This window comes from Belliella pelovolcani, assembly GCF_900156785.1.
GTDB classification, from domain to species: Bacteria; Bacteroidota; Bacteroidia; order Cytophagales; family Cyclobacteriaceae; genus Belliella; species Belliella pelovolcani.
In genome coordinates, this window is the sequence record NZ_FTOP01000007.1 from 1 (window position 1) to 57671 (window position 57671).

Sequence of the window (57671 nt, forward strand, 5' to 3'; positions counted from 1 at the left end):
AAGCTGAGAAAAACCCTGTTTTTGAACGAGGGTCAGCAAAAACTGGCAAAAATGTTCGATTTTTGATTTTGGGTGTCCCAGTGTCGAAGTCAGGAAAAAGAAATCAAGATCAAGAAAACTGATCTTGTTGCAGGTAAGTTCACTGTTAAATTATAACAATTCAAAAAAGTCAGGAATCTGCTATCTCTCGATTGCAGATTCCTGTATTATTTGAAGATTTTGATTTTTTTTAAAACATTTGAATGAAAGTAGTCTTCCAAATGACAACATTAAGAATCTGACTCACCTCCTAAAAGCTATCGGATCAGCCTTTCCTATCCAATCTATAGAATATCCATCTGTATCGATATCTCCTAGTACCCTCAAGCCAGACACATGGGGGGCTGACATGGAAGTTCCTGTCTGATTACTATAACCACCTCCTCTCCAGGTTGATACCACATTAACACCCGGAGCTGCATATTTGATAGGTTCACCATAGTGTGAAAACCATGCTCTCCTGTCTCTAGAATCTATTGCAGAAACTGTAATGGTATAGTTACCAACCACACGAGCTGGACTAAATGCTGTGGCCGGCAAGGCAGAATTACCAGAAGCTATGACCATCCAAATTCTTCTTTTTTCGGATACATTCAGTAAGGCATCATCTAGAACTCTACTCTCATCGAAACCCCCAAAACTCAGATTTGCGACATCCCCAGGAATACCTCGAACACCTAAGTGCTCGATACCAGCTACCATTCCTGAATAAGTGTAAGCTGCCCTAGGACCAAAAAATATCTTAATAGGTACTACTGGCACACCTGCTGCTACACCTACTACACCAAAATGATTATCTAATGCTCCCACTGTACCCGCTACATGGGTACCATGTCCATGCTCGTCATTGAAGTTCCAATCTTTTCTAAATCTATTATAAGGATCAAACCCTTTTTGCGTATCAATATTCAAATCAGGATGATTCAAATCGATACCCGTATCTAAAATGAATACACTGTGCCTACCTGAATACTGAAAGGGTCCTCCGACTCTCTTAATGCCCCAAGGAATAGATTGTGTATTGACTACAGGCTCTTCTGGTTGATTTTTTGGATGATCAATGGGTCTTCCTAGCATGCCCATCCTATCCTGCTCTACATACTTTACCCTGGGGTCTGTACTAATTTCATGAATTTTTTCCTTGGATATTCTAGCTGTAAAACCAGTCAATGCCATTGTATAAGTTCGATCAAGATCCTCTTCACTCAACTTATACTGCGCTAAAAATGAAATGGCTTCTTTACGCATGGCTGCTTGTGCACCTTCGTAATCATCTGGATCAATTCTGAAATTGATTTGGTTGTCATGCAGAATTACAAAGTATTGTCCATCGATAGGCGTGGTACTATAATTAGGAAAAGTCATATTTTCCTGATCATCTGTCATTTCCACAGCTTCTTGATTATCCTCAGCACAAGACGTCATGCCAACCAATACGATTGCAGCAAAAGCAATACATCTATAAAAGTTTATTTTCATAAATCTCTATTTATTATCAAATATATAAACAAAAATGTATTTCATAACAATTTTACTTTTAAGAAAGGATGCATCTTTTGATTAATAATATCTACATAAACGAAATAAGCCTACCAAAAAGATGTTTGGTAGGCTTCTCTGTGATTTTATCAAATTCAAAATTATAAATTATCCCAATCCCAGTCTTCATTCATTTGATTGATAGCATAATGAGCTGTCAAATCATACTGACAAGGAACAATAGACACATAGTTGTTGGCTATTGCCCATTCGTCATTATCTTCTCCTTTATCGAAATTCACAAAATTGCCAGCCATCCAGAAATATTTACGTCCATTAGGGTCATATCTTTCCGAGAACTCTTCTTGCCATTTGGCATGTGCTTGTCTACATACTTTGACACCTTTGATGGGTTCATTCCTCTTTGGCGGGAAATTCACATTCAAAGCGACACCCTTGGACATACCATGGTCAAGCACTTGCTTTGCTATTTTGTAGACGTATTCTTCCACATGCGAAAAGTCTGCTTTGGAAGAATAATCACAGAGACTAAAACCAATGGAAGGATAGCCCTCAAGTGCCCCTTCGATAGCTGCTGACATGGTGCCTGAATACAAAACGGAGATTGAGGTATTACTACCATGATTGATACCACTGACAACTAAATCGACTTTTCGGTCTTTCAAAACATAGTGTTTGGCTAATTTGACGCAATCTGCGGGAGTACCACTAGACTTAAAAGCTTCTACATCTTCAAAAATATCTTCCTCGGATAATCGAAGCGTCTCACCTATTGTAATCGCATGTCCCATCCCTGATTGGGGGCTATCTGGAGCAACTACTACTACTTCCCCGATTTTTTTCATCACATTGACAAGTACCCTGATTCCCTTTGAAGTGATTCCATCATCATTAGAAACCAGAATCAATGGTTTTTTCTTTGGCATAAATTTTTATTTGATTTGGTTGTAATATGCAGTGATTCTAAGAAGATCTCCACGTTTGTCATGGGCGAGTCTATTTTTCCGCATGTATAGCTTCACTTCGTCTTCTCTATCATCAAAGAAATCCATTAAATCTCTTTTTTTCAAAGAATATCTCTGAATCTTTCCTTCCTTAAAAAAATAAAAATTGAATGCCAATCTATAACCATTATTCATCATCATGGGACCTCCCCACATGGGGTTCATCATCATCGGGTTATTCATTCCTCTTGTATCAGTAGCTATATACTCTCTACACAACAAGGCCATTTCGCTGCCTTGAGTCAATATTTCAAAAAATACTGGCGTTTCATAATCTGTGGCTAAGGCATAAGGTAAAGAATAAAATGTACGGATTCCTCCGTAGATTTCGTCAAAAACTTCAAATTGAGAAACATTGGAAGCACCAAAAGTCTCCACGCTTTGTCTCTGAACTTGTACGATGTTGTTATCTAAATCATACATTACCAACCCAACAATAATTTGTCCATCTGTGGTAGTCACTTGCCCCTTGTGCCAGACTTGTGATGGAAATTTATTTTGTGCCTCTACTTGGGTGAAGTTTGTATATGTAAGGAATAAAAGAATCAATAATCTTTTCATCTCTTTAGCCATTTTTGAGTTTGTCCAATTAAAATAACGAATAATTTATAAAATTGGTTGAAGCATAATAGCTTTTCTTATGCTTTGATTTCTAAAAAACAAGCTCAATCAAAAAATCCTCCTGATGTTCAGGAGGATTTCAATACTATTTTTTCATTATGGTATGACCCATTTTATCTCTTTTTGTTTGCAGGTATTTTTCATTGTGCGGATTAGAGCTAATCTCTATAGGAAGCTGCTCCACGATTTCTAAACCATAACCCAATAGTCCAACTCTCTTGGTGGGATTATTTGTGATCAGTCTGATTTTGCTGATGCCCAAATCTCTCAATATTTGAGCTCCCACACCATAATCTCTTTTATCCATTGGAAAACCTAATGCAAGGTTGGCTTGAACGGTATCCATGCCCTGCTCTTGGAGCTTGTATGCTTTCAATTTATTGATCAAACCTATACCTCTTCCTTCTTGGTTCATGTACAAGACTACACCTTTACCTTCTTTTTCTACCATTTCAAGCGCCCTGTGCAATTGTGGTCCACAATCACATCTACAGGACCCAAAAATATCTCCTGTGATACAAGAGGAATGCACACGAACCATCACAGGCTCGTCTTCTGACCATTGGCCTTTGATCAAAGCCATGTGTATATCATCAGTATTGGTTTGTCTAAATGCGATCAAATCAAAATCTCCATAGGTTGTTGGCATTTCTACACCTATTTCTCTTTTGATCAAAGATTCATTCTTCAGCCTGTAAGCAATCAAATCCTTGATTGAAACAAGTTTAAGGTTAAAGCGCTCTGCTACTTTCACCAAATCAGGAAGACGGGCCATGGTTCCATCCTCGTTCATAATCTCTACCAAAACCCCCGCAGGCTGTAATCCAGCCAATCTTGAAAAATCTATGGCGGCCTCAGTATGACCTGCTCTTCTCAATACCCCACCTCGCTTTGCTTTGAGTGGAAATATATGACCAGGTTTGCCTAATTCATCCGGATGAATAGAATCATCTACCAAAGCCAGAATGGTCTTTGCCCTATCACTAGCCGAAATCCCCGTAGTACATCCGTGACCAACTAAGTCAACTGAGACTGTAAATGGTGTTTCAAAAGCAGCCGTATTGCTCCCGACCATCAATTCGAGACCAAGTTTTTCGCACCTATCTTCTATCAAGGGTGCACATATAAGACCTCGGCCATGTGTGGCCATAAAGTTGATGATTTCTGGGGTAACCTTTTCAGCTGCACAAACAAAGTCACCTTCATTCTCTCGATCTTCATCATCTACTACAATGATAACTTCTCCGTTTTTGATGGCTTCAATGGCTTCCTCAATGGAATCTAATTGGTAGGGTAAGGACATAATTTTATTTTGAATGCTATAGATTTGGGTTTGCAAAATTAAAGGTTTTCAGTCAGTAAAACTGCCAAAAACCAATTTAAGTTTGGTTAATTGCTGATGACAATTCCTAGCTGTTTGTCGATTTCAGTTTGAAATTTCTTCAATTCCATATAAACTCTCAATTTCTCATCCATCTCCTCAGAGGACTCTCCAGCTTCTTGGGCATACTTTATTTTGTGTCTGGATTCTTCCAGCATCTTTTTGATTACTTTTTGTTTCAATCTCAATATATTATCATAAACTGACTTGGCCAGATCATCTGCTTCCGTTGTGGTGAAAATCTGAAATCTTTCTTGCCAAAGTCTGGATATTTCATGTTTGCGAGTAATCATATTGATCACTTCTTTTTTCACTTCTGAATCTTGAGACTCCATGAAGTAGGTAGGCTGGGGTAAAATCCCTTTACTTAAGGCCTGTTTGTATAGATTTAGTATTTTGTTGAAAACAGGCGTTTCAAAAGTCAGGTCATGTGTTTCTTGCAACAAATACTCGCAAACACTCAACTCCTCAGAAACCATCTCAAAACCATAATTGACCAACATCCGCATCATTTCCCGCTCTTGAGCCTCAAGCTGAGAGCTGTAAGGGAGCGGCTCTTCTTTGGTAGGTAAGAAATCTTCAAATGGAGTATCGGCAGTTTCTTGCTCTCTTTGATCTCTAAAGTATTGGTCTTTTTGAACTTTGAGAAGAATCTTATTCAATTCAATCTGAATGATCTCTTCTTCTATTTCCAATAGCTTGGCAGATTGCCTTACGTACACTGACCTGATTATCGGTTCTGGAATTTTGGCAAGGCTTTGCACCACTTGCTTGATCAATTCGGCTCTTTTGACAGGATCATTGGCTGCTTCATCAGCATAAAGACTGATTTTGAATGCTATAAAATCTTGTGCATTGCTTACAAGATAATCGGCAAAAACCTGTGACCCTACCTTTCTAGAATAGCTATCAGGATCATCTCCATCAGGAAAAACCACCGCTTTGACATTCAGCCCACCCTCCAAAAGCATATCAATACCCCTCAAGGAAGCCTTGATACCTGCTGCATCACCGTCAAATAGCACCGTGACATTGTCAGTAAACCTTTTGATTAGCTTAATCTGATTCTCCGTAAGCGAGGTACCTGAGGATGCCACGACATTCTCTATTCCAGCCAAATGCATGGATATGACATCCGTATATCCTTCTACTAGATAACAGTTGTCTTTTTCCCTGATCGATTTTTTGGCCTGAAACATCCCATAAAGCACATCACTTTTGTGATACACTTCTGTCTCAGGTGAATTGATGTATTTTGGTTGTTTTTTATCCTGAGTGAGTATTCTTGCTCCAAAACCGATTGGTTTTCCGCCTAGATTGTGTATTGTAAATGTGACCCGACCTCTAAACCTATCATAAACCCTATTTGGATCTCCTTCTTTTTGTAAAACAAGTCCAGCTTTGAGTAGAATTTCTTCTGAATGACCAGCTTCCTTAGCTGCCTTGAGTAAATGGTCCCAACCGTCTAAAGTATAGCCAAGATCAAATTTCTCAATGATGTTTTGATTGAATCCTCTCTCTTTGAAATAACTCAGACCTATTGCTCGACCTTCTTCTGTGTGCAGGTTTTTGACAAAAAAATCCTTAGCAAAATTCAATGCAATGTAAAGACTCTCACGTTCATTGTATGCTTGGATTTCTTCAGGTGTGTTCGCTTTGTCTTCCTCTACTTCAATCCCGTATTTCTTTGCCAGATGACGAATAGCTTCATTGAAGCCTACGCCTTCAATATCCATGACAAACTGAATGGGATCTCCCGCCTTGCCACAACCAAAGCATTTGTAAATCTGTTTGGCTGGTGATACAGAAAAAGATGGGGATTTTTCGTTGTGAAACGGACAACATGCCCAGAGATTCTGACCCTTTTTCTTGAGCGGAACATAGTCATTGACTACATCTTCTATATCTGCTCGCTCTCGAACTTTCTCGGTTGTTGCTCTACTGATTGCCATTTAAAATTCACTTCAATTGTCAAAGATAAAAAGTATTCGGCCAAAACATAGGTGGCTTTTGAGAAACTATTTATTGTATTGAAAAGTTAAGATTAAGATTGAAACTAAATCAGAACATTATTCATTTCACTGTATTCCTTGTGATGATTTAATACGACCTCAATAAAACTGAGTGTTTTATTTAGAACAATTATAGCCTAACTTGCGACAAAATTGAAAATCGTATCCAATGACAATTAGCAAAGAACAAATCCTACAAGCGTTAGCCACCGTCGAAGATCCAGATCTCAAAAAAGATTTGGTGACTTTGGGAATGATTCAGGATATTTCTATAGAAGAAAACAAAGTTAGTTTTAAGGTAGTTTTGACCACTCCAGCATGCCCGCTGAAAGAAGTGATTAAGAACAACTGTATTGAAGCACTTGAAAATAGTTTGGGTACAGATGTGGAGTTGGATATTTTTATGACTTCCAATGTCACCACCACAAGAGACAATACGCCACTGCTTCCACAAGTAAAAAACATCATTGCTATTGCGTCTGGTAAAGGTGGGGTTGGAAAATCTACAACTGCTTCCAATCTAGCTGTTGCTTTGGCAAATTCAGGAGCTAAAGTAGGCTTAATTGATGCGGATATATCGGGTCCATCTGTTCCTACCATGTTCAATGTAGAATCAGAGCAACCTGCAGTTAAACAGGAAAATGGAAAAAATGTCATTATCCCAATTGAGCAGTATGGTGTAAAATTAATGTCAATTGGATTTTTGACCCCAGCAGATTCAGCTGTGGTATGGAGAGGCCCTATGGCTAGTTCTGCTCTGAAGCAATTTATTGGTGATGTAGAATGGGGTGAGTTGGATTATTTATTGATTGATCTTCCTCCTGGAACTTCCGACATTCATTTGACTATGGTGCAAACCATTCCAGTCACTGGCGCCGTAATTGTAACTACACCTCAGAAAGTTGCGCTGGCAGATGCCACGAAAGGATTGTCTATGTTCAAGCAATCTCAAATTAACGTACCTATCTTAGGTGTTATTGAAAATATGGCTTATTTTACACCCGAAGAATTACCAAATAATAAATATTACTTGTTCGGTAAAGAAGGTGGTAGAAAGTTAGCTGAGAAATTTGAAGTACCGTTCTTAGGAGAGATACCTATTGTACAGAGCATCAGAGAAAGTGGGGACACAGGCTATCCTGCTGTACTAAAAGAAGGTGTTACGCAAAAAGCTTTCTCTGACTTAGCAGAAAGTGTAGCAAGACAAATCGCTATCAGAAACGCTAGCAAAGCAAAAACAGCCGTTGTACAAATGGGGGCTTGATATTAAAGAGTTTGAAAATGGAAATGAAAGAAAAAATAGAACAAGCATTAGACAGCATAAGACCATACTTAGAGGCTGATGGTGGTAATGTGAAAGTAGTAGAATTAACTGATGACATGGTATTGAGGATAGAGCTTACAGGTGCTTGTAGTTCCTGCCCTATGTCTACAATGACCCTAAAAGCCGGTGTAGAAGAAGCTGTCAAGAAAGCCATACCTGAGATCATTAAAGTAGAGGCTGTAAATATCGCGGTTGCGTAATTGTGTATTGAATTATATGGTTAGGATATTTCATCATTTGAGGGTAAGCTTGAGCTTTACCCTTTTCCTGTTTTTACTGAGTTTTTCGGTTTATTCACAAAACTTTTTTGGGCAGCCCTATCAACACATGCATGATGAAAAGTGTGGCCATACCATCATTGAAAAAATGCAAGAGGAAGCGCTCGGAATTTATGGTTCCAGAGAATTTTTTGAATCTTGGGTCAATGATAAAATGGAAGAAATATCCAAATCACCACGAATCCAAGCCAGAGTTCAAAATGAAAGAAGAGTCATCCCTGTTGTGGTTCATGTCATTCACAATGGTACAGCGGTAGGTCAAGGTGCTAATATTCCTTTATCGCAAATTGAAGCTCAAATCAGAACTCTTAATGAAGACTTCAGAAGATTAAATCCAGACAGAATTCAAACTCCAGCAGAATTCCAAAATGTGGCAGCCGATGCAAATATTGAATTTGTGTTAGCCAAAGTAGACCCAAGAGGTATACCTACCAATGGCATTGTCAGGGTTCAAGGAACTAAAAGCGTCTATGATATCAATGATGCTGCTCTTATCTCAGAAATCTCTAGCTGGCCACCTGAAGATTACCTCAACATGTGGGTTGTCACGCTTCAACAACCTTTTATTGGTTATGCTACTTTCCCTGTTTCAAATTTACCTGGTCTAAATTTTTCTCCAACCCCAAGAGAATTAGATGGAGTAACGATGGATTACAGATATTTTGGTGAAGGTGGAAATGCAGTTTCGGGATCTAGAGGCAGAACTACCACGCATGAAATCGGCCATTTCCTTGGCTTAAGGCACGTTTGGGGAGATGCACAGTCATCAGCCAATGGCTGTGAAGTAGATGACTTCGTTGAAGACACTCCTAACCAACAAAGTCCAAACAATGCTTGTAGAATTAACAATCCGCTTTTTAGTTGTGGTAGTAGGGATATGACTGAAAACTACATGGATTACACTCCTGACGCTTGTATGAATCTTTTCACCCAAGGTCAAGTAGCGAGAATGAACGTAGTACTAGAATTCAGTCCAAGAAGGGGCTCTTTGATCAATAACTTTGCAACACAAGACCCTAACTTACCTACAATAGATCTTTCAATCGAAAGAATTATTGACCCACAAGACCTTATTTGTTCCAACGATGTGACTCCAACTATTGAATTACTCAATAGAGGGCTAAACAATATAACCTCAGCAACAATAGAAATCAGGCTAAATGGAAATTTGATTCAAAGCAGAAATTTCTCCTTCAACCTAGCCACGGGTGAAGATGCAATAGTGGATTTCAACCCGATCAACTTGAGTGGCAATGGCCAAGACTTATTTGAAGCTAGAATAACGCAGGTGAATGGTCAATCATCAGACGGAAACCCAGACAACAATTCTAGAAACAGTAGACCCATCATCCAACCAGAGATCAATATTCCATATTCTCTTGATCTTTCTACAAATATAGGTGATTGGATTATCAGAAATCCAGACAATTCATTGACTTGGGAAAGAGTTTCACTTCCCATATCAGGTAGCATTCAGAATTTGATACGAATTCAAAACTACGAATATGAAGCTCCAGGAGAATTGGACTTCTTCATTTCGCCATCGATTAATTTAGCCAATTTCCCTAATGCGCAACTGACTTTCAACATGGCGCATGCGCCATATAATGCCGCTGGGTTTTCTGATGTTTTGTACGTAGCAGTATCCACTGACTGTGGCAATACATTTAACATCATCGATTCACCTTATGATAAGGATTCCAATCTTTTACAAACAGCACCTGCAATTCTTGAAGAATTTATTCCAAATTCAAATGCGCAGTTCAGAAGAGAGATTGTTAACCTTGCTCAATACAATGATTTTGATAATGTCAGAGTAGCATTTATCTCCAGAACTGGTTATGGCAATAACATATACATCAAAGATATTGAAGTATTGGCTACAGAGCAGTTTAGATATAAAATTGACTTAAACAGGCTGGTAAGTCCAGGGCCAATCAATGATGGCTCTCAAACAAACGAGCTAGTACAAATTACCAATACTGGTAACTTACCAATCACAAGCTTTATACTTAATCGACGAACAAATAATGCCGCACCACAGAGCTTTGTAGCTCGGGGAGCTTCCCTGAATGCAGGCCAATCACTCAATGTGGAAATTCCAAATTCGCTTACTGCCTCAGGCGTTTCAAGAGTTCAATATGATTTGGTATTTCCAAACTTTGACCAAAATCCTGGGAATGAATCTCAACTTGTTCAATTCAACGTGAGAAATACCAATACAATCACAGCCCCTTGGAGACAGAATTTTAATGCGACAATCAATCTGCAACCTTGGTCTAGTGTCAACACATTGAGCAATCAGAATTCTTGGGATGTGATTCCACTTCAAAATGAAGCTCAAAGTAATCTTATCAGGTTAGATGGATCCAATTCCAACGAGCCACAATGGGTTGGCTCACCAAAATTCAATCTATCCTTGAGCCGGCAAGCAAGTATTTTCTACAGCATAGCTGCTAGTAATCAGGCTCCTTCTACCGTTTTCAAAGTAATGGGGAGTACAGATGGTGGTGTGACTTATACGGAGCTCTTGAGAAAAACAGGTGCAGAGATTAATACTGTCAGTTCAGGTTCCGTCAATCCTAATAACAGGGCTGAGTTCAATAGAGAGTTTGTGGATCTTTCTGAATTAGCAGGATCTGGAAGAACCAATGTAAGGTTAGCATTCGTCATCGAAAATGGAAGTCCTAGCAATGACCCTGTCTATATAGATGATATAGAATTATTCCTCTCTGCTAATCCTGAGCCAGTAGATCCAGGATTAGGTAATACCATTATTTATCCAAATCCTGCTAGAGACGTATTCAGCATTGCTTTCAATTTGCAAACTTACGAAACGGTAAATATTCAGGTAATTTCTTCAAGTGGTACAGTTGTTCAAGATATCGATTATCCTAATACGCTCAACCAGACATATAACTTTAGCACTCAGCTATTTTCAAAAGGTTTGTTTGTCGTGAAAATTACCAGCAACTCTTTGACGGAAACAAGAAGGCTGATCGTCCATTAGTATTTAATCATTAGAAAAAGTATTAGTCCAAATATCAAAAGGGCACATTTATTGGTGAAAATTAAATATAATTTTACCTTTATACGTTAGCTTAAAAAATCTATCTGCATGAGCAAACTCAAAGATTCCTTAAAGAAAGTAGGGATTCATCTTCTTTTGATACTAGGTGCAACTACTCTTATCGCATTCTTGTTTCTAAAATTCTTTTTGCCATCTTACACCAACCACGGACAAACTGTTTCCATTCCAGACTTGGAAGGGTTCAGCTATGAAGAACTGGATAGCTATCTAGGTGCTAGAAATTTGAATTATGAAATTGAATTGGATAGTGGGTTCAATGCAGACTTACCTCCATTGACTGTTCTCAAGCAACTTCCTCGAGCAGGGAGTCAAGTGAAATCTGGCAGAAAAATCTACATTACGCTCAATTCAAAAAATGCTCCTATGATCAAGATGCCAAACTTGGTCAATAGTCAATTGAAGAATGTGCAAGAAATCTTGTCTAATATTGGACTAGTCAGAGGGGAAATCAAATATGTGCCAGATATTGGAATCAATGTGGTTCTTGAGCAAAAATATAGAGGTCGAAACATTCCTGAAGGTTTTGAACTACCTAAAGGCTCTCAAATTGACCTAGTTGTCGGTGACGGATTAGGAAATCAAATTCTTGATGTTCCTAACCTGATAGGTATGGACGAAATCGATGCGGAATTTCTGATCATTGGATCTGGCTTGAGGATGGGAAGACTCAACTATGTCACCACAGATACTGTTCCTCAAGGAACAATCGTAAGACAAATCCCTCCTTCTGGCGCAGAGGTCAAAACAGGAGAGCCAATAGATCTTTGGATTTCAGAAATAGCAAAACAAAGAGATTTTTAATGAAAAATAATTGGGCAATAGGTTTACTTTTTGTCAGCATGCTCTTGCTGTGCATCAGTGAGTCTTTTGCCCAATTCCAACAGCTTCCTACCCCTGTCAGCGAAACATCAAACAGATTTTTTCAAGGAAGAATACTAGAAGATCAAATATTGTCACTCCCATTCTGGGATGATTTTAGTACCAAGGGAATCAGGTCAGACTTATGGATCAATGATGGTGTGACGCATTCTTACACAGTTGCTAATGGAGCACCCAGCCTTGGAGTTGCTTTATTCGACGGCATTGCATCCAATGGCAGACAATATGATAACAACCCATTGGCACAAGGCTTTGCAGATCAATTGACCTCAAGGCCAATCGACCTAAATACTCTAAGTGATAGCGAAAAAGAAACTGTATTTCTAAGCTTCTATTGGCAGCCTGCAGGTAAAGCAGAAATGCCAGATATCAATGACCAAATCACATTACAGTTTTTGAATCAAGCTGGAGAGTGGGTTGAAATATGGAACCAATTTGGGGAATTGGAAGCACAGAGACTTTTTTTTACGCAAGAAATCTTCCAAGTGACAGAAGAATTTCAGCATGAAAGCTTTCAATTTCGATTTCAAGCAAGAGGGAGGCTATCAGGGCCATTTGACACTTGGTTGATTGATTATGTCTACTTGAATAAAAACAGAAGCCTACTAGACAGGAATGCAATAGATCGAACCTTGACAGAAACAAATTCCCCTATTTTTGAAAAACATGCATCAGTACCTCTTTTTGAGTTGACAGCTGAACCAGAGCAATATCTGACCAATACAGGAAATGAATTTAAAAATCTGGAAAACAGGTTTCGTGCGATGGAATACACCATTGAGTTACGTGATTTGGAAACTCAAAACTCCCTTTTCAAAATCAACAATAATACACCTTTTAACCCAGTACCTCTAGCTTTGGAGAGAAGAGGTTTCAGTTCAAACCCCATCTCTTCGATACCATTGCCTGAATCAGAGGGTGATTTGGAACTGGTGACATACTTGAGCTCTGGCGATGGGGTTTTATTCCAGATCGTTGAAGGAGATAGCATTTTTTATCCTGAAGTAGATCTTAGAATCAATGATACAGTCAGGACGATTGTTTCTGTTAGAGACTATTTTGCCTATGATGATGGAAAAGTCGATTATTCTGCTGGGATCAATCAGAGATCTGGCATGCTTGCCGTCAGATATGAGAAAACACAAAATGCCTTTCTCAAAGGAATCAGCATCAACTTTACTAATTTTCTGCAATTCGACAGGGGCATAGATATCATGGTCTGGGGTAATCTTGACTCAGAACCACTCTATGTCAAAGAGAGTTTGATTCCAAGAAAAGAAAGCATAGAAGAATTCTCCTTCTTTGAAATTGATGAAAATATCCTGCTACCTGATGTGTTTTATGTGGGTTTTACGCAGTTCACTAATGACTTCATCCACGTAGGATTAGATAAAACCAGAGACAACGGAGAAGAAATCTTTTACAATGTGGCTGGAAGCTGGCAGCAAAATGAATTTGTAAGTGGCTCGCTGATGATTAGACCGCATCTCAGTCAGTCGCCACCAGTAGAAGAGTCTGAGGCCATTACTACCGAAAAATTAAGATTATATCCTAATCCAGTCATCGATCAATTAAGAATTGATGGGCAATTTGAATTGATTCAAGTTTTGGATCCATATGGTAGGAGAATAAATATACAATCCGAAGAGCTAGAAAATGGTAAAATCCTTAATTTTGCAGGGCAAATGCGTGGAATGTATTTGATCAATGTCTTGGAGCATGGCAAACCACAATCATACAGAATACTAGTCAAATAAATCATATGGAAGATATCAACGTAGAAGAGCTCAAACAAAGATTAGACAATAAAGAAGAATTTGTATTCATCGATGTAAGAGAAGAATGGGAATACGAAGAAGATAACTTGGGAGCATTGAATATCCCACTTGGAACACTCCCGCATCAATTAGAAGAAATTGAAAAATATAAAAACCAGGAGATCGTCATCCACTGTCGTTCTGGTGCAAGAAGTGGAAATGCTAAGAAATTTTTGGAAACCAAAGGCTATTCTAAAGTAAGAAATGTCCTTGGTGGTATCATGGCTTTCAGAGCATTAGAAGATTAAAAAATCCTGATGCTGATAGATTAAATCAAAACAGCCATCCAAGAATTTTGGATGGCTGTTTTGATTTTTCCTTTTAAAACGGTGCTGGTTCATCGCTTCCAAAACCTCCTGGAAATCCTCCTCCTTCATCACCTCCATTGGCTTTAGATTGGAGTCTGATGGTATTGCCACTTTCGAAACCTTGACCACTTGCACTGCTGGGGAATTTGGATCCATAAAGGGCATCTTGTGGCTTATATGGCACATTCAATTCTAGATCGGTAAATCTGGTATACTTTCCGATAAATCTCAATTTCACTGTTTCCAAAGAACCATTTCTGTGCTTGGCAATAATCACCTCACCTACTCCCATGGTAGAATTACCCTCCTCGTCTTCATTGATACCGTAATATTCAGGCCTATAGAGGAACATGACCATATCCGCATCTTGCTCAATAGCACCTGATTCCCTCAAATCTGAAAGTTGAGGCCGCTTATCTCCTCCCCTTGTCTCCACTGCCCTAGATAACTGAGAAAGTGCGATCACAGGTACTTCCAATTCTTTTGCGATCATTTTCAATGACCTTGAAATACTTGCAATCTCCTGCTCCCTATTTCCTCCACCTCCAGACTTGGAATCACCTGACATCAGCTGCAAGTAATCAATTACAATCATCTGAATATCATGCTGGGCCTTGAGCTTCCTACATTTTGCCCTGAGCTCTAGAATGGATAGAGCAGGTGTATCATCTACAAAAAGCGGTGCTTTGGAAAGCTTAGCAGTTTTGTGAACCAACTGCTCCCATTCATAATCCGCTAGATTTCCTTTTTTGATTTTCTCTGAATCCAATTCTGCCTCTGATGAAATCAATCTATTCACCAACTGCACAGATGACATCTCCAATGAGAAAATTGCAACAGGTCTATTGTGATCTACCGCAGCATTTCTCAAAACAGAAAGTACAAAGGCCGTCTTACCCATCGCAGGTCGCGCAGCGATGATCACCAAGTCAGATTTTTGCCAGCCTGAAGTAACTCTATCAAGAGCAGTAAAACCACTAGGCACACCTGTCAAACCATCCTTTTGACCTTTTTTGGCTTCCAACTCCATGATGGCTGTTTTCATGATCGAGCGCATATCGGAATAATTTTTCCTGATATTTTTCTCTGATATTTCAAAAAGAGATGACTCCATCTTATCTAAAAGCTCAAATACGTCCGTAGTATCTTCGAAAGCCTCTTTCTGAATTTCTGAAGCTATGCTAATCAAATCACGCTTCATTGCCTGTTCGGTGATGATTCTGGCGTGATATTCAATATTGGCGGCAGAAGAAATCTTGGAAGTCAGCTCAGTGATAAAAAATGCTCCTCCAGCAATTTCTAGTTTACCATTTTTCCTCAATTGATTGGTAACAGTCAACATATCTATGGGTTGACTATCACTGAACAAATCTAGAATGGCAGTATAGATTACTTTGTGTGATTCCTTGTAAAAACTCTCAGGTCGTAAAATATCCACAACTTGAGTCAGGGCATCCTTCTCAAGCATCAATGCGCCCAAGACAGCTTCTTCCAACTCTATTGCTTGGGGTGGAAGCTTCCCTACCCCTGATATTCCAGCCAAATCAGGCTTTTTTCTTCCTAAAATTCTATCTTTTCCCTGTGGATTATTCTCTGCCATAGAAACAAATGTAAGCTGTTTATGCAAAAGGTTTTGAACAATTTATGCACGAGTTATCAACACCCCAATTAATCAACGGATAATCAAAGCACTAGCGTATGGCATGCAATTATTCTGTCAAAAAAAGGAAATAAAAATCATTTCAGACTAATATTTGCTAAGAAGGTTCTAATTTTAATCTTCAGAAAAATTATGAAAAAGCAATATCATTTTATAGCCATCGGCGGAGCAGTGATGCATAATCTTGCCCTTTCTATGGTGGCCAAAGGCTACAAAGTCAGTGGTTCTGATGACGAAATTTATGAACCCTCAAAAAGTAGACTCTTACAAGCAGGCATCTTACCAAATGAAAAGGGATGGTTTCCAAAAAAAATCCACGCTGACCTAGACGGAATCATCCTAGGTATGCATGCTAGAATTGATAATCCTGAACTTGTTAGAGCCAAGGAGCTAGGAATCCCTGTCTATTCTTTTCCTGAATTTATCTACAATCAAAGCAAAGATAAAACTAGAGTAGTAATCTCAGGAAGTCATGGAAAGACGAGTATCACTTCGATGATTTTGCATGTGCTCAAAAATGAAGGACTGGATTTTGATTACTTGGTTGGCGCACAGTTAGATGGTTTCGACCTAATGGTCAAGCTATCAGATGCGCCTATCATCATCATTGAAGGTGACGAATATTTGACTTCACCGCTAGACAGAAGACCAAAGTTCTTTCATTACCACCATGATATACTTCTGATGAGTGGCATAGCTTGGGATCATTTTAATGTATTTCCAACTTTTGAAAAATATGTTGAGCAATTTGAAAAACTGGCCGAAATGACTGCTAAAGGTGGGACTTTCATCTACTGCGAAAAAGATCCAATTGTCAAAAAAATTGGTGAATCCCATAAAGAAGCAGCGATCAAGCTAATTCCATACGAAGCCCATCCAAGTAAGATTGTCGACGGGAAAACCATCTTATTGGCTGATCAGATGGAACTTCCCATCCACATATTCGGAGACCATAACCTTCAAAATCTTCAAGGTGCTATTCATGTTTGTGAAAGTCTAGGTGTGAAGAATGCAGCTTTTTATAAGCATATTCAAACATTCAAAGGCGCTGCCAAAAGGCAAGAAATACTCGCAGAATCAAGTGATGCTGTATTGTATAGGGATTTTGCCCACGCGCCTTCCAAACTCAAAGCAACTGTAAATGCAGTAAAAAACCAATTCCCAAATAGAAAGCTAATAGCTGTACAAGAATTGCACACCTACAGCTCTCTCAATAAGGAATTTATCCATAATTATGCACATACTTTTGATCAAGCTGATATAGCCATTATCTATTTGAATCCAAAAGCCGTATCTTTGAAAAAGCTAGAGTTGATGGATGAAAACACATTGAAAGCAGGTTTTCAGCGCCATGATTTACTTGTATTCACTCAAATAGACCAACTCAAATCATTCCTAGAACAACAAAATTATCAAGACACTAACTTGCTTTTGATGAGTTCGGGTAATTATGACGACATGGATCTATCCATACTTAAAAACAAAATCAACAAAAACCTTTAAGATGAATTTAAATATCAAAACCCCAATTGCCTTTTTTGACCTTGAAGCTACGGGAACAAACATATCTACTGACAGAATTGTAGAAATTTCCATTGTCAAAGTACAGCCGGATGGTACGGAGGAAATCAAAACCATGAAAATCAACCCTACCATCCCAATTCCATTGGAATCATCGCTGATCCATGGCATCTATGATGCTGATATCAAAGACGCCCCTACTTTTAAGGATGCATCTAAAGAACTGCATCAGTTCTTCGCAGGTGCGGACTTAGCAGGTTTCAATGTCTTGAAATATGATATCCCTTTGTTGGTTGAGGAGTTTTTGAGAGCGGGGATTGATTTTGATATTGAAAAAAGAAACTTGCTTGATGCACAGAAGATTTTTCACTTGATGGAAAAAAGAAACCTTTCTTCAGCCTATAAATTTTACTGTGGCAAGACTTTAGAAAATGCACACAGTGCTGAAGCGGATACCATAGCCACCTACGAGGTGTTCAAAGCCCAAATAGAAAGGTACGAGGGGGAAGAAGCGGAAGACTTATTGGGTAATAAGTTGGGTGTTTTTCAAAATGACATGAAAAAAATCCACCAATTACTCAATGAAAAAATGGTTGACCTCGCTGGTCGATTTATTTTCAATGAAAGTGGTGAGGAATGTTTCAACTTTGGAAAACACAAAGGAAAAACCATCGTCCAAGTACTCAAAGAAGAGCCTTCTTACTATGATTGGATGATGAAAGGTGACTTCCCGCTAGATACCAAAAGGAAATTCACACAAGTAAAGCTGAGAAGCTTCAACATGGGTTAATATCAAACATAACGACATTAAAAAACCAGACTTAGCGTCTGGTTTTTTTAATTTATTGCTGCTTGTTACTCTTTTCGTAATACTCCATTGATTTGGGCATCTGCTTGTTGAGCTCCTCGATTCTTCTGTTTGGCCCTGGGTGCGTAGACAAGAAATCTGGTGGTCTATTTCCACTAGCCCCAGCATTCATTCTTTCCCAAAATGCAGGCGCTACTCTTGGGTCATAACCCGCCAAAGCCATGAAATCCAATCCTAATTGGTCTGCTTCTAATTCATGTCTTCTTGAAAAACTCAACATCCCTAGCTGTCCTCCATAGCCTACAGCTTGGAGAAAAATATTTTGAGTCAAAGTAGGGTTTTGCCCCATGGCCACTTGAACCCCACCAATTAGGCCATTGAGCACTAATCCATTAGACATCCTTTCTCTTGCATGACTAGCTATTGCATGGGCTACTTCGTGACCCATTACTACTGCTACCCCTGCTTCATCTTGACAGATCGGCATAATACCAGTGTAGAAAGCCACTTTTCCCCCCGGCATACACCAAGCATTGACTTGCTCACTTTCGATCAGGTTAAATTCCCAAGCAAATCCTTCTAAAGCCTTTTCATATCCACGCTCCGCCATATATTTGGACACCGCATCAGCAATTCTTCTACCAACCTTCACTACCATTTGACCTTCTGCTGTATTAGTGACCAGCTTACTTTCACTCAGTACTTGAGCATATTGATCGTAAGACATAGGGAGGATTTCAGCATTGCTGACCAAACTAAGCTGGTTTCTGCCACTTAGAGGCACCTTAGCACAGGAATAAGTAATAATTCCAACGAGAAACAAAATTGATATTTTCTTGAACATAACAGTAAGAATATTTTCACGAAAATGCCCAAAAAAGATGCCATATCAAAAAGCTTTTTATAATTTTCAATTAAATTGAAGTTTCTTGAAAAAACAAACTTATGACTCCAGAAGCAAAATCCTATCTCAGTAAAATGACAAACCCTTTTATATTTTGGTGGGCCATGCTTTTCAAGCTACCCTCAGCGATATTTTGGAGGCTTAAAATCAAAACTCTAACTCCTGACCAATGTCAAGTTAGTATTCCCTTTTTCTGGAGATCTCAGAATCCCTTTAAATCAATATACTTTGCAGCATTGGCTGGTGCAGCTGAACTTAGCACAGGAGCTTTATGCCAATTGTCGATGGCGGGGAAAGGAAAATACAGCATGCTTGTTGTAGATTTCAGAGCTGAATATTATAAAAAAGCCAATCAAAAAATCACCTTCACTTGCGATCAAGGGAAAGAACTTACTGCTATCATTGATCAACTTCAAGTGGAAGAAACAGGTAAACTAACCATGATTTCTACGGGTACCAACGCCAGTGAGGAGATTGTGGCCAAATTTTATGTCACATGGTCCTTTAAGAAAAAAGCCTGATCAATACTTTCTGCCAGTCTTCCTATCAAAAAAATCTAAAAGCCGTTGTTCTACCATTTTGGTATTCATGTCTTTGAATTGATGGCTGATATTCTGAAGATTGAATTCAATGATCAAATCATCCAAATCTTTGTCTGTGAGATTGTATTCTTTTTTTAGTGCAATCATCACTGAATCAGACTGAATCAAATCTAGGTAATCTTGCTGCCTAGCAATTTCAGCCAGTCTTCTAGCATACTGTCTTTTCTGCCGCTCACTCTTCATAAAATACGAAATCGGCCCATCAATTGTCAAGGCAGGCATCAGCCCTGGATTATCTGACATTCCAGAATAGATTTTTCCTGGCCCAGCAGGTCTATCCGTCAAACCACGCATACCAGTTGGGCTTGCAGTCCCATCCATCGAAAACGGTATCCTATATTCCTTGGCATAAACATCAAACCTTGGTAAAAGTCGGGCATTCAAATAAATCTCCATCACAAAATGTGTTTGCTCTCCTACCCTTTTACCAGCAGGGATGTAATGCTGTCTTTTGAAAACTAAGGAGTCTCCAGAGCTACCTTTGATACGGAAATATCCACGCATATTGGTTTCTGCGCTATCTTGATTGGTTAAATTGACCACCCAAACCTGATCTAAATATCCCTTATCCAAGCCATCAATCACATTACCAGTAATTGTTTGAGCTTTGGATAAGCTACCAAAGCTTACAAAAAAAGATATGATCAGAAGTATTTTTTTCACAGTACGAAGTTACAAGCTATGTATCTGACACAAAAATATCCGCTGTTAAAAAACATTAAGCAGCATAATGACTATTTTAGGATCCAAAGAAATTCCTAATGAATAGGGTGAATATGGAAAAACATTATTTAACAAGGTATGCACCTACACCAAGTGGGTTTTTACATCTTGGAAATATCTTTTCCTTTTTGAACACTTATCACTTGGCCAAAGCTTCTGGAGCAAAAATCTTACTAAGAATAGATGATTATGATCAAGAAAGGGTAAAGAAAAAGTATATCCAAGACATCTTCGATACTTTAGACTTTTTAGAAATCCCTTTTGACTTAGGGCCTAAAACCTTAAAAGAATTTGAAAGCAATTACAGTTTCAAAAATAGAAAAGCCAATTATACCAAGGCCTTAGAAACTTTGAAAGCTAAAAACATGCTTTTCGCCTGTGATTGTAGCAGAAAAAAGGTCGAGCGAATGCATCCTAAAGGCTTTTATACTGGGTTTTGCCAGAAAAGAAATCTTGATTTCAACTTATCTGCTATTAATTGGAGAGCCAAATTACCATTTCATCATCCTATAAAAATTAAAACAACTGATGGTTGGGAATCTGGAAAAACTCCTGGAATACTCAATGATATAATTGTGAAAAAAAAAGATGGGCTACCTTCCTATCAATTAGCATCTGTAGTGGATGACCTAACTTTTGGGATAGACTTGATTGTCCGGGGCAAAGATTTATGGGGATCATCTTTGGCTCAGATTCATATCGCTAACCATTTGGGGCAAAATACATTTGGTCAAAATACTTTTCATCATCATGAACTAATCAAAAATGCCAAAAACCGTAAATTATCAAAATCAGCTGGAGACACCTCTATTCAGTTTTTGAGAAAATCAGGTAAAAAGAAATCAGACGTCTTTAGATTACTAGCAGACCAATTAGGAATAAAACAACCCATTGAAAGTATCGAAGATTTTTCTAATTATTGCTTACAAAAATAAAAACCAGTTCCTGCGGAACTGGTCTTATTAATATCAATTAATTCTCCTCCAAGAAATAAGCATGAATCTCTCAGTCTATAGTTTTCAATAAGTATCCATGCGTATCGAATATCAACAAATATCAAACTTAGACTTCTCAAGGATTTTTTTGTTGGCAAATTCGATTTGAGGTTGTTTAACTTTTAATACTTCGCAGGTTGATCTTTTGCAGGAATGGTTTTCATGATAAACTCCCTGATATCATCATTTGAAGTTTTCAAATCTTCAGCTCTCAAGTACATCATATGACCAGATCTATAGCCTTTGAAAGACATTCTGTCTTGTAATTTACCATTAGGATCCATTTGCCACATGTTGTATTTGGCATTGAAATAATCCGTACCACCGTCGAAATAACCTGACTGAGTCATCACGTGTAGATATGGATTTTGACGCATCGCATTGGCCAATTGCTCGCCTGTGTTGTCATTACTTCTATCCCATGGGTTGACTGGACCAAAAAGATTGTATGTCAAATCTGTCTCATACTTCAGGACATTTTTAGCATAAAGGTTGAAAGCTGGTGCAAAAGCATGATTCCATGAAGTCAAAGCAGGGTCAAAATCATAGCGGTCACCGGCATCAGACTTATCTATCCCTCTATATCTGCTATCAAGTCTACCAATCGTTAACCCCTGATCACGCAACAATTCTTTCCAGAAAAAGCTGGTCGGAACAGCTAAGTTGTGCTCAAGGATAACTTTCTCGCTCAATCCTGAGTAATAGGCCATTTTAGAAGCAATTTCCTTTCTCTTGGCTGCGTCCAATGAACCTCCACGCGCAATGGCAGGGAGTACTTCATCTAATGTGTATTTTTCAACTTCAGGAAGAATTTGATCTAAATCTTTGGACTGAAGGTCAGCAGGCAAAACTCCGTGATACCAAGCCGTAGCGGCATAATATGGCAAGTAATTCGCTGCTGCAACTGGACCATTTCTATCCAATCCAAGACCTGTAGGAGACACGAGAATCACGCCATTGAAATACATCCAATGTGAATTTTGTAATTGAGAAACCAATCCAGCAACTCGAGTAGTACCATAGCTTTCTCCTATCAGGTATTTTGGAGAGGACCATCTATTTTGTCTACTTACAAATGTATTGATCCAATCAGCCAGGTACCTGATGTCAGCATTCACACCAAAGAATGTTGACCTAGATACCTCCTTATTCACAATTCTGGAATAACCTGTATTCACCGGATCTACAAAGACGATATCGGCAACATCTAGGATAGAATGAGGATTTTTGCTGTAGCCATAAGGCTGAAGCGGATAGCCTTCATCATCAATATTAAGCTTATACGGACCCGTATAAGCCAAATGCATCCAAATAGAAGCTGAACCTGGGCCACCATTGAAAGAAATCACCAAAGGTCTACTTGTCTTGTCTGAGACATCTGTTCTTTCATAGTAGGTATAGAACAAAGAAGCCATCGGTTTGCCATCCTCATCCCAAACAGGCATGGTTCCAGCTGTAGCCTTATAAGGAACTCTTTTGCCATTGATAGTCACTTCATTATTTGTCACCGAAGCTGATTCTACAGCTATCTGCCTGGTTTCCTGCGCCCATACAAAAGCCATAGAACCAACCAATAACGCTGCACTTAAAAGGTATCTTTTGATCATAATATTTGGATTTAATTTTCACTAAAATATTAAACTATTTCAAAACCACTTCACCAAAATACCTTAAAGGCATAAAAAATTAGATAGAAGGCATTTGCTCAAGTATTTTCCTTTGAAGCATAGGAGACTAACTTTGCTATCACAACTGCTGGGTATAGTATGCCCAAAGCTGAAAGAAAAGTCGAGAGCATTTTCGCCGAGAAATTGGCTGGAAAAATATCTCCAAAGCCTAGCGTACTGATACATGTAAGGCTATAATATATATATTCCCCAAAATCTACATCCATCCCTTCGAGACTTACATCTTCTCCTATGATCGACTTCCCCGTTGATAAATGGATGATTTCAAATCCAAATGCCCCAATCATTGCAACCAATAGGTACACATTGATGCTTCCAATGATTCTATAAAAATTCACTTCATTATCTCTAAAAAGTAAGAGTATATTGACTACAATCAAGGCTATCAAATTCAATATGGCCACAATCCTTTCTAAAAGGTAAAAGTCAAAGGGATTATCACCAAATCTAATCAACCTCAAACTGATATGCGTTACCAATAAAACACCGGTTAAAATGATATATGCTTTTTCTTTCGCTGAAAATATGCCAATAAAAAAAAGTAGAATTAGCATGAAATTCAGAAAAAAGGTAGCGTCATTCTGATATTCTATGATCACAGGTAAGATAAATACTGTAAAAATCAACATCACCAACAACGCTGGGAAACTGGTATCTGACACCCAGAAACCTTTAACTTTTTTTAAATATTCTTTCATTTCTCAGTGTTTTGCGAATCGGAATTAAGAATTGGGCTTAGGTGAGCGTTATAAAAGTTTTGAGCAGCCATCTCAAAGGGCAACAAAACTTTTACATTGAGTAAATGGTCAAAATACTTACTTTCATTTTCATGCATTGCTGTCAAAAAAATTTGACCTTTAAAGTTAGACTTATCCAAAGCATTGACCAGCTTAATGCTATGATGATAATCAGGAACTGTACAAATCACACACTTGGTATGATCAAGAGAAAGATGTTCCAACAGGTCTGGATCTTCAAGATCTCCATACATAATTTTTTTCCTAGCCTCTTGCCAAGATTTCACCACTTGAGGATCAAAGTCTATTCCCAAATATTCGGCGTGCCCTTTTTCTTGAACTTGATCGGCCACTTTCTGGCCAAATCTACCTAACCCTAAAATCAAGACTTCAAAATGGCTCGACTCTAATTGTTTCATTTGGCTCTCTCGGTAAGGGTCTGATTTTTCAAAAACCTTCAAAACAGGCGCCAAAAACTGATAAAGCATACCTGAATACAAGATCATATAAGTAGATAAAGCAATTGTAATCAAACCTACCAAGGTTATCAAACCTACAATCTCCTCGGTCAAATGCCCCACAGTATAGCCTAGACCAGCAAAAATCAATGAAAACTCAGAAATTTGTGCCACTGTCAATCCTGCTAAAAAGGAAGTCCGCTTCCTGTACCCCATAGATCCCATGATAATCAATACGATAATGGGATTTCCTATCAATACAAAAATAGAAAATACAAATGCAGCAGGCACTTGGGTGCCTATGACACCCAAATTCAATCCAGCACCTAAATTGACAAAAAAGAACAACAGCAAAAAATCCCTCAAGCTAGTCATTCTACCACTGATGACTTCTTTGAAAGGTGAAGATGCCAAACTAACCCCAGCAAGAAAAGCACCTACTTCTGCACTAAAACCAATTAATTCACTGATCATGGCTAATAAAACAGCCCATGCGATGGCAAAGAGCGTGAGCATTTCCACGGATTTAGCAAGAAAAAAACTCAGCTTAGGAATGATGTAACGCATAGCCAAAACCGTGGCTCCCACCAAAACAAAAGAGTATAAAAGTGTCTTTCCGATTTCTAATACCATCATGGCATCTTCTCCTCCTCTTCCGATGGTCGAGAGTACAATCATCACAAGTATCACAACAATATCCTGTACGATCAAAAATCCAATTGCAATCTGTCCGTGAAGCGCATCGATTTCTTTTTTATCAGAAAGCAATTTGACAATGATGATGGTACTAGAAAAGGTCAATGCAACAGCAATATAAAAACTATGCAGAGTAGAAAAACCTAAACTAATCCCAAGAAAGTATCCAATCACAGAAGTAAATATCACCTGACCAAGTCCAGTCATCAAGGCAATCTTACCTGTAGACTTGATCAATCGAAGGTCCAATTTTAAGCCCACGATAAAAAGTAAAATTGCAATCCCTACCTCTGCCAGCAAATGTATATTCTCCTTACTCTGTGCTACATTCAAAACAGATGGCCCTACCACTATCCCTAGGGCAATAAACATCACAATCAATGGTTGTTTCAAAATTTGCCCTAAAGCTCCCAATAGTGCTGCCAAAGAGAGAATAATCGCAAATTCATAAAAGGGATTCTGTGATAAGTTTGCTAACCAAGTCATGAGGGCAAAACAATTAAAGGAATGGAAGCATCATGAACAAGATCATTAATCATGAATTTGCGAAAAACACGATCTACTAGAGATCTTGAGCCCTTTTGCAGGACCAAAAACATCCCCTCCTGAAGCAGCATGTAATTCTTTAACTCAGCTATAGCATCGTTTCCATTAAATGAATTTACTTGGCAAGAAATAAGTGGATAAAATGTCTTCTTTAGCTTAAGTAAATATGCCTCTGAATCATATTTCTCTTCTACTTTACTGATAATTGTAATGAACTCTACTACTTCTAGCTTACTACTGATACTTTTTATCAATTGTTTCAGAAACCTTTCTTCAATAGGTGTCTTGTAATGTACGGCTACAACCAATTTACTTGGAACATTAACCTTAGCGTGTAAAGGTATCGCAATGGTTAACCGATTAACTTCCTCTATAACTCGAGTGACAGTACTCCCAATAAAAATCTGCTTCAATATCCCTGTGCCTTTGATGCCAGCTAGGGTAATATCTTCTTCCTCAATTTGAGCTTCTTCTTTTAGAAATTTGATCAAGGGTAATGCCGTAATTTCTATATTCACAAAGATTGATTCATCCACGTATTGCGCACGAAGTTTCTCAATTTCTTGAAAAACCATTCTTTTTTGATCATATTCTAATTTTAGCCTAATATCAGGACTTCCAAGTGATGGAATCATCAATTCAAGTTGGTGTACCAAAACCATTTTACACCCAAAAGCCAAACACCATTGAACGGCTAGCTTGATTTGCGAATTGGAATAATCAGAAAAATCAATCAAAACATAAATTTTCATAGTAGTCTGTCTTGTATAGCTAAAATTAGAAAAATATTTGATTACCCCATAGAGATGCAAGAATTAACCAATTGATGTAACTTTCAATTTTCTAATTGACTTATTTCATTTGAAACGGAAACATTTCATTATCTTTTCCGCTATACATTTAAATTAAACTTTTTATTGTGTTTATTTGAAATTTCAAGAAAACTTGATTTAAACATTATTTAAGCAACCGACCAAATGAATCTCACCATAGAAAATATTCTTTTCACAGGATCTGTCTTACTTTTCCTGAGCATACTAGCTGGAAAAACCTCATATAAGTTTGGTGTTCCAACTTTGATTTTGTTTCTATTGGTAGGTATGTTAGCTGGATCCGATGGACTCGGTATTCAGTTCAATAATCCCGAAATTGCTCAGTTCATTGGAATTGTTTCCTTGAATTTCATCCTTTTTTCAGGGGGGCTTGATACCAGTTGGAAATCTATCAAGCCTGTATTGGGCAAAGGGATTGCGCTATCTACAGTTGGAGTGCTTCTGACGGCATCCTCAGTTGGCGTATTTGTTTGGCTATTGACAGATTTTACTATTTTCGAGGGTTTATTATTGGGAGCGATTGTTTCATCTACGGACGCTGCTGCGGTATTTTCAATCCTAAGATCCAAAAGCCTCGCTCTTAAATACCGCTTGAGATCTACATTGGAGCTTGAAAGCGGAAGTAACGACCCCATGGCTTATGTATTGACCATTGCTTTCTTGGGTTTGGTACTCAACCCAAATCAAGGAGTGATGTCAATCATCATATTGTTTTTGCAGCAAATGATCATTGGTGGTGCATTGGGTTTACTTTTTGGATGGTTGAGTAAACAGGCTATCAATAGAATCAACCTAGGCTTCGAAGGTCTGTATCCAGTATTGGTGATTTCCTTGATGTTTGTGACATTTTCATTTACTGATCTACTGGGAGGAAATGGCTTCTTGGCAGTTTACCTCTGTGCTGTATACTTAGGACAACAAGAACTCATTCACAAAAACTCCATCCTCAAAATGTTTGATGGATTGGCTTGGTTGATGCAAATCGTACTCTTTCTCACGCTTGGACTTTTGGTCAATCCTTCTGAAATCATTCCACTGATCGGTTTAGGAGTAGCTGTTTCTGCTTTCTTGATTTTTGTATCCAGACCATTAGGCGTGTTTTTGACTCTACTGCCTTTCAAAATGAAAAATAGAAGTCGTTGGTATATCTCATGGGTAGGCCTGAGGGGAGCAGTACCTATTGTATTTGCAACTTATCCTTTGATCGCTGGTATTGACAAAGCCCATATGATTTTTAATTTGGTCTTTTTCATTTCCTTGACCTCGGTATTGATTCAAGGCACTACATTATCCGTAGTAGCCAATTGGTTCAAAGTATCATTGCCAGAGAAAGCGAAACCAAAATCTCCAATCGATTACATCATGAATGAAGCACCAAAAACAGAGATGACTGAAGTCATCATTCCTGATGGAAATGAAATTATCGGTAAGAAAATTTTAGAAATTGGTTTTCCAAAGAACGCAATCATAGCCATGCTGAGAAGAAAAGGCGAATACATCACTCCTAAGGGAAGTACCGAAATCCAAGCATGGGATCAACTCTTGGTCTTGTCAGAAAATAAAGATTGTCTCAAAAAAGTCTATGAAGTGCTTCATGTTCCAATTGAAGCGGAAATTGAAGAGGATGAAGACTAAAAGTAAAAAAACCCGGCTTAAAGCCGGGTTTTGTACTATGCCGCATTTCTAGCCGCATTGATGATTCCAAACATGGTTCGAAGGATTAATTTCTGCAGGACAGGATCATCCTCTCCACGCTCCAACATAGTCTGAATAGCATACTGCTGTATGGTGATCAATGGAAGTACGATTTTTTCCCTGATCTCAATGGACTCTTTTGAGGTCAAATTATCTTGAAGTAAAACATCCATGCCAGAGACTTCAAGAATTAGCTTCAAAGTCCGTTGATATTCTCCAAACATCAGGTTCCAGAGGTCCGCATATTTGGTGTCATTCTGAAGATAAGCTGTAGACTTATAAAATGATTTGGCCAATGACTGCATACTATTTCCCAGAAGCGATCTGAAAAATAGGGAATCTTGATACAGTGCCTGAGCTGCTTCAAATCTCCCCTCGGCTTTCAACGCTTCTAAAGCTGCTCCCACTCCAAAGAACCCAGGAATATTCTGCTTCATTTGGGCCCAAGACCCAACAAATGGAATCGCTCTCAAATCATCGAACTTCAACCCACTATCCTTTCCTCTTTTCAAAGGCCTAGAACCAATATTCACTTTGCCAAAATATTTTAAAGGGGTCACATGCTCCAAATATGGCAGAAACTGTGGGTGGTTTTTAAAATCTTTATAAAACTGATAAGAGACATCTGCCATTCGATTGATCAAGGCTCTTTGCTCGTCAGTAAGAGATTTTTCGGAAGATGGATAAAGTTCGTTTTCTATTCCAGCACAGAGTAGTTGTTCTAGATTATAGGTACAAGATACTGGTTTGCCATAATTTGCAGAGATTGTTTGTCCCTGTATGGTAATCTGTATTTCCTTATTTTCAACCTGCGGGCCTAGTGAAGCATAGAAATTATGCATATTTCCTCCACCTCTAGCAGGAGGTCCACCTCTTCCATCGAAGAAGACCACACTGACATCATATAGTCTCGAAACCTTTGTCAACTCTTCTTTTGCTTGTAAAATAGACCAATTGGCCCTGATGTAGCCTCCATCCTTGGTACCATCAGAAAAACCCAACATGATGGTTTGCTTGGCACCTCTGCTTTGAAGATGAGCTGCATAGGCTTCATTTTTATACAATTGCTCCATGATTTTGGGAGCTTTGGCAAGGTCATCGATGGTCTCAAATAGGGGAACAATATCTAATGGTAATTGACCAGATTGGTGTTTGATGTTCAACTGCGCCAATTTAAAAACCTCTAAAACATGTAAGGCCGATTGGCAATTGGAAATAATATACCTATGCAAGCCATCTTCTCCATTCTCTTTTTGAACAGTCTGTATAGCATCAAAACTCTTCAACATTTCCTTGTGAAAATCATCCTGAATATTATCGAAAGCAGGCAATTGGTCAATATCAAACAGAAAGCTGATCTTTTCTGCTTCAGACAGTTCATGATACTTTTCTAACTCTTTGGAACCTAATTTCAATGCTATCAATTCATCCCAAAGCCCATCGTGCTTCCTACTATCCTGTCTTACATCCATATTGGCAAAGTGGAAGCCGAATATTTTGACCTTCAAGATAAATTCATCCAGCTGATCTAGGAAAAGTCCATCATGGTATTCTACCAAACATTTCCTTGCTTCCATCAAGTCCGACAATAGCGCATCCTTGCTTGTATAAAAACTCTGATCCTCGAAAAGGGAATTGAATAGACCTGATTCAACTTTTGCCATGATTGGCTCCACGTGCTTGAAGGTCAACCTTCTCTTGATCAAACGCACATCTCTGTAGTAGCACCTCAAAATCCACTTTTGTAGTCTCTCGGCTACTTTTACCGTGATGTCATGTGTCACAAATGGATTACCATCCCTATCTCCTCCTGGCCAAAATCCAACTTTCAACAAGCCAGGATTATCCCATTCATGCAAAGGAATATCCAAACTATTGAGTAATCGGGTAAGGATATCAGGGATACTTTTGTAAAATACATTTGTCAAAAACCAAATCAAACTCACAGCCTCATCTAGTGGTGTAGGTTTTTCTTTATTGATAAAACCTGTTTTACCCAGCTGTTGTAAAAGCAGGTTGATATTACCAAGATCATTATTTTTGATGGCTGTCTCAAGGTCGGTGATAATTCCTAAGACATTACCTGGATAAAATTGCGTAGGGTGAGCAGTTAGTGTAAGTCTCACAGAAAAATTATTGAGCTTTTCGATTAAAGCCTCCTTTTTGCGGTCGTTTTCTACTCTAGCTAGAAGAGCTTGTACACTTCCCTTTCCTCTCAAGTCATGGATTTTATCAAAGGCTGCATCTTCTATTGAATCAAACAAGACCACTTGCCTTTCTACATATTGTACCATCTTGAAAAGCAAGTTATGTCTTTCTTCGTCAGAATTTTTAGACATCAACTCTTGAAAAAATCCTTGAATGATCTCCTTTGGGCTTTTGTCCTTTTGATAGCCCTCTTCACATTTACTTGCTAAGATCGGAAGCAAGGTTCCAGTTCTATTGATGTCGCTAAAAGGAAGATCTAAAAACAGGCTATTGTAAATCGTGAAGCGCTTAGCTACTTCATTTTGGTATTTGTTGTTTGTCATTTTATGGTTTTAAGGTTTGATAAAAGTAAAAATACTCAATTTTTATGTTTTTTCAGAAAATAAGCTAAATCAATATCATATTAGTATCAATTTCAGTATATTTTTGAATAATCAATTAGAAAAACACACAAAAACTGAATGGGTCAATATTAGCTAATTGCCTTCTATCAAAAAGACTAGGCAAGACCTAGGCCTTTTTTTTGTAATTTAGAATTTTTAAACCGCAAAAGAAATACTCAGAGATACATGATTATAGCCATCTTATCTGGATTCATTGCCGCAGCATTGATTCCGCTATTGAGCAAGATTATCAAAGGAAAGGGATCCATTTTGCTACCTTTCTTGCCCTTGAGCTTATTTGTATATTTTGCGAGCTACTTACCGAAAATTGGGAAAGGTGAAAAGTTAAATTTTGTGTACGAATGGGTTCCCAGCTTTGGTATCAACCTTTCCTTCCACTTGGATGGACTTTCCATGCTCTTTGCTTTGTTGATCACCGGAATTGGTACACTGGTATTCTTCTACACCTACAGCTATCTCAAAGGCCACGTTTATTTAGATAGGTTTTATGGCTACCTGAGTATGTTTATGGCTTCTATGCTAGGCTTGGTGTTATCTGACAATATCATCACACTATTTATATTTTGGGAACTTACCAGTATCAGTTCCTTCTTCTTGATCGGATTCAATAATGATGATCCCAAGTCAAGAAAATCTGCTTTACTAGCCTTAAGTATTACTGGAATGGGTGGATTATTTCTACTTGCAGGGATGTTGCTTCTGGGAACTGCTGGTGGGTCTTACTCATTTCAAGAGTTATTAGCCAATGGAAGTTTAATTCAAGAGCATGCAAGTTATGGCTGGATTATCCTATTGGTTTTCCTAGGAGCATTTACCAAATCTGCACAGTTCCCTTTTCACTTTTGGCTACCAGGAGCGATGAAAGCACCCACACCTGTGAGTACTTACCTACACTCCGCGACGATGGTCAAAGCTGGTATTTACATACTAGCTAGGTTCACCCCTCTACTTGGTGGCACTACAGAATGGAATACCACATTGATCATCGTTGGAGCAGTGACGATGGTCTATGCAGCTATTCACTCTATCTTTAGAATGGATATGAAAAGCATCTTGGCCTATTCGACCATCTCAGCTTTAGGAATATTGGTTTTTCTGATTGGATTAGGAACCGAAGAATCTTTGCTCGCAGCTGGCGTATTTATTCTAGTTCATGCTTTATACAAAGCCACGCTTTTCTTGATTACTGGCATTGTAGATCATGAAACTAGCACTCGAGATGTGACAGTATTAGGTGGATTAAGAAAAGTCATGATGCCTGTGGCTATAGCTGCTGGACTGGCAGCACTTTCCAATGCTGGAGCCCCTCCTTTCTTCGGCTTTATTGGCAAAGACCTGATCTATGAAGCCACCTTGCACTTTGGAGATTGGGCTTATCTCCTGACTGGCGCAGCTATCCTTACGAATATTTGTCTTCTCTTTGCAGGACTTTTGGCTGGTTATAAACCATTTGTGGGAAATCTACCTGCTGAGTTCTCCAAAGTTCATCTCCCACACCCAACCATGTGGGTACCTCCATTGATCTTGGCTGCTTTGGGCTTGATTTTTGGTCTTTTCCCTGTATTGATTGAGAAAAATCTAATTCAACCAGTATTCAGCAGTCTGACTAATAATGATACAGTCATTCACTTGAAGCTTTGGCATGGGTTCAATGTTGTCCTAGGACTGAGTATGCTAACCTTAACGCTAGGCGTTCTCCTCTATTGGAAATTGAAGCCTTCAGAAGCACTTTTTGGAAAAACTCTCAAGTTTGAGCTATTCTCTCCGCAGACCATTGCACTATTATTTGGGAGGTTATTTTCAGGTTTTGCTAAATTTTGGACTGGTTTTTTTCAAAATGGATACCTGAGGAATTATGTAATTACCATACTTGGATTTTTGACTATATTACTGGGCTATAGACTCTATCAAGGTGTAAACTTCTACGTGGATACTGCCAAGCTCACCGAATTGACCATTTATGAGGTGATCGTCGTGCTGATCATGATCGTCTCGATCATTTTCACAGTTTTCTCTAGATCAAGACTCGTGGCTGTAGCCTCCTTGGGAGTGATAGGTTATTCGATTTGTTTGATTTTCTTATTCTATTCTGCACCTGATTTGGCAATGACCCAATTCTCTATTGATACATTGACCGTTATTCTCTTTGTCCTGGTAATATACAACTTACCCAAATACAAAACTTTCTCCAAGCGACGAATCAGGGTAAGAGATGGGATTCTTTCCTTATTCTTTGGAACATTGATCGCTATCTTGACACTAGAAGTGCTTGCAGAGCCATTGAATCGAGAAACATCAATCTTCTATGCAGAAAGTGCCTATATCCTTGCCAAAGGTAAAAACGTGGTCAATGTCATTCTAGTAGATTTTAGAGGGCTAGATACCATTGTAGAAATCACTGTTTTAGTTATCGCTGCCATTGGTGTATTTAGTTTATTAAAATTGAGACTCAAAAGTATAGAGAAGGAATAATATGAAGACTATTATATTCAAAACAGCTTCAACCTACCTTTTACCACTATTGGTGCTCTTTTCAGTATTTATCTTATTGAGAGGACACTATTTACCCGGAGGAGGTTTTGTAGGAGGATTGATCGCTTCTATCGCTTTCGTCATTCACTCCTTTGCCAATGGCTTAGAGCAAACGAAGAGCTTGATCAAGTTTCACCCTGGTTTCTTGATGCCTATAGGTTTATGCATTGCCCTCTTGAGTGGTGCTGCGCCATTGTTGGTAGGACAAAGTTTCATGACTGGATTATGGTTTGAAGATCCATTACCTGTGATTGGGATGGTGGGTTCAGCTTTATTTTTTGACACGGGTGTCTACTTGGTAGTCATTGGTGTGACACTTACGATCATTTTCACTATTTCAGAAACACTTTGATATGGAATTACTACTCGTCATTTTGATTGGACTGCTTTATGCTTCGGGTATCTTCATGATGCTCAGAAGGAGTATGGTTAAGCTGATCATTGGTTTGATTTTATTGGGAAATGGAGCAAATATGCTGATATTCCTATTGGGTCGTATTGTCAAAGGAAAGCCCCCGCTCATAGAATCTTCTGCTAAGATGCTCACTGAAATCTATGCTGACCCTGTACCCCAAGCTTTGATACTCACCGCGATTGTAATTAGTTTTGGTTTACAATCATTTGCCATCATCCTTGTCAAAAGAGCTTACAAAATCACCGACACAGATGATTTGGATGAATTGAATACTACCGACGAAATTTATGAATAATCCATACATAATTTTACCCGTAATTTTCCAATTATTCACAGCCGTCTTACTGCTGTTTTTCTGGTTTAGGGTCAATGCACAGCGACTGATTACGATCATTTGTAGCCTGGTTTCATTGGGAATAGCTATTTGGCTCCTAAAAGAAGTCTATCAAAATGGTATCTTAACCATGCAGGCTGGCGGCTGGAAAGCACCATTTGGGATCACATTTGTAGCTGATGTCTTCAGTGCAACGATGGTATTGCTGACTGCCATAGCTGGAATGGCTGTAGCTGTATTCTCAACGGGAAGCATTAGAAATGCCCGATTAAAGTTTGGTTATTTCCCAATTTTAAATTTCCTATTAATGGGGCTCAATGGTGCCTTTTTGACGGGAGATATTTTCAATCTTTATGTTTGGTTTGAGATCATCATCATCGCTTCATTTGTACTGATTACTATTGGTGGTGAAAAAGCACAAATAGAAGGAGCCATCAAATATGTCACTATGAATCTATTGGCTTCGGCTATTTTCCTGACAGCCATTGCAATCTTGTATGGCTTGGCTGGTAGTCTCAATATGGCAGATCTTTCCGAGCAAGTAGCTCAGATTGAAAATAGAGGTTTGGTCAATGTAGTGGCAATTCTATTCTTAGTGGGTTTTGGAATTAAATCGGCCATTTTTCCACTGTATTTTTGGCTTCCTGCTTCATATCATACCCCTCCCCCTGCTATCTCGGCTATCTTTGGTGGTTTGTTGACAAAAGTAGGTGTCTATGCTTTATTGAGGATATTCACATTAATCTTTGTACCTGATGCTTTTTTGAGCAATTTATTGATCGTATTGGCAGCCATGACCATTTTATCTGGTGGACTTGGTGCGATCTTACAGGTCAATATGCGGAAAATATTTTCTTACCTGATCGTCTGCCATATTGGATTTATGATTGCTGGTTTGGGGATTTACACAGAGTTGGCTCTTGTGGGAGCCATTTTCTACTTGATCCATGACATCATTGTCAAAACGAATCTGTTTTTGATTTCAGGTCTTATTTTCAAACTGAAAGGCACCTTGAATATTGAAAAACTGGGAGGTATCTATAAAAAATACCCCAAATTCTCTCTCTTGATGGCAATCCCCCTATTTTCCTTGGTTGGAATACCTCCCCTCTCCGGTTTTTGGGCCAAGCTATTCTTGATCCAAGGTAGCTATTTGGAAGGTCAGTATACTTTGATTGGTTTCATTCTACTAGGGAGCTTTCTGACCTTATGGGTAATCGCCAAACTATGGTCTGAGGTATTCTGGAAAGATGCTAAAGACCTTCCAAAAAAGATCAATGTCAAATACTTCAAAGAGTTAAAACCTTTGAAGCAATGGGCTATGGTCATTCCAATCGTTTTATTAGCTGCTACTTCTCTGTATATTGGTTTGGCAGCTGAGCATATCATCTTATTGAGTAAGCAAATTGCAGCTGAACTGATCAATCCTTCGGCTTACATCGAGGCAGTTTTAGGATCTAAAACCACTACACCATGATCAAAACCAAATTCTTAAGCAATCTCTTACTATCCTTGATTTGGGTAGCCATCACTGGGGCTTTTACAGTTGAGAACTTTGTGTTTGGATTTGCGCTCAGCTTTTTCCTATTATGGATTACAGCTACTGACAGAAGAGACAACAAATACTTCAACAGAATCCCAAAACTTATAGGCTTTGTCTTTTTCTTTCTTTATGAATTGATCAAAGCCAATATAGAAGTAGCTTATGATGTGATCACTCCTAGACATTACATGGAGCCCGGTATTGTAAAAATCCCCCTCGATGCCAAGTCTGACCTAGAGATCACCTTACTGGCAAATTTAATTACGCTCACACCTGGTACTCTGAGTCTAGACGTGTCAGATGACCGAAAGGTCTTGTATGTACACGCGATGTATGTCAAGGATAGAGAGGAATTTGTAGCTAACATCAAAAATGGATTCGAACGTAGATTATTAGAAATAACAAGATGAGCGTTTACGACTACTTATATTACATTATCCTGCCGATCTTGGCCGTATCGATCTTGATTATTTTCATCAGGTTTCTAATCGGACCCAAACTCTCGGACAGAGTTGTGGCTTTGGATTTACTTCTTACTACAGGCATTGGTATCATTGCAGTATATAGCATCATCACCAATCAGCCAGCATTCCTAGATATTGCAATGATCCTTGCATTGATTGCATTTTTGGGCACGGTAGCATTTGCCTATTACCTTGAAAAAAGAGAAAAAAATGACTGAAATAATCGTAATCATTCTCAGCTCACTTGGAGCACTATTTATCCTTTTGGCCGCCGTAGGTATCGTAAAAATGCCAGACTTATACTTGAGGATTTCTGTAACTACCAAAGCTGCCACGCTTGGCATTGGATTGATTTTGCTGGGTGCTGGAATCTATTTTTCGGATACTGCGATATTGGCAAGAGTGATCGCGATCATCGTTTTTATGCTACTTACAGCCCCCGTAGGTGCACACATGATCGGGAGGGCCTCTTATTTCACAGGAGTGAAGATGTGGAAAAACTCAAAAATTGACGAGTTGGAGGGGAAATACGATACAAAGTCACATAAATTGAAGAGTGAGGATTGAGGGATTAGCTATTAGGAATTGGAAGATTGAGTTATTGAGTTATTGAGTTATTGAGTTATTGGGGAATTAGGGATTGGGGAATTAGTTATTAGGAATTGGAAGATTGGGGATTGGGTTATTAAGGGATTGGGGAAATAGGGAATGGGAGATTTCCCCTTCAAGCTTTTCATTGATTTCTATTTCTGTAGTCCGTGGTCTGTCGGCTGTCAACTTTCAATGTGACTTACTCAACAAACCCTCAATATAAAGTCTAGCATCTTGTTGCTTTCCAAATATTTGGTAAAAATCAATCGGATTATCTGAGTTGATTTGAAGTATATTTTGGTAAAATGTAAACTTTACAGAAAAATATTTTACAAATAAGTTTTTTATGAGGAAAGTATCCGTACCTTTGAATCATTAATTAATTCAATAATATTATCATGAACACAGGAAAAGTAAAATTTTTTAATGAGTCCAAAGGATTCGGTTTTATCATCGAAGATGAATCTTCTAAAGAGTATTTTGTACACATCTCAGGATTGGTTGACGAAATCAGAGAAGATGATTCAGTGACTTTCGACCTTAAAGAAGGAAGAAAAGGCCTTAACGCAGTGAATGTAAAGTTAGCTTAATACATATTCATTGACAACCTTAAAAGCAGTTCAAACTTAGGTTTGAACCGCTTTTTGGTTTTAAGCATTATTTGAATGCTATGATTCTCTGAGAATCTAATGTAATTCGCCGCTTTGTAATGCTAGAGCGATTAATAGTCATTTTTATGATTATCCGCAATGACACCAGTAATTAAATAAATCGAAAGGATAAAGCGAATAATAGTCGACGGACAACAGCTGAATTTAAGGTGTGTGCGTAATTAAATATGGTTACAGGTGCTACAGCGGATATACATAATCATTTTTTACAGTTTCAATGAGCTTCAGATGACATTCGAAAGTGGACTATTGACCAAAGACAATTTCTATAATGATTGCGATATCAATCAAAAAATACTGCCTCAATTGTAAATAATCACATCCCCCATTTAAGCTTTCTATCATATTTCAGTGTTCCCGCATCTATTCTTAGCGGAGATTCAATGTTATTGTGATAGAGTTGGCCTGTACCTAGCCCTTGTGGCATTTCTGGATCAAAAGCGGCCGTATATTGAGCAATAGCATTTAGTCCAATATTACTTTCCAAGGCAGAGGTTATCCACCAGCCAATATTCATTTTCTCTGCTAAAGCAATCCAATCATCACAGGAGCGAAGTCCTCCCACCAATGTAGGTTTCAGAATAATAAACTGAGGATTGATCTTTTCCAAAAGCATTCTTTTAGCCTCAAAATCATCCACGCCTATCAACTCTTCATCCAAAGCAATGGGAAGCGGAGTCACTTCGCAAAGCTGTCTCATGGCTTCAATTTGACCTTGTTTGATGGGTTGCTCGATGCTGTGTAAATCATATATAGCAAGGCGATTCAACTTCTCTATTGCATCATCAGGACTAAAAGCTCCATTCGCATCTACGCGCAAGGTGACCTGTGAAGAATCAAACTTTCCCCTGATATACCCCAGAAGTTCGCATTCCTGATCAAAGTCTATGGCTCCAATTTTCATTTTGATACAGTTGTATCCATCTTTGAGCTTTTGATCTATCTGCTCCAGCATAAATTCCCTATCCCCCATCCAAATCAAACCATTGATAGGAATGGCCTTATGCTCAGCTGTAAAACCGGATGGAAAAATCAAGCGCTGACCGCCATTTCTCAAATCCAACAAGGCGGTTTCTATGGCAAATCGAACACTGGGATACTTGGCTGGAATATATAAACTTACGAAGTCATCCAAAGCAATTTGTTCCAAGGATAGATCCTGTTCGTTCAATTGGCTAATCAGTTGGATAAGTCTTTGCTCAAAATCAGGAAAATCATCCAGACTTAATTTTGGCAAAGGTCCAGCTTCGCCGTAGCCAATGGTATCTGGAAAGGACTTTTCACATACTGAAATATAAAAAGTCTCCTTTTGCTTCAAGATACCTCTGGAAGTACCCGCATCAAATTTGAAGTCCAAAACATGTTTCTTATATCCAAAAACTAAATTTCTCAAGGCTTTCATGGTTGCTTATTAATTTTGTTTCTACTGCTCTTAAGGTCATGGCAGATGAGCATAATCGTTTATCTTTGCAGTCCAATATAGCAGTATATCATTTCTTATGTCATCAAACACACTTGACCAGCTAAAGTTATCAGATTACGAATATACCCTACCAGAAGAAAAAATCGCCAAGTTTCCACTTGAAAAGAGAGATGCTTCAAAATTGCTTCACTACAAGGACGGCTTAATCAATCATTTAGCTTTTAGCCAACTTCCGGATCTGATTCCTTCGGGTAGCTTGATGGTATTCAATAATACCAAAGTGATTCCAGCAAGGTTGATTTTTCAAAGAGAGACTGGAGCGAAAGTTGAAATATTTTTGCTAAAACCGCTACTACCCACCACAGTCATCAATGAAGTCATGATCAACACCGAATCTGTGACTTGGGAGACGATGATTGGAAATCAGAAAAAATGGAAAGATGGAGAAATCTTGAGTGGAGAAGTGATCTATCAGGGCACTCGTATACAACTGAAAGCACACCTTGAAGACCGGACAAATAGAATAGTGAAGTTTACTTGGACTGGTAATGCTCCTTTTGTCTCCATCGTGGAAGCATCTGGAGAGGTTCCACTTCCACCCTATCTCAACAGAAAGGCTACAGAAGAAGACAAACCAAGGTACCAAACTGTATACTCTAAAAAGGAAGGAGCCGTCGCTGCTCCAACTGCCGGATTACACTTTACAGAAGAGGTATTAGCAAAGCTTGCTGATAAGAACGTGAAGGAAGAATTTCTAACACTACATGTTGGCGCTGGAACTTTTCAGCCAATCAAAGCTGAAAAAATCACAGAGCATGCCATGCACAGTGAGCAAGTTGTCGTTACTAAATCCACCATCGCGACATTATCCAATCACAGTGAAAAACTGATCGCAGTGGGTACTACCTCCATGCGCTCCCTAGAAAGCCTATATTGGTATGGTGTAAAATTGATTCAGGAAGGACATGTACCATTTTTGATTCCTAAACTCTACCCTTATCAATCTCACAACATGCTTCCAAGTAGGCAAGAAAGCTTTGCTGCAATTTTGAAAATGATGGAATCAGAGCACTTGGAAGAAATCACAGGAAGCACTGAAATATTTATCATGCCAAGCTATGATTTCAAAGTTTGTGATGGATTGGTAACCAATTTTCATCAGCCTGGGTCCACATTGATTTTATTGGTGGCGGCATTTACCAATGGTGGCTGGAAGGAAATCTATGATCAAGCTTTAAAAATGGAATATAGGTTCCTGAGTTATGGCGATAGCAGTCTGCTATGGAGAAGTTAATCTGACAGGGGTGCTCAGTCTGAGCCCCCTGAACTCAATTTATTGATTCCATTGATTAGATTTTGATAGTATGTTCTACCTACAGGTACACTATCCTTTCCAACCATGATTTCTCTAGGATTGATCGCTACGATTTCATCCAGACGAACGATGTAGCTCTTATGTATTCTCATAAAATCTGCTTCTGGAAGGACAGATTCGAAATCCTTTAAAATATTTCTCAAAGAATATACCGTATCTCTAGTCACGAGTGTCGTATAATTTCCATCTCCCTTCATCCAAAGGATATTTTCAAATTTAACTTTGACAAGATTTCCTTTATTTCTAACGAAAATCGCTCCTTTGATTAGAAGCTCAGCATCAGTATTTTTCTCTTCTTCGTCAGCGTGACCATTCCCATTGGAATTATAATTTTTTAATACATCTTTCATTTTTACATAACTTGATGTGAAATGACCAACCTGTGTTGCACTTCCCACAAGGAAGCACAGTACTTGGTAAAATGTAAACAGAATGTTTGCTATTTAGTTTTTAAAATGCTGTAAAAAACCACTTTAGCATGCAACATAATGGCATAAAAAAACCAGATAGAAAGCTCTATCTGGGTTTTTAGTCAAGATAACATTATGAAAAACTGTCTTAATCAAACTCGTTGACCTTGCGGGCATTCTCTCGAATCACCATATCAAGCTCTTGTGCCAACGGTTTCAAATATGAGAAGTACTTTGTATTTTCTGCATCAAGCTGTCTCTTATCAATTAAATCTAACAACCCCAGCATTGATGATAATGGAGATCGAAGCATGTGAGACTGAATGTAGGCCACTTCTCTCAAGACCTTGTTCTTTTCCTCTACACGCTTGTATTCTTGCTTTTTCTCTGCAATGTTTTTGTTTGAATACACAAAGCCAATCACTTTTTTATCTGCATTGAAAAGTGGGGAAAACTTATGCTCAAACCATAATTCCTCACCTGTCCTAGTATGCATAATTTCCTTTTCGTAAGAAATAGATTTTCCAGCAAAAACATGCTCTAAGTCTTTGAGAAACTGCTCTTCCATGCCAATCATAAGGTATGGCAGGAAATCATCTCCTTGCTTTAGCTCCTTTTTGAAATGGCACTTTACCATTTTTTTTGCATTTTGATTGAAACCCAAAACATTCAATTCTAAGTCAATCAAAAAATGACTCTCCTCAGCTTGATCCAGAATTTGCTGCAAGGTAATCTTTGCTTGTTCGGACTCTAAGCGTTTTAGATGTTCATCTGTAATATCTTGAAGTATAGCGTGCAATGCTTCTTCATGATTAATCAAGAATATTTTATACCAGCGATTGATATCTCCTCTATATTCTTCAAAACTGATGATATCTTGACCTTCCCTTGCCTTCTTAAATTCCAGTGCAAACTGATGGATTTTTTTGCTGGGGTAAACTTGCCAAATAGTCTTATTGAGCAGGGAATTACTGCATTTATTAAAAAATCGCTGTGCAGGATCGTTGATGGCTGTCAATTCCCAGTTTGAGTTAAGCTTTATATAAACGTCCTCGGTAGTATTAATTTTGATACCAGCTTGACCAAACAAGCGCTCCACGCTATCATTTGACTCCTTGGAAACAACCACCTCTTGACCTATGCCAAGAATTCCTTCAATGTCACCTTCTTCTGACTTGAGGATAGAAAACTCCCAATTGATCTTTTTCTGATTGGAAAAACTTAAAAACACCTGCTTGCTTTTGTTTGGTGTCTCTAATAAATCGGACAATAAAAATTCAAATAAACCCTCTTCTGAAGGATCCAAAAACGAAATGAATGGCTTATTGATGTACTCTTTTTTGAAGAGCATAAATTCCTCTTCAAATTTCAACCCCGTCGTACTGATCCATCCCTCAATATCCAACCCCACCACATAGAGTTGGCTTGATTTGATGAGGTAATCAGGGATCATATGTTTCGTAATAGGGCTCACAATAGAATGCTAAATTGTACTTTTTGATTAAAGGCAAGATTTATAACATAGTCATATTTCTTGCTGATGCATGCAAGATAGTTTAAAAGTTTTAAAAAATAAAAATTTGTAAATCATTAATTATCAAAATTTTATAACTTTTTTTTTGGTAAAAATTTAAGAATTTTTGGTAAATAGAAAAATACTTTTCAAATCAGAAAAAATGAATTTCAGAACTTGAAAAAAAAACAGTATCAGTTTTGTTCTATTTTTCCCCGAATAAAAAAATTCAACATAAGTATTACCTTTGTCTAGTAATCCGCTAAATCATGACTCAGACTAAAAGTTACATAAAAGCACTTCAAGAAATCACGGAAGAGGTCAAGAGCACTTTTGGGGAATTATCTCAGAAAATCTTATTTCAAAAGCCGAATGCTAAAACTTGGAGTATCGCTGAGAATTTAGAACATTTGATCACGCTGAACAGCAGCTATTTCCCTATTTTCGATAAACTCAAAAAAGGCGAATTGCCATTGGCTTTTATTTCTAAAATTGCCTTCTTCCCAAAAATGCTTGGAGACATGATTATGAAATCAGTAGCTGTCTCTAATATTAAAAAAGTCAAGACTTTTCCACTTTGGGAACCTGGTGTATCCTCTGGAGATCAATACGATATTATCCGAAAATTTGAAAAGCATCAGCAAGCATTGATTGCAAAAATCAAAGAACTCGATTCCCATATCCAAATAGGCAGCATCATCCACTCTCCTGCCAATAGACTAATCGTCTATAGATTAGACCAAGCCATAGCAATCATCATCGAGCACGAAAGACGTCACTTGCTTCAGGCGAAAAATCTATTGGACTGAGTGAAATTTATGAATTGGGCTACTTGACCTTTGAGGTTTTTTTTGAACCTCGAAGGTCTTTTGTGTTTTACCGCAGAGGACACAGGGGAGCGCAGAGCTTAGGTTTTAGATTGAGGGTGATTGGAGGTTTTGAGGATTGAGGTATTTTGACCATTAAGAAATCAAAGGAATTAAGGGTGGGTAGTATGGAGATTTTTGACAAGGTCAGCTGGACCTTTGAGGTTTTTTAGAACCTCGAAGGTCTTTTAGATTTTACCGCAGAGGACACAAGGGAGCGCAGAGGTTGGGTTTTAGATTGGGGTGATTGGAGGTTTTGAGGATTGAGGTATTTTGACCATTAAGAAATGAAGGGAATTAAGAGTGGGTAGTCTGGAAATTTTTGACAAGGACTACTTGACCTTTGAGGTTTTTTTTGAACCTCGAAGGTCTTTTGTGTTTTACCGCAGAGGACATAAGGGAGCGCAGAGGTTGGAGTTTAGCGAAGAGGGTCCAAGCCCACCTCCATTGTCAGGTCTGAAGAACCAATGGGGTTTATAAAATTGCACTCATAATGAGGCAAAAAATTAAGTAGTTATATTCTTGAAATAATTATATGTTTTCTTAGATTTTCGCCAAAAGTCGGCGAATGGTCGGGAGGGATACGGGACACGGTCGGAACACGGTCGGGAGAGAGACGGGAGAAAATGGGTAAAAATGAGGTATTTTTCAATGTGAATATAATTATTATTCATTTTTTTGTACTTTTCCAATATTATGAAATTGTTTAAAATTGGGGTAAAAATGAATAGGTTGTCACAGATTATTAGCTAATACTATTTCTCCTCGAAATCTCTTGTATAAATGAAAAAAGCCTCGGAATGATTAACATTCCAAGGCTTTTTTAGATTGAGATTTGATAGCAACTAATTCAGGTCATTTAAACCATCTTTGGCTAACTTGAAGTCAGGTTCTAAAGCTAAAGCCTCTTGGTAAGCTTTTCTAGCATCTTCTTTACTGCCTTGTTCTACATAGACTAGTGCCTTCAAGTTCAAAGCTGCTGCTCTCATACTTACTTCTTGGTTTTCAGTGTCTGAGATTGGGAAACCCAATTTCTCTTCTGCTGATTTAGCGTTTTTCACCAACATATTGATGGAATTCATGGCTTCATCAAATTTCTTCAAACTGAACTGCAGGTAAGCAGACTTATACAAAGCAAAAATATCATCTGTTAATAAATATAAGCGCTCAAATTGAGTCAAAGACCTGTCTAAGGCACCTATTTGCTCCAAAGAATAAGCAGCTATTTCTAATGCCTCAATACTTCTGTCATTAATCTGTAATACATCCAATGCACTCAATGCAGCAGCGCTAAATTGATTGGTATCAAAGTACAATGTTGCCAATAATTCCCCATATCGGGAATTGGTAGGGTTTCTTTCGATCAATTCCATCAGTTTGGTACGTGCTACCGCCATGTCATTGTAACGGATTGCCAATTGATATACACGTTGATCGGTTTCATTTCTTTTTCTGATTGATTCTGGTGTCTCAGCGGTGGCGGGTGCTTCTTGAGCCATCGCAGGTACTACAGCAAATAGCATTAGCACTACAAGTAATCTCATTCTGTTCATCATCTGAATTTATTCTGTTTTAGGTTTCAGTCCTCTGTTTTCGGCCAAGCGGTATAATAACTGCAAAGCCTCCTCTTTATTGTTTTGAATGTGACCTTCTAGGATGGCTTCTTTGATCTCTTCTTTGAGTTCTCCGATGATTCTAGATGGATCGAGGCCAAAAATAGACATAATTTCTTCTCCCGAAACAGGTGGCTGAAAATTTCTCACCTGATCTTTCTCTTCTACCTCTAAGATCTTCTGTTCTACCTTGTCAAAATTGGCCAAATAGCGCTGAACTTTATTGTTATTCTTGGATGTCACATCCGCACGACAGAGCTTCATCAGGTCATCAATAGCATCTCCAGCATCAAACAGCAATCTTCTCACTGCTGAGTCTGTCACCTTATCACTGACCAAAGCAATTGGTCTCAAGTGTAGCCTCACAAGTAACTGCACATATTTCATGCGCTCGTCCATAGGAAGTTTGAGCCTTCTAAATATCCCAGGCGTCATTCTAGCACCCTTGTCTTCGTGCCCATGGAATGTCCAGCCAACTTTAGCATTGAACCGCTTGGTGGCAGGCTTGGCAATGTCATGCATTATGGCTGCCCAGCGAAGCCAAAGGTTATCTGTCATCACACAGATATTGTCAAGTACTTGAAGCGTATGATAAAAATTGTCTTTGTGAGATTTGTCCCCAACTGAATCCACACCTTGCAACTCTACCATCTCTGGGAAAAACTCATGCAGTAGCTTGCTGGCAAAAAGCAATTTGAAACCATAAGAAGGCTTATCCACCATGATCATTTTATTCAACTCGTCTATGATGCGCTCCCCTGAAATGATACTTAAGCGATGTGCATTATTAACCAAGCCTTCAAAAGTATCTGCATCGATATCAAATTGCAATTGAGAAGCAAATCTCACGGCACGCATCATGCGCAAAGGATCATCCGAAAAAGTAACATTGGGATCTGTAGGTGTTTTGATGATTTTTCGCTTGATATCTTTCAATCCATCGAAAGGGTCAATTAATTCACCAAAACGATCTTGATTGACACAGATGGCCATGGCATTGATGGTGAAGTCCCTCCTTTCCTGATCTTCTTGCAGTGTTCCATCCTCTACGATTGGCTTTCTGGAGTCAGATTTATAGGATTCCCGTCTCGCTCCGACAAATTCTACTTCATAATCATCCAATTTGATCATGGCTGTTCCGAAGTTTTTAAAAACAGAAAGCGGTACATGGCTTGGAAAGCTTTCAGCAACTGCTGTAGCTAAGGCTATACCAGGCCCAACACAGACGAAATCTATGTCCTTACAAGGTCTGCCCATGATCAAATCACGCACATAACCTCCTACCACGTAGGTTTCTAAGCCCATTTCATCGGCTATCTTACCTACCCTTCTAAATATTTCTAAAGCTTCTAATTCTTTACTGAAATTCATCCTTTCAAAATCTTCACATCCCCATCAGGACTCAGATACATTTCTTTTACATCAGGGCCATACAAAGGAAAACGCTCTTTGGTTTCAAAATCTGCCTCTTGCCCTTTGATTTCTTGAAAAACCACAGGCTGAGAAAATGCAAACAAAAGCTTATTCCAATATTCATTTCTAATCAGGGAAAACTTCACTTTACGATCTACAATCGGCCCACTTTGCAAGACTCTGTTTACTGGACTATGATAAATAGTAGCTTTGGTTGCAAAATCCACCACATCCAAGGACACCTCAGAGAACTGCTCTGTCAAGGATCTAATTTGAAAAAGATCAAAAATTAAAAAAACACCTTTGGGGCTATCGCTGTCTGTCCAAGAGGCAGGCTGAATGATTTCCATCAATCGTCCATTGCCTTCTTTGATGATTACTCGACCTTTTGATTTGAGTTGTTTGGCTACTGCTGTATTTTCCACTGATCAATAATTTTTGACAAAAATACAGTAGATTATTGGGAAAGCGGGTGCCAAAGACTAAAAAGTATTGATGCTTTGTGAGTAGGTTCGCTTTTGTGTTATTCAAATAGGCTTTTTTCTTGCTTCGCCCGTCAATGCTGGTATCACTGTAGAGAAACCAGTCTAAAAATTTAGATGCCTTGTTATTGGGGAAACTTTTGGATAATTCTACTATCCCATCGCTATCCAACATATCAGTTTTATACTTTTTGCCATCAGCCGCTGTTAATTTCAGTTGGGTAGTGACACTAACCAACTGATTGCTTTCTTTTTTTAATATGTATATCCGCTTTCTTACCAGTAGAACCTATAAAGTGGTATAAGCCTATGATTTCAAGCCAATATCAATGAATATCTAATATCTATTAATATCGGATTAATCTAGGAACTAATTTAATTTGGTTAGAAGTATAATAGCGGATATACATATTTTTTAATTTGGCTTTTAGGTATTTCCAATAGTTTCTAACTTTTGTATAATCAGGTTCCTCGTTAAGCACACCAACAATATCCAGGATACTAAACCACCATTTGGCATGTTCATCATCCCAAACGGCACGTACCTCTCTGTCATCAAAAAAACGTATGGATATCTTCATTTCAAGCAAAAATAATTTTTTTCTTTGTTTTGCTCCCGCATCAGCTGAATATTGATGCTATACAGCATCAAAGGGGGATTCTGATCCGCACCAATCACCTCTCCCACAAGTTCCTTGATCAGTCTATAATATGCTATGGTAGAATGCCAAGAGGTTCCACCGATCATACCGAGTGTCTTCATAGAGGTGAAAGTAGTGATAATAAGAGGAGAACTTGGTGACTTTTGGTACGATCAAAATTAAATGAATTTCAACATATACAAAAATCAAAAAATAACTTATACATTAGGAGGCAAAACGAAATACATCAATTTACGAATTTCAAAATTAACACATGACAAAAATCTACTTTATCCCTGTTCTTCTACTATTGTTTTTGTTTTCATCATGTGGAGAAAAAAATGATATTAATCCAAGTCTAAAATTAAAGTATGAAATCAGCACCAATAGTTTTTTCCTTATACCTGCTGGGAATACTCCATCTATTACTGTTTCTTACACTAACGAAAAAGGAGAAACAATTTTCGAACAAATACATTCTAATTCAAATACTTGGAGTAAAATTATAAACGTAAGCTCCACCGATCGCCCTTTTGAATTTTCCTTTACAGCAAACGGAACAACGAGAACAGTAAATGGTATAGTAACACTTAAGGTATATGCCAACGATAAAATCAAAGGTGAGTCACAAGTGAACATTTTTGATACACAAATCGGAATGGGTGGTTTTCAAGCTCAGACATCAGGTTTGATAATCGATTGACCTTAAATCCAATTCAACTTCATTTTATATTTTTTGGATGATAGCCCAATTTTCTTCTCCAATTTTTCATCACTTCCGCACCTTAACGGAATATTTTCCTACCTTTGTATCCCATATATTTTTTATCGCATTTTAAGCATATAAACAAGGTTTTTTGAAATAGGTGTAATAAAACCTGTAATATTTAAACCTGTAATAACAACAATAAATAAAAAAACCCTGCTATCATAAATAACAGGGTTAAAACAAAAAAATTATGGAATTAGATTTTAGCCTTAGCATTTAAATATACTTGATGTTTATTAAATGGATCACTAGGATCATCATAATGCTTATTAGTTTCAATACAATCTTGAATAATATGATAATAAGGTATCAATTTTGAAAAATAATTAAATGGGTTTTGACTACCACTAAATTTAAATTCTTTATAAATACTATGATACTGTGATGTACTTAAATTATCAGGGATTAAACCATTATTAATTTGATAATCAATTATCAATGATAAATAATAATATTCTAAATCTTTTTTTGTTTTTTGAAAATTATTCTTTTCAACCTCAATTAAGAAATTATTAATTAAATCTACTTTATTAATAGGAATAAACATATCATTATTTTCATATAAATCAACATATGTTATATATGCTTCATTACAGTTTTCAGTTATTCTATTATCTTCAATACAAGATTGAAAGGAAAATAAAATTAGTAATAAGAGATAGAATATTTTATAGTTTTTCATATTCTGTTTTTGTTTAAATTGTTAATAATAATCTTCTATATATTATTTTGACTTGTTTCAATCAATAGTTTAAAAACCAGATTCTAAAATATTTTCACTTATTAAACCAAGTATATTATTATATTTAATATCTTGAATATAAGAGACAAATTTACAATCTTCACCTAAATGATAAACAAAATATTCATTTTGACTATTTATATGAATAGTTTTAAAAAAAATTGATTGCTTTTGCATCAATACTTTATATGTATCTTCACCAATAATATCAATAACTAATTTCATTTCATTATCAGTTAATTGATTATCTTTTGAATTAATTAAATAATCTAAGTTTTTATCACTTAATAATTTAATTTTTTTTGGTTGTTCAATATTAATAAATTTCTGTTCCATACTTTTTTTTATTATTTATAATTTATTTCTTTCTTTAATAATCTGTTTTTGTTTAATATAAATACTTTACTTTTTTTTTAAATTTACTATAACACCAAAATTTTTAATATTATTTTTCTATAACAGTATTATCTTGATAGGTTTTATCTATTATATCATTATACAATAAACTATATAAATCCTGCTTTTTCAATATACAATATTCACCTTTATTAGTGACTTTACTGAAGATTATATTTATACCTTCATTATTTAATAAATCAATCTCTTTAATCAATTTACTATAATTAACATTATTGGTTGTTGATTTACATTGTATATTGACTGGAGTACCATCATTAAGAGTTGATGATATATCTACTTTATTATTATCTGCAAGCTTATTTATAAACCGATTTGTATAATGTTTTTTCCCTGTTATATCAGTAAGTTCATTTGCAATTTGAACTTCATATCTATTACCCTTTTTTTTACCGTTTATCATTTCTCTTTATTTTGAATTAAATATAATGCATTATATAATAGTTAAGTATATAATGCATTATATATCATACGGATACAAAAATACAACATATTATATATACCAAGCAAACAAAACTAAATATTTATTTATATAAGTAAAGTAACTTAATTAAATGAATATTAAATCAATTAACTTATTTATATATTCACTTTTATATTCTTCAGGTACTGTTATATTATACATTTTTTTGTATTTTTCAATATTTAGTTTAATAAGTCTATTAACAGTTATAGTAGCTTCATCTTTATCTATTAACATCTTCAGGTTAATAACTTTACCTTTATGACCAAGATAGCACCTTGACATTATTTTACAATTAAAAAAATCAATATATATATCATCTATAGATTCAAAGCAATTCACAATAAAAGAATAATCTTTTATATTCCAGAAGTTAATTATATTCGATAATTCTTTTATTTCTTCTTTAGTAGTGTAATTTCTATTCTCAATTAACCTATCTTGTTTTATCTTCTCTATATAATTATATATTTTATTTTCTTCTGTACCATCATTTTCTCTGTCCTGTTCAATTATTTCTTCTTTAACAGGTTCTGCATCCACTTTAATAATGGACGGCTCAGAAGGGCTTAAAATAGCTTCTATTGGATTAGATTGATTAGTATTTATTGTATATTCATCATTTACATTAATTGTTGCTGTTATACCTCTTTGATTGAATGCTTTTATTAATGCTTCTTTGATTATAGGTAAATTACTTTGATTGGTATATAATGAATCGTGAATAGTAAGCACATCAGTAGTATATTCAATTGAATCTAATGCAGAAAAAATAACATCTGCTTCTTCCTGCTGCATTGAATGTGCTAATGCTTTATAATCATTCTCTTTTAGTTTTTTGATTACACTGTATACAACAGGAAATTTACTTTCAAATAATTGATTAATTTTATTATTTTTATTATTATCGAATATGATGATAAATACTTTATTTTTTGCAACTTTTCTATCACATTGTAACCAATGTGCAAAAGCATCATATAACTTACCATCTTCAATTAGTTTAAAAAATCTGGAAGTATATTTATCAATTTGAATATTATTATTGATTATATACTTTTTGATTACCTCAGCCAAAAAAATCATTTGTGAATTTACAATATCAACAAAAGCAAGATTTTCATCTTTAAGTTTTAATTTTTCTCTAAGTTCTTTGGGTAAATTACAGAAATTATTATATACCCTTTTACCTTTTTGTCCTACTTTTTGAAAAGGATTATCAATTAGTTGATTGAGAAAAAGTTTATCATTTTGATTTAAATCATCTTGATTAATATGATTATACTGAAGATTGCTCATAGCTCTATATAACCTAGATAAAGTCAAAGTATCTTTATTAACTCTAGTTATTTTACTTTGAGTCAATTTTTTTATAAATCTTGAAGAATCTGTAAAAGTATATTGTTTTATATTTGATTTATCAATTAGACTATAACCATTACTTCTTTTATTATCATCGTAATTACTATAATTACTAGATTTAATTATAATACCAAGATTAATAAGGTTATTGATGATTTTAGAATAATAATTAACACCAATAATATTGCTTAAAAGTTCTTTGCTTAATCTACATTCAACTTCGTGCTTATTGATAGTTGGGTGAATATAGATTTTATTGATTAACCAAAAATATTTAGGAAGATGGTTATTAATGTGTTTTTGGCTTACACCTATTTCAAGTAATCTTTGAGTTAATTCTTCAGGTGATGCAGGGGAATAAAATTTGACATTTGACATTGTTTTTTAGGTTTGGAATAATTTTAATTTATTTGATAATTTTTCAGTAGATTAGAAAAGTAGTAGGTACTAGCTAAATACCTACTACTATAATTAAACATCCAAACCACTAAATGTAAATTATCAATTAAAAGTAATTAATCATTTATCAATTACTTTATTATAAATACTATTGAAAAAAGTAAAATCTAACTTTCAATGTTAATTAATTGTTAATTTTTACTATATCAGTATAATAATATTACAAATGTAATATATAGATAAATATAACACAAATATTATTATATTTATTTTACAATTATTTATATTTATTAAATACTATAATTAAATAATAATATACAGTAGAAAAAATAATAATATGATATATATACCTTATGTGTATTGAGTTTATAATAACTGTTATATGTGTATTGAGTTTTATTATTAGGCACTAACTTTTTACTAACTGTTATATGTGTATTGAGTTAGTATTATTTGTTATATGTGTATTGAGTTATGTGTTTAACTGTTATATGTGTACGGAACTGGAAAGTATATTTTGAGTTTCCATTTGACAAAAAAAAAGAGTATCAAATCTTGATACCCTTTAATTGTTATATGTGTACTGAGTTTTAATTAAACCACCTATTAAAAGTTTGGTAATTTAAATCATTTTCCCTTGCATATTGTGCTTTACTCATACCAGATGATTCATATTTATCAATATGCTCTTTAATTTCACTTGGTTTATATGTTTTTCTTTTTGATGATTTTTCAAGCTTTATAGATTTTTCGTTTGACAATAAACCAATCACCTTAAATAAATCTTTAATAAGCTCCTTATCATTGATATCAATACCAACTTCTTTAAGGGCTTCTATTGCGTTTAATCTTGAATCAATAGGTTTGATCATTATACCTTTCTTTGCTGCTTCTACAGGCTCTATTTTATTGCCTTTATCATCAACAAAATAAACACCTTCATTGATTGTTTCAATAATTTCTTTTAATAGCTTTTTCATAATTTATTGATTTTGATTATTTATTAATTATAAATATATACAATACTAGTATATATTTATTTTATATTAAAAAATATTTTCATTTTTTTTTATCAAAAGTGTGATTTTTTATTTTCTCCAAGTATTTATAATTAAATTATATATTATAAATAAATAAAAAAACTATGGAATCAAAAACAATAACTCAAATGGAGATAAATGAAGCTGCAATTGCAAATTCATTTTGTTCATTATTCAAAATTAATAATTACACAATAAATAGTGGTAATTATGATCCGATTGATCTTTATTTTCAACATAAAGAAAAATTTGCGATTGAAATAAAGTGCAGGGAAAAAAAATATAATGGTATGCTGCTTGAAAGAGGTAAATTAATAAAGATGAAAGAACTAATTGATAAAAGATATCAAGTTAGATATATGAATTATATTGAAGATACTGATGAATTATTTATTTACAATATCAATAAAAGGATTAAAAGAGGTGAATTACTTTTTGCAAGTTATGATGTTGAAAATTATAATTATTATAATCAAATAGAACTACCTAATAATCAAGAAACAAAAAGAAATAAAGATAAATGGGTAAAATATTTACATTTTGATGAAAAAAATATGGGTGATTTCAAAATTGAAAACTATACTTCTATGTTATATTATAAAAAAGATTTAGTTAAAGGATATGTATATAATGGTGTAAATGTATTTGCTCATTATGAAAATATAATGAATGAAAATTATAATCAAATGCAAAACTATATTTATAATGTATAATAATAATAGAATATATAGAGTTATTGCAGGTATAATTATTTTTATCCACCTGCTTCTTATAATTGGCTCAATTATAACAACTTATCATTTATTTGGAAAAAATTATTTTAATATAATATTTGATATTACTTACTACTTATTTTTATTCTGTATATCCACTTGGATTTTAATTTATGCAACAAGAAAAGAAAAAATACAATAATAAAGGATGGGGTTTTGATACTGATTTTTATCGTAAAAAAGATTGGTTGAAATTACGAAAAAAATATATAGATGAAAATCCGCTGTGTGAACTTCATTTATTGTATAATCTAATTGAATCTGCAAGTATAGTTGATCACATTGTAAGTAGAAGAATTACACAAGATTATGAGCTTGATGAAGATAATCTTCAATCCTTATGCTATGACTGCCATCAAAAAAAAACAGCCTTAGAACGCAATCTAAATACATTAGATCAATACATTGAAGAAATGATTGAAGGTAAACTTCAATATATTACTACAGAAGAAAAAAAAGATATACTATTTAAAAAAATAAGGGGTAATTAAACACCCCTTATTTTTCCATTAATTCTAAATATTTATTAATTATTGATATTAGTATATAATTCTGTTCATCATTTACAAAATTATTATCAAATCTGCTTAAAAATTCTTTTAAATTTTTTGTTCTTTCACCCTTAAATTGATTATTCTTAAATAAAACTTTCAATAAATCTGAATTTATATAATCTTCAAGAAAAAATGTTTTTGATTGTTGTTGATCATCATCAATATTATACAAATCTATCCACTCTTTTAATAAATCCTTAATATTATTAATAATAATTCTTTCATTCATTAATTGAGTTTGAACACTTTTAAATTCTTTTTTTAATTCATTTTCTGAATCTGTAATCTTATTTAATTCTAGTCTAAGAGTATTATTATCATTCCTTATTGTTTCAAATTCTTTTTCATTTAATTCAATAGTTTTCTTTAAATGAGTAATTTCATTATTTAATTCCTCAACTGTTTTTGCATTATTTTTTTTAAGATTATAATTAAATTCTGCTTCAGCAACTTTTTGTTTTTCATCAAATTGTAATTTCAATCTATTATATAATCTTTTTTTCCTTAACAAAATTAGTTTATCAGGTAAAAATTCAACTAATAAAAAGAATCCATTAGATAATATTATCGTTGATATTGCCAAAACTCCAGGGTAGATAATGTTTCTATTTATATCTACAAAAGTATCATTTATACAACCTAATCTAAATAAAATATCATCATTAGAATAAATAAAATATGCAACACCTTGCCAATTCCAAATAATCCAGAAAAAAACAAATGTAAAAAAGAATGGGTTTGATAATCTTTCTTTAAAGAATTCATTCAAATCTTTTAACCAAGTCATATATTTTATTTTTTTTTTTCAAAAATAATGAATTGGATAAAATAATGAGTTATCAATTTCTAACAACACTAGAATCACCACTTAAATCAACAATCCCATCCCTTGGATATGTTTCACCAACAATCACTTGATGATTGTTGATTTCATCATTAAACGGTACATACTTAAATGATTTCACATACATCTTTTCTATATCGAAATTGGCGTTTTTACCCGCCCATCTTCTAGCACCACTTGGAAACCAATTTCCCATTGTGTACTTACCTATCACATCAGGAATGTTGTAAGAGTCCAACCCAAATTGATAATTGTAATTGGTAATAATCAACACATCATCAATGTAAAACTCTACCCTGTCGTGATACCAATCATATCTAAATTTGTGATATAAACCATCAGTTACATCTATACCCATTGGTCTATAGTTATCTCTGTATTCCTCCCAATAGTCAGGATGGTTTTTATCTACATCCCAATTTTGATATTCACCACGCCAAGTATTAAACTTTGCATTAAGTATTGAAGGTTCATCAATAATACCACCTTCCAATTGTGAAGGAACTTCAATATCTATCTCGTTGTTTCTAACCGCATAATAACCATCCTCATCATTTCCAATTGGTCTTAAACCAAGACCTTCAAAGTCAGGATTTCCAACAAAATTTGGTCTACCATACATCACCCTTGCTTCAAGTTGGTCTACTGCTCTATTAATTAATCTAACATCAGCAACTTCAATATCTCTTACAGAAGCTCCAGCACCACCACCAGATAATGCAGCAGTTTGTATTATTCTCCACCATCCTACATCATTATATGTACCACTTGGTGCATTGACTGTTTGCGTCAATACTCCATCAATGTAAAGTAACATAGTGTTATTTGTTGGATTGTTTACCATTACTAAATGTTGCCAAGTTTCATAAGGTTTTTGATTTGGATTGTTTGTGCCTACGACTGTACCACCACTCGCTTTACCTACTAATTGAAATTCTGGATTTACACCATAAAAGACTTGGACGCCCCAAGCACCATTATTTGCAGTACCATTACTTATAATTGTATGTCTTTGGTTTACTGAAGCCCTTACATTTATCTTTACCCACAAACTAACTGTATAGGAATTTGAAAAACTACCTAAAGTTTGAACACCTGTAATATTAAATGCCCAACCAGTATTACCATTATATCTTATAGCACTACCACCTTTTACACCAGTTGTATAAGAAGTGTTTGATGGGTCAGTGATAGTCCAAGTTGGTGTATCGATACCAGAAATACTATTTACATTATTTTCAAATAAAAATTGAGACCTCAAATTAGGTTGCATCATTGATGTATCAATAACATCTTTTTGATAGTCTTCCCATCTTGGGTCTGTAGGATAAATCTCTTGATAATGGAAATTCCAAAATGCTGAACACACCCCCAATTGAGGGATTACCCTTGCCTCAGCTTCATATGAACCAAATCCAAGGTATTCTTTACTGATAACACAACCGCCTTTTCTTAATGTCCAAGGTGTTCCATCCTGTTTGAATTTGGGTCTCCCAAAATTATCAACCCCCTGAACACTTCCAGTATATAAATCACCGTGTGATTCCAAGACTAATGCAGTAGTGCCATTACCATCATCACCTATGTAACAATTTGATGCAACCACACCACCATTTGCACCACCCCATCCTTTATTTAGGGCTTCAAAATGTTGGTTTAAACTATCTTCATTATCAAATCTAACTTCCATTGGTGATGTTCTAAATTGTATCGGTCTAATGTTGAATACCAATTTTGGACTTTCAATGCCTCCTGCACTTATCCATAATAAAAATGTTCCAAGTTGGAATTCAGGTGGAATATTAAACCCAATCTGATTATTGTTTACGATAACAAACCAATCTTGTGGAATCTGTAAAATTTCCCCTGTCTCCAAGTTCCTGAGATTGACATTAAAAATTGCCTTTGTTCCCAATCTTCCAATTTCATCATCATCAAGAAAAATCCCCGCAATCCTGAACCTACCAGCATTCATTTTGGTGAATCCTTCAATTTCAGAATTTCCCAATCTAACCCTTGTTAAATCACTTTGGGAAATTGATAATGAATTAATATTGGTAATACTTCCTTGTAATTCATTATTGATAAATAATTCCTGTATTCCTGTTTGGTTGTTATACCTGCAAAATGAAGTATATAACACCCCTTCTTCAATGGTCAATTGGGATTCAACAACAGAATTTACAGGGTTTTGAATCAATTGAAATTGTGTTTCAATGAATGGTGTGGCATCCCCTGTATAACCAACCAATGCTGGCAAAAAGTAAATTACATTTGGTTCAACACCCACAATATCATAAGTATTCCCATCATAAATAAATTGGTCTCCCTCTTGTGCAACAGCACCATTGTAAACCAATGTAAATTCATCAATTACATTATTGATGTTAAAATTGGTTGAGCCTTGATTGAATCTTATGTATTCCAATTTTTGATTTGAAGCATTGAATTTTAACCCTGTAAAGGTTGATTGATTTGAATTTGATGCGATCCAAATAAATTTATCTGTTGTGGGAATTTCTTCAAACCCCAACCAAACACCAATACTATTTGAATTATTCCCATTTGTACCAATTAATCCCCTTGATGTTAATTCTTCATCAGTCTGGAAATATTGGTTTACCCCATTGAAGGATGCTAATCTTACCCCTTCAAGTTCTGTATTAAAAGTAAATTCACCAATGTTTTCACCATTGGCAAAATTTTCAAATGAATCACTTGTGTTCCTATTTAATTCATAATATGCAAACTCTCTATTAGTAGGCTGAAATGGTTCAAATAAATCTTCACTATCAATTAAGATGTAATTGGATGTATTGGCATCAGTAATATTAATGTTGATGATATCAAACCCTTCATCAATTTTGACATCTTTGATTTCCACCAATTCAACATCATATACTGAATCATAATCATTCAAGATGAATTTTTGAATTGAAAAATCCTTATTGTCAATCTTCAATGAATTAAGGATATCAAAATCAAACTGATTTTTAACAAATAATTCACCTGTTATTTTCTTCTGCTGAAATTTATACTGCTCTAAGTTCTGTTTGAGATTCAATTCAGGAACATTTAATTCTTCATTATTGATTGTTAGATTGTTTTTTGATTTTCGGATAAATGATTTTTCAGGCAATGCAAATCCATCAGAATCAACCAAGGTATATTTATAATCTGTTTCCTCAATATCTTGATAAAAATAATCTCTATTCCTGTTCAAATTATAGTTAAAAATATTCCTGTCTGTTATCCCTTGAATCTTAATCTCAGATAAATCAATTCTGTCA

General features: G+C 36.2%; 52 protein-coding genes (1 of these 52 running past the window's edge). 24 read left to right on the forward strand and 28 right to left on the reverse strand.

Annotated elements, in window-relative coordinates; translation table 11 throughout:
• Window positions 1-282: 282 nt before the first annotated feature.
• The 5 genes from BW935_RS09090 to dnaG all read right to left on the reverse strand — a co-directional run bounded on the left by BW935_RS09090 (window position 283) and on the right by dnaG (window position 6497).
• A complete protein-coding gene (locus BW935_RS09090) occupies window positions 283-1518 on the reverse strand; it encodes a S8 family peptidase (protein WP_076500814.1) in 1236 nt (411 codons plus the stop codon).
• 161 nt (window positions 1519-1679) lie between these two features.
• The gene (gene surE, locus BW935_RS09095) at window positions 1680-2465 is read right to left on the reverse strand and encodes a 5'/3'-nucleotidase SurE (protein WP_076500816.1); all 786 of its coding nucleotides are present in this window, start codon (window positions 2463-2465) and stop codon (window positions 1680-1682) included.
• Between the two features lie 6 nt (window positions 2466-2471).
• Window positions 2472-3104, reverse strand: coding sequence for a hypothetical protein (locus BW935_RS09100; RefSeq protein ID WP_076501085.1), 633 nt, complete (start codon window positions 3102-3104; stop codon window positions 2472-2474).
• 145 nt (window positions 3105-3249) lie between these two features.
• Entirely contained in the window at window positions 3250-4467 is a 1218-nt protein-coding gene (locus BW935_RS09105; protein ID WP_076500818.1) for a bifunctional 3,4-dihydroxy-2-butanone-4-phosphate synthase/GTP cyclohydrolase II, read from the reverse strand.
• An 86-nt stretch (window positions 4468-4553) separates the two neighbouring features.
• Complete coding sequence (gene dnaG, locus BW935_RS09110) at window positions 4554-6497, reverse strand: DNA primase (RefSeq protein WP_076500820.1); 1944 nt, start codon at window positions 6495-6497, stop codon at window positions 4554-4556.
• Between the two features lie 229 nt (window positions 6498-6726).
• On the opposite strand from dnaG, the gene BW935_RS09115 reads away from it, so the two are divergent.
• From BW935_RS09115 to BW935_RS09140, 6 genes are all read left to right on the forward strand, one after another.
• A complete protein-coding gene (locus BW935_RS09115; protein ID WP_076500822.1) occupies window positions 6727-7821 on the forward strand; it encodes an Mrp/NBP35 family ATP-binding protein in 1095 nt (364 codons plus the stop codon).
• A 17-nt stretch (window positions 7822-7838) separates the two neighbouring features.
• Window positions 7839-8081: a NifU family protein gene (locus BW935_RS09120; RefSeq protein WP_076500835.1), complete on the forward strand. Its 243-nt coding sequence runs from the start codon at window positions 7839-7841 to the stop codon at window positions 8079-8081.
• Between the two features lie 127 nt (window positions 8082-8208).
• On the forward strand, window positions 8209-11169 hold the full coding sequence (locus BW935_RS09125) for a M43 family zinc metalloprotease (RefSeq protein ID WP_245802672.1): 2961 nt from the start codon (window positions 8209-8211) through the stop codon (window positions 11167-11169).
• Between the two features lie 108 nt (window positions 11170-11277).
• Window positions 11278-12051: a PASTA domain-containing protein gene (locus tag BW935_RS09130; protein ID WP_076500839.1), complete on the forward strand. Its 774-nt coding sequence runs from the start codon at window positions 11278-11280 to the stop codon at window positions 12049-12051.
• Window positions 12051-13886, forward strand: coding sequence for a T9SS type A sorting domain-containing protein (locus BW935_RS09135; protein ID WP_076500841.1), 1836 nt, complete (start codon window positions 12051-12053; stop codon window positions 13884-13886). Before BW935_RS09130 ends, BW935_RS09135 begins: the two co-directional genes overlap by 1 nt.
• 5 nt (window positions 13887-13891) lie before the next feature.
• A complete protein-coding gene (locus BW935_RS09140) occupies window positions 13892-14194 on the forward strand; it encodes a rhodanese-like domain-containing protein (RefSeq protein WP_076500843.1) in 303 nt (100 codons plus the stop codon).
• Between the two features lie 73 nt (window positions 14195-14267).
• Here the strand turns inward: BW935_RS09140 and dnaB are convergent, their stop codons facing one another.
• Window positions 14268-15854 carry a replicative DNA helicase gene (gene dnaB / locus BW935_RS09145; protein WP_076500845.1) on the reverse strand — a complete coding sequence of 529 codons (1587 nt, stop codon included), beginning with the start codon at window positions 15852-15854 and terminating at the stop codon, window positions 14268-14270.
• 192 nt (window positions 15855-16046) lie between these two features.
• On the opposite strand from dnaB, the gene BW935_RS09150 reads away from it, so the two are divergent.
• Both BW935_RS09150 and BW935_RS09155 read left to right on the forward strand, forming a co-directional pair.
• Complete coding sequence (locus BW935_RS09150; protein WP_076500847.1) at window positions 16047-17417, forward strand: UDP-N-acetylmuramate--L-alanine ligase; 1371 nt, start codon at window positions 16047-16049, stop codon at window positions 17415-17417.
• 1 nt (window position 17418) lies between these two features.
• Entirely contained in the window at window positions 17419-18225 is an 807-nt protein-coding gene (locus BW935_RS09155; protein WP_076500849.1) for a 3'-5' exonuclease, read from the forward strand.
• Window positions 18226-18277: 52 nt separating this feature from the next.
• On the opposite strand, the gene BW935_RS09160 is transcribed toward BW935_RS09155, so the two are convergent.
• The gene (locus tag BW935_RS09160) at window positions 18278-19087 is read right to left on the reverse strand and encodes a M48 family metallopeptidase (RefSeq protein ID WP_076500851.1); all 810 of its coding nucleotides are present in this window, start codon (window positions 19085-19087) and stop codon (window positions 18278-18280) included.
• A gap of 101 nt (window positions 19088-19188) precedes the next feature.
• On the opposite strand from BW935_RS09160, the gene BW935_RS09165 reads away from it, so the two are divergent.
• Window positions 19189-19668 (forward strand): DUF4442 domain-containing protein, encoded by a 480-nt coding sequence (locus BW935_RS09165; protein WP_076500852.1) that lies wholly within the window; start codon window positions 19189-19191, stop codon window positions 19666-19668.
• On the opposite strand, the gene BW935_RS09170 is transcribed toward BW935_RS09165, so the two are convergent.
• Window positions 19669-20412 carry a hypothetical protein gene (locus tag BW935_RS09170; RefSeq protein ID WP_076500854.1) on the reverse strand — a complete coding sequence of 248 codons (744 nt, stop codon included), beginning with the start codon at window positions 20410-20412 and terminating at the stop codon, window positions 19669-19671. It lies immediately after the preceding gene.
• A gap of 113 nt (window positions 20413-20525) precedes the next feature.
• Here BW935_RS09170 and BW935_RS09175 point away from each other — a divergent pair, with 113 nt between their 5' ends.
• Complete coding sequence (locus BW935_RS09175) at window positions 20526-21407, forward strand: glutamate--tRNA ligase family protein (protein ID WP_076501087.1); 882 nt, start codon at window positions 20526-20528, stop codon at window positions 21405-21407.
• Between the two features lie 182 nt (window positions 21408-21589).
• Here BW935_RS09175 and BW935_RS09180 read toward each other — a convergent pair whose 3' ends face one another.
• The 4 genes from BW935_RS09180 to BW935_RS09195 form a co-directional block, all read right to left on the reverse strand.
• A complete protein-coding gene (locus tag BW935_RS09180) occupies window positions 21590-23074 on the reverse strand; it encodes a S10 family peptidase (RefSeq protein WP_175606655.1) in 1485 nt (494 codons plus the stop codon).
• A 98-nt stretch (window positions 23075-23172) separates the two neighbouring features.
• Entirely contained in the window at window positions 23173-23853 is a 681-nt protein-coding gene (locus tag BW935_RS09185; RefSeq protein ID WP_076500856.1) for a potassium channel family protein, read from the reverse strand.
• On the reverse strand, window positions 23850-25532 hold the full coding sequence (locus BW935_RS09190; RefSeq protein WP_076500858.1) for a cation:proton antiporter: 1683 nt from the start codon (window positions 25530-25532) through the stop codon (window positions 23850-23852). The genes BW935_RS09185 and BW935_RS09190 overlap by 4 nt, the downstream gene beginning before the upstream one ends.
• Window positions 25529-26344, reverse strand: a complete 816-nt coding sequence (locus tag BW935_RS09195; RefSeq protein WP_076500860.1) for a universal stress protein — start codon at window positions 26342-26344, stop codon at window positions 25529-25531. Before BW935_RS09195 ends, BW935_RS09190 begins: the two co-directional genes overlap by 4 nt.
• A gap of 225 nt (window positions 26345-26569) precedes the next feature.
• Between BW935_RS09195 and BW935_RS09200 the strand changes: the two genes are divergently transcribed.
• Complete coding sequence (locus BW935_RS09200; protein WP_076500862.1) at window positions 26570-28060, forward strand: potassium/proton antiporter; 1491 nt, start codon at window positions 26570-26572, stop codon at window positions 28058-28060.
• Window positions 28061-28095: 35 nt separating this feature from the next.
• Here the strand turns inward: BW935_RS09200 and BW935_RS09205 are convergent, their stop codons facing one another.
• Window positions 28096-30651, reverse strand: coding sequence for a phosphoenolpyruvate carboxylase (locus BW935_RS09205; RefSeq protein ID WP_076500864.1), 2556 nt, complete (start codon window positions 30649-30651; stop codon window positions 28096-28098).
• Between the two features lie 246 nt (window positions 30652-30897).
• On the opposite strand from BW935_RS09205, the gene BW935_RS09210 reads away from it, so the two are divergent.
• The 8 genes from BW935_RS09210 (at window position 30898) to BW935_RS09245 (ending at window position 37201) form a co-directional block, all read left to right on the forward strand.
• Window positions 30898-33204: a putative monovalent cation/H+ antiporter subunit A gene (locus tag BW935_RS09210; protein WP_076500866.1), complete on the forward strand. Its 2307-nt coding sequence runs from the start codon at window positions 30898-30900 to the stop codon at window positions 33202-33204.
• A 1-nt stretch (window position 33205) separates the two neighbouring features.
• Window positions 33206-33616, forward strand: coding sequence for a Na+/H+ antiporter subunit B (locus BW935_RS09215; RefSeq protein WP_076500868.1), 411 nt, complete (start codon window positions 33206-33208; stop codon window positions 33614-33616).
• Between the two features lies 1 nt (window position 33617).
• Window positions 33618-33974, forward strand: coding sequence for a Na+/H+ antiporter subunit C (locus tag BW935_RS09220; RefSeq protein ID WP_076500870.1), 357 nt, complete (start codon window positions 33618-33620; stop codon window positions 33972-33974).
• Complete coding sequence (locus tag BW935_RS09225) at window positions 33967-35490, forward strand: proton-conducting transporter transmembrane domain-containing protein (protein ID WP_076500872.1); 1524 nt, start codon at window positions 33967-33969, stop codon at window positions 35488-35490. Before BW935_RS09220 ends, BW935_RS09225 begins: the two co-directional genes overlap by 8 nt.
• Complete coding sequence (locus tag BW935_RS09230) at window positions 35487-35966, forward strand: Na+/H+ antiporter subunit E (protein WP_175606656.1); 480 nt, start codon at window positions 35487-35489, stop codon at window positions 35964-35966. Before BW935_RS09225 ends, BW935_RS09230 begins: the two co-directional genes overlap by 4 nt.
• Window positions 35963-36238 (forward strand): cation:proton antiporter, encoded by a 276-nt coding sequence (locus BW935_RS09235; RefSeq protein ID WP_076500874.1) that lies wholly within the window; start codon window positions 35963-35965, stop codon window positions 36236-36238. Before BW935_RS09230 ends, BW935_RS09235 begins: the two co-directional genes overlap by 4 nt.
• Window positions 36231-36587, forward strand: coding sequence for a monovalent cation/H(+) antiporter subunit G (gene mnhG, locus BW935_RS09240; RefSeq protein WP_076500875.1), 357 nt, complete (start codon window positions 36231-36233; stop codon window positions 36585-36587). Before BW935_RS09235 ends, mnhG begins: the two co-directional genes overlap by 8 nt.
• A 422-nt stretch (window positions 36588-37009) precedes the next feature.
• The gene (locus BW935_RS09245) at window positions 37010-37201 is read left to right on the forward strand and encodes a cold-shock protein (RefSeq protein WP_076500877.1); all 192 of its coding nucleotides are present in this window, start codon (window positions 37010-37012) and stop codon (window positions 37199-37201) included.
• A gap of 397 nt (window positions 37202-37598) precedes the next feature.
• On the opposite strand, the gene menC is transcribed toward BW935_RS09245, so the two are convergent.
• Window positions 37599-38684, reverse strand: coding sequence for an o-succinylbenzoate synthase (menC, locus tag BW935_RS09250; protein ID WP_076500879.1), 1086 nt, complete (start codon window positions 38682-38684; stop codon window positions 37599-37601).
• A 97-nt stretch (window positions 38685-38781) separates the two neighbouring features.
• Between menC and BW935_RS09255 the strand changes: the two genes are divergently transcribed.
• The gene (locus tag BW935_RS09255; RefSeq protein WP_076500880.1) at window positions 38782-39999 is read left to right on the forward strand and encodes an S-adenosylmethionine:tRNA ribosyltransferase-isomerase; all 1218 of its coding nucleotides are present in this window, start codon (window positions 38782-38784) and stop codon (window positions 39997-39999) included.
• A gap of 14 nt (window positions 40000-40013) precedes the next feature.
• Here BW935_RS09255 and BW935_RS09260 read toward each other — a convergent pair whose 3' ends face one another.
• Together BW935_RS09260 and BW935_RS09265 are read right to left on the reverse strand one after the other, a co-directional pair.
• Window positions 40014-40430: a LytR/AlgR family response regulator transcription factor gene (locus BW935_RS09260; protein ID WP_076500882.1), complete on the reverse strand. Its 417-nt coding sequence runs from the start codon at window positions 40428-40430 to the stop codon at window positions 40014-40016.
• Window positions 40431-40638: 208 nt separating this feature from the next.
• Entirely contained in the window at window positions 40639-41943 is a 1305-nt protein-coding gene (locus tag BW935_RS09265) for a PAS domain-containing protein (RefSeq protein WP_076500884.1), read from the reverse strand.
• A 329-nt stretch (window positions 41944-42272) separates the two neighbouring features.
• On the opposite strand from BW935_RS09265, the gene BW935_RS09270 reads away from it, so the two are divergent.
• Window positions 42273-42812: a DinB family protein gene (locus tag BW935_RS09270; protein WP_076500886.1), complete on the forward strand. Its 540-nt coding sequence runs from the start codon at window positions 42273-42275 to the stop codon at window positions 42810-42812.
• Between the two features lie 902 nt (window positions 42813-43714).
• Here BW935_RS09270 and BW935_RS09275 read toward each other — a convergent pair.
• From BW935_RS09275 to BW935_RS09300, 5 genes are all read right to left on the reverse strand, one after another.
• Complete coding sequence (locus BW935_RS09275) at window positions 43715-44413, reverse strand: tetratricopeptide repeat protein (protein ID WP_394333609.1); 699 nt, start codon at window positions 44411-44413, stop codon at window positions 43715-43717.
• An 18-nt stretch (window positions 44414-44431) separates the two neighbouring features.
• Window positions 44432-45853, reverse strand: a complete 1422-nt coding sequence (locus BW935_RS09280; RefSeq protein ID WP_076500890.1) for a CCA tRNA nucleotidyltransferase — start codon at window positions 45851-45853, stop codon at window positions 44432-44434.
• Window positions 45850-46320: a hypothetical protein gene (locus tag BW935_RS09285; RefSeq protein ID WP_076500892.1), complete on the reverse strand. Its 471-nt coding sequence runs from the start codon at window positions 46318-46320 to the stop codon at window positions 45850-45852. Before BW935_RS09285 ends, BW935_RS09280 begins: the two co-directional genes overlap by 4 nt.
• A gap of 404 nt (window positions 46321-46724) precedes the next feature.
• Entirely contained in the window at window positions 46725-46958 is a 234-nt protein-coding gene (locus tag BW935_RS09295) for a BRO-N domain-containing protein (protein ID WP_217695360.1), read from the reverse strand.
• Window positions 46955-47140 carry a hypothetical protein gene (locus BW935_RS09300; protein WP_245802673.1) on the reverse strand — a complete coding sequence of 62 codons (186 nt, stop codon included), beginning with the start codon at window positions 47138-47140 and terminating at the stop codon, window positions 46955-46957. The genes BW935_RS09295 and BW935_RS09300 overlap by 4 nt, the downstream gene beginning before the upstream one ends.
• A 152-nt stretch (window positions 47141-47292) precedes the next feature.
• Here BW935_RS09300 and BW935_RS09305 point away from each other — a divergent pair, with 152 nt between their 5' ends.
• Window positions 47293-47721 (forward strand): hypothetical protein, encoded by a 429-nt coding sequence (locus tag BW935_RS09305; RefSeq protein WP_076500893.1) that lies wholly within the window; start codon window positions 47293-47295, stop codon window positions 47719-47721.
• A 262-nt stretch (window positions 47722-47983) separates the two neighbouring features.
• Here BW935_RS09305 and BW935_RS09310 read toward each other — a convergent pair whose 3' ends face one another.
• From BW935_RS09310 to tnpA, 5 genes are all read right to left on the reverse strand, one after another.
• On the reverse strand, window positions 47984-48469 hold the full coding sequence (locus BW935_RS09310) for a hypothetical protein (RefSeq protein ID WP_076500895.1): 486 nt from the start codon (window positions 48467-48469) through the stop codon (window positions 47984-47986).
• A 69-nt stretch (window positions 48470-48538) separates the two neighbouring features.
• The gene (locus BW935_RS09315; protein WP_076500897.1) at window positions 48539-48865 is read right to left on the reverse strand and encodes a hypothetical protein; all 327 of its coding nucleotides are present in this window, start codon (window positions 48863-48865) and stop codon (window positions 48539-48541) included.
• 109 nt (window positions 48866-48974) lie between these two features.
• The gene (locus tag BW935_RS09320; RefSeq protein WP_076500899.1) at window positions 48975-49349 is read right to left on the reverse strand and encodes a putative PDDEXK endonuclease; all 375 of its coding nucleotides are present in this window, start codon (window positions 49347-49349) and stop codon (window positions 48975-48977) included.
• Window positions 49350-49496: 147 nt separating this feature from the next.
• On the reverse strand, window positions 49497-51149 hold the full coding sequence (locus BW935_RS09325; protein WP_076500901.1) for a hypothetical protein: 1653 nt from the start codon (window positions 51147-51149) through the stop codon (window positions 49497-49499).
• Between the two features lie 611 nt (window positions 51150-51760).
• On the reverse strand, window positions 51761-52150 hold the full coding sequence (tnpA, locus tag BW935_RS09330; protein WP_076500903.1) for an IS66 family insertion sequence element accessory protein TnpA: 390 nt from the start codon (window positions 52148-52150) through the stop codon (window positions 51761-51763).
• Window positions 52151-52314: 164 nt separating this feature from the next.
• Between tnpA and BW935_RS09335 the strand changes: the two genes are divergently transcribed.
• Together BW935_RS09335 and BW935_RS09340 are read left to right on the forward strand one after the other, a co-directional pair.
• Complete coding sequence (locus BW935_RS09335; RefSeq protein ID WP_076500905.1) at window positions 52315-52923, forward strand: hypothetical protein; 609 nt, start codon at window positions 52315-52317, stop codon at window positions 52921-52923.
• Between the two features lie 173 nt (window positions 52924-53096).
• On the forward strand, window positions 53097-53474 hold the full coding sequence (locus BW935_RS09340; RefSeq protein ID WP_076500907.1) for an HNH endonuclease: 378 nt from the start codon (window positions 53097-53099) through the stop codon (window positions 53472-53474).
• Between the two features lie 7 nt (window positions 53475-53481).
• Here the strand turns inward: BW935_RS09340 and BW935_RS09345 are convergent, their stop codons facing one another.
• Entirely contained in the window at window positions 53482-54324 is an 843-nt protein-coding gene (locus tag BW935_RS09345; RefSeq protein ID WP_076500908.1) for a hypothetical protein, read from the reverse strand.
• A gap of 52 nt (window positions 54325-54376) precedes the next feature.
• Window positions 54377-57671, reverse strand: partial view of a LamG domain-containing protein gene (locus tag BW935_RS09350; protein WP_217695361.1) — the 3' portion only. It continues 377 nt past the right edge of the window; the window shows 3295 of its 3672 coding nt (coding positions 378-3672); its start codon lies off the right edge, out of view; the stop codon is at window positions 54377-54379.

Bases quoted from the DNA above. Each gene is read 5' to 3' on its own strand.
- BW935_RS09100 (WP_076501085.1), bottom strand. From the start codon at position 3,104: ATGAAAAGATTATTGATTCTTTTATTCCTTACATATACAAACTTCACC.
- BW935_RS09275 (WP_394333609.1), bottom strand. From the start codon at position 44,413: ATGAGATTACTTGTAGTGCTAATGCTATTTGCTGTAGTACCTGCGATG.
- BW935_RS09205 (WP_076500864.1), bottom strand. From the start codon at position 30,651: ATGACAAACAACAAATACCAAAATGAAGTAGCTAAGCGCTTCACGATT.
- menC (WP_076500879.1), bottom strand. From the start codon at position 38,684: ATGAAAGCCTTGAGAAATTTAGTTTTTGGATATAAGAAACATGTTTTG.
- BW935_RS09295 (WP_217695360.1), bottom strand. From the start codon at position 46,958: ATGAAGATATCCATACGTTTTTTTGATGACAGAGAGGTACGTGCCGTT.
- BW935_RS09155 (WP_076500849.1), top strand. From the start codon at position 17,419: ATGAATTTAAATATCAAAACCCCAATTGCCTTTTTTGACCTTGAAGCT.
- BW935_RS09130 (WP_076500839.1), top strand. From the start codon at position 11,278: ATGAGCAAACTCAAAGATTCCTTAAAGAAAGTAGGGATTCATCTTCTT.
- BW935_RS09105 (WP_076500818.1), bottom strand. From the start codon at position 4,467: ATGTCCTTACCCTACCAATTAGATTCCATTGAGGAAGCCATTGAAGCC.
- BW935_RS09270 (WP_076500886.1), top strand. From the start codon at position 42,273: ATGACTCAGACTAAAAGTTACATAAAAGCACTTCAAGAAATCACGGAA.
- dnaG (WP_076500820.1), bottom strand. From the start codon at position 6,497: ATGGCAATCAGTAGAGCAACAACCGAGAAAGTTCGAGAGCGAGCAGAT.
- BW935_RS09175 (WP_076501087.1), top strand. From the start codon at position 20,526: ATGGAAAAACATTATTTAACAAGGTATGCACCTACACCAAGTGGGTTT.
- BW935_RS09090 (WP_076500814.1), bottom strand. From the start codon at position 1,518: ATGAAAATAAACTTTTATAGATGTATTGCTTTTGCTGCAATCGTATTG.
- BW935_RS09320 (WP_076500899.1), bottom strand. From the start codon at position 49,349: ATGATAAACGGTAAAAAAAAGGGTAATAGATATGAAGTTCAAATTGCA.
- BW935_RS09125 (WP_245802672.1), top strand. From the start codon at position 8,209: ATGCATGATGAAAAGTGTGGCCATACCATCATTGAAAAAATGCAAGAG.
- mnhG (WP_076500875.1), top strand. From the start codon at position 36,231: ATGACTGAAATAATCGTAATCATTCTCAGCTCACTTGGAGCACTATTT.
- BW935_RS09210 (WP_076500866.1), top strand. From the start codon at position 30,898: ATGATTATAGCCATCTTATCTGGATTCATTGCCGCAGCATTGATTCCG.
- BW935_RS09225 (WP_076500872.1), top strand. From the start codon at position 33,967: ATGAATAATCCATACATAATTTTACCCGTAATTTTCCAATTATTCACA.
- BW935_RS09265 (WP_076500884.1), bottom strand. From the start codon at position 41,943: ATGATCCCTGATTACCTCATCAAATCAAGCCAACTCTATGTGGTGGGG.
- BW935_RS09165 (WP_076500852.1), top strand. From the start codon at position 19,189: ATGACTCCAGAAGCAAAATCCTATCTCAGTAAAATGACAAACCCTTTT.
- BW935_RS09310 (WP_076500895.1), bottom strand. From the start codon at position 48,469: ATGAAAAACTATAAAATATTCTATCTCTTATTACTAATTTTATTTTCC.
- BW935_RS09190 (WP_076500858.1), bottom strand. From the start codon at position 25,532: ATGACTTGGTTAGCAAACTTATCACAGAATCCCTTTTATGAATTTGCG.
- tnpA (WP_076500903.1), bottom strand. From the start codon at position 52,150: ATGAAAAAGCTATTAAAAGAAATTATTGAAACAATCAATGAAGGTGTT.
- BW935_RS09215 (WP_076500868.1), top strand. From the start codon at position 33,206: ATGAAGACTATTATATTCAAAACAGCTTCAACCTACCTTTTACCACTA.
- BW935_RS09185 (WP_076500856.1), bottom strand. From the start codon at position 23,853: ATGAAAGAATATTTAAAAAAAGTTAAAGGTTTCTGGGTGTCAGATACC.
- BW935_RS09305 (WP_076500893.1), top strand. From the start codon at position 47,293: ATGACAAAAATCTACTTTATCCCTGTTCTTCTACTATTGTTTTTGTTT.
- BW935_RS09230 (WP_175606656.1), top strand. From the start codon at position 35,487: ATGATCAAAACCAAATTCTTAAGCAATCTCTTACTATCCTTGATTTGG.
- BW935_RS09115 (WP_076500822.1), top strand. From the start codon at position 6,727: ATGACAATTAGCAAAGAACAAATCCTACAAGCGTTAGCCACCGTCGAA.
- dnaB (WP_076500845.1), bottom strand. From the start codon at position 15,854: ATGGCAGAGAATAATCCACAGGGAAAAGATAGAATTTTAGGAAGAAAA.
- BW935_RS09300 (WP_245802673.1), bottom strand. From the start codon at position 47,140: ATGAAGACACTCGGTATGATCGGTGGAACCTCTTGGCATTCTACCATA.
- BW935_RS09150 (WP_076500847.1), top strand. From the start codon at position 16,047: ATGAAAAAGCAATATCATTTTATAGCCATCGGCGGAGCAGTGATGCAT.
- BW935_RS09180 (WP_175606655.1), bottom strand. From the start codon at position 23,074: ATGATCAAAAGATACCTTTTAAGTGCAGCGTTATTGGTTGGTTCTATG.
- BW935_RS09340 (WP_076500907.1), top strand. From the start codon at position 53,097: ATGCAACAAGAAAAGAAAAAATACAATAATAAAGGATGGGGTTTTGAT.
- BW935_RS09135 (WP_076500841.1), top strand. From the start codon at position 12,051: ATGAAAAATAATTGGGCAATAGGTTTACTTTTTGTCAGCATGCTCTTG.
- BW935_RS09195 (WP_076500860.1), bottom strand. From the start codon at position 26,344: ATGAAAATTTATGTTTTGATTGATTTTTCTGATTATTCCAATTCGCAA.
- BW935_RS09140 (WP_076500843.1), top strand. From the start codon at position 13,892: ATGGAAGATATCAACGTAGAAGAGCTCAAACAAAGATTAGACAATAAA.
- BW935_RS09335 (WP_076500905.1), top strand. From the start codon at position 52,315: ATGGAATCAAAAACAATAACTCAAATGGAGATAAATGAAGCTGCAATT.
- BW935_RS09235 (WP_076500874.1), top strand. From the start codon at position 35,963: ATGAGCGTTTACGACTACTTATATTACATTATCCTGCCGATCTTGGCC.
- BW935_RS09160 (WP_076500851.1), bottom strand. From the start codon at position 19,087: ATGTTCAAGAAAATATCAATTTTGTTTCTCGTTGGAATTATTACTTAT.
- BW935_RS09260 (WP_076500882.1), bottom strand. From the start codon at position 40,430: ATGAAAGATGTATTAAAAAATTATAATTCCAATGGGAATGGTCACGCT.
- BW935_RS09280 (WP_076500890.1), bottom strand. From the start codon at position 45,853: ATGAATTTCAGTAAAGAATTAGAAGCTTTAGAAATATTTAGAAGGGTA.
- BW935_RS09345 (WP_076500908.1), bottom strand. From the start codon at position 54,324: ATGACTTGGTTAAAAGATTTGAATGAATTCTTTAAAGAAAGATTATCA.
- BW935_RS09255 (WP_076500880.1), top strand. From the start codon at position 38,782: ATGTCATCAAACACACTTGACCAGCTAAAGTTATCAGATTACGAATAT.
- BW935_RS09200 (WP_076500862.1), top strand. From the start codon at position 26,570: ATGAATCTCACCATAGAAAATATTCTTTTCACAGGATCTGTCTTACTT.
- BW935_RS09120 (WP_076500835.1), top strand. From the start codon at position 7,839: ATGGAAATGAAAGAAAAAATAGAACAAGCATTAGACAGCATAAGACCA.
- BW935_RS09245 (WP_076500877.1), top strand. From the start codon at position 37,010: ATGAACACAGGAAAAGTAAAATTTTTTAATGAGTCCAAAGGATTCGGT.
- BW935_RS09315 (WP_076500897.1), bottom strand. From the start codon at position 48,865: ATGGAACAGAAATTTATTAATATTGAACAACCAAAAAAAATTAAATTA.
- surE (WP_076500816.1), bottom strand. From the start codon at position 2,465: ATGCCAAAGAAAAAACCATTGATTCTGGTTTCTAATGATGATGGAATC.
- BW935_RS09220 (WP_076500870.1), top strand. From the start codon at position 33,618: ATGGAATTACTACTCGTCATTTTGATTGGACTGCTTTATGCTTCGGGT.
- BW935_RS09325 (WP_076500901.1), bottom strand. From the start codon at position 51,149: ATGTCAAATGTCAAATTTTATTCCCCTGCATCACCTGAAGAATTAACT.